We start from the raw sequence: 57,671 nt of genomic DNA, 5'->3' as shown, positions 1-57,671 counted from the left end.
CCATTTTTGCGTAAGCCAGGGAACACCCAATTTGTTAAACAAAAAAGGAACATGATGTACCGGCTCATTAGCATGATTGTAATAACTGTTCCACATAAAATTTTGAGGTGTTTTATTAAAAAAGTTTTCCAGGTCTGCTATAACTTTTTCTTTGCCACCCATAAGCGCCACCATTCCGGGAATATCATGAGGAATGAACCAACCCTGCTGATATGGATTGGTTTCAAAAGTGCCGTACCAATCGGTCATACGGCCTTCGTCTGGCCACGGCTCCCAACTGCCATCTTCTTTGCGAGGCCGAAACCATTGATGTGTTGTATCCCAGATATTTTTATAGCTTTTTGAACGCTGATAAAATTTTTCACTGTCTGTCTCTTTATGTAATTCTTTTGCTAATTGAGAAAGACACCAGTCCGCAAATGCGTACTCCAATGTTTTTGCGATACTTCCAGGATCATAACCTAATCTTCCATTGCCAAATCTTTCATTGGTATTGACAGCATATCGATAGGCTTTTTCAACGTCATAATTTCGAATACCTTTTGCATAAGCATCTGCCAATACTACAACAGCAGGGTTGCCCAGCATGCAGCCACTGTAAGCATTAAGTAATTCCCATCTTTCTAAATAACTACTGTCCGTTTCATCTGCAAGTGTTACCAGCGAATTGATCATATCATTCACCAAAGCAGGATTGATAATTGTCTGCAACGGAAATTGACTGCGAAAAACATCCCACCCACTGAAAATAGTTCGCTTCTTAAATGATGTTGAGTGATGTATTTTATGATCACCACCCATATAATTTCCATCAACATCTGTTACAATACGCGGATCGATCATTGTATGATACAATGCCGTATAAAAAATACTTTTCTGATCGGAAGTAGCGCCATCAATGTCAATCACATTTAATGCTTTGTTCCAAAGCGAAACCGCCTTGCTGTGTGTTGCATCAAAATCCCATGATCCGATTTCGGTTTCAAGATTTTCCTTAGCGCCATTCATACTTACAAAAGAAATCCCGGCCTTCATTAGAACCACTTCATCAGTCTTTGTTTCAAACTCTGTATAAAAGCCAAGATGTTTTCCTTCTTTTTCCTTTGTGCCCTTTGTTACCACTGCATCAGCAATCCATTGTTGATAATAATCACTTTCGATCGCTTCTCGCTTACGGCTTGCTGTATCTGGAATGGATGCACTCCAAACACCGGTGTTCTTAAATGGCTTGCTGAACCTGGCATAAAAATATACAGTGTAATTAGCCTTGCCATCTCCGTTGCCCCAACCTCCACCATTTGGCGTACACTGCATCCAACCTTGTATTGTTTGGCTGTCCACTATTTTTACATATTGCTTTGTGGATGTACCGCCAACTCGTCTTGCTAAGTCGATCTGTATACGTGATTCTTTATTAGCAGGAAAAGTAAATCGCAACATACCGCTATGTGCTGCTGCTGTTGCTTCTACACCAATATTATAATCAGATAATTTAACACTATAGTATCCTGCAGATGCTTTTTCACTTTCCTTTTTATATCTTGATCTGTATCCATCTCCATTCGCACCATCTGGTTTTCCTGCGAAGGTCTTTAGCTTTCCAGTAGTTGGCATAACCAAAAAATTGCCCAGGTCACCAAACCATCCGATCCCGCTCATTTGTGTAAATGCAAAACCTTCAATACTTGAATGCTCGTAACTGTAGCCCGAGCCGTTATCGCCTCCGGTAATTGTATTCGGGCTTACCTGCACCATTCCAAACGGTGTAGTTGCTCCTGGAAAAGTCTTTCCTAAACCATGATAGATACCAGCTTTGCCCGCACTGGTACTGGCTCCAATAAATGGATTCACATATTTTGCCGGTGATACAACCTGGCTATGCACATAAGTGTGATCACAAATAGAGTGAAGAGAAAAAAAACCTTGACTTTGATATCATATATAATACGCTGAATGATGGATCCACTAAAGTTTACGCTATAATGCGTGTATGTAAAAAGAATGTTTTTGGGGTTTGTTGATACGATATATCTCTTCTACAAGAACATCCATCTGCCTTTGCCAACCTTGCCTCACTTCCGGATAACGGGCTTTTAAGTAATTATCTAAATTGCCTCTTACAAAGCCTTCGTTTATATGTGTGTAAATAGTATCTAATGTAGCAAGATCATCTTTAAATAGCAAACCCTTGTCCATTAAAAAATCATACTCCATCCAGGCATAATCTCTCAATCTACGTTCTATCTGCCATCTTTCTTCATTCAGTTTTTTTATGGCCATCGCCTGCTCATACTGCGGAGTTCTACGCTGCTCTGCAAGATTGATCCCTGCTCCCAATTGTTCAGCGCTCCACTCTCCTATCTTCCGGCCATCAATTTCAACAGCATAATTATTATTCTTTAATCCTTTTACAAATAACATTTCCTGATTTAGTTCCTGATTAAATGGAACTAATTCCAACGCATCGGTTTCACGACGTTGCATGGCATTCCACTCTCCGGTAGGCATTGTATCCACCGGGTAAGGCAACGCTTTGGCCAGGTAATCAAATCGAAGTTCGTCCTGCCCGGCTTTTACATCGGTAATTATACAATTGTCCGTTCTTTCCACTTTGGAAGTTGTTGCGTTGATAGTCATCTCTGCAACCTTTTTATTTTTCAACCCCTGAGCTTTCAAAAATAAATATGCCATTACCAGATGCCCGTCAACACCGGGATGTATCCGGTCATTGCCTATTATAGTATAAGTGGAATCCTTTGCTTGTTCACGCAGATTGATCGCTGTCATAGGGCGATTAAAATCTACAAAACTCCAACCGCTCTTTTTGGCAACCGCTTCCTGGAAGTTGGCTGTTTCAAGCAATGCTTTACTCTTTCCGGGGAAAAAATTGTCTTTACCAAATTTGCTTGTTTCGTCATAGGGTGAACCGGCAATAATAATTTTCTTACTTCCGGTATGCTTTTTAAAAGAAGAATCAATGCGCAAATAAGCTTTATATGACCTGTCAAGTTTTTCTTTTGATTTTTCAGAACTGTTAGCCTGCAGAAATTCAAAGTATCCGGTATCATTCATGCCAAAAGTTAACGCAATAACGGATGGTTTTTTTGCATACACGTCTGTCTCTAATCGCTTAAACATTTGCTCTGCCACTTCACCTCCTATACCTGCATTCATAATGGTGATGCGCATTTCGGGAAACCGTGTCATATAATAAAGCCAGATATACTGATGATACCGTCCACCGTGTGTAATGCTATTTCCTACAAAAACAACACGGTCTCCATTGGTAAAACGCGGAGCATTTTGCGCCATCGCAGAAAAGCAAAAACAGGATAGAAAAGAAAGCCACAAATAGTTTAAAAATTTCATTCAGAATTATTTTTGATTCTTTAATTGGTGTTGAGTTAAGGGTAAATGAGAACCATATAATGTTATCCTGGGCTTATTCAAATTTGCTCTTTTGCAAAAACAATCAATTTAAATCTTCAGATGTAAAAGAAGAAGCCGGTAATCCGCGGCCATTAAATAATGAACCTACAGACGAATCATAAAAAGCATACCTTACCGCTACGGGTTTTTGAACATCATCAGTAACAACAATAACTTTATCTCCATCAATAGTTGCTGTAGCAGGCTTCCACAAACCATCTGCACCTTTTAATTCAAATCCTTTTAATGTTTCATCGTATGCACTTAGGCCACCATCGGTATTGGTAAAAGAAACGATCATCTTATTTTCATTTTTATCAACTGCTTTATATAAAGGGCCCGAATACACAACATCTTTATGGTTGTAGGTTTTATTCAATGCCCAAAGAGCAAGGCGTTTTCCTACATCCTGCTTATTCGCTGGATGAATATTCTTAAGGTTTCCGATGTCTAAAGTAACTGCCATCCCCGTGTTGGGAGACAATGTCAAGGTGCGGCGTTGAGCGTCGCGCAAAGCAGCGGCCTGAGTATGATCGCCCATGTAAGTAAACGGTGCAATCTGAACAAAGTAAAAGGAAATGCGCCCACGTTCCATCGCTTGCGCCAATCCCTGATCATTAAGGGAAACAACTTAGTGTACTGTTTAGCTCTTCCAACATTTGATTCGCCCTGATACCAAATGGCGCCTCTTATCGAAAATGGAATTAAAGGCGATATCATACCATTATACAATACAGAAGGTTGATTAGGCCAGGTATTAAGTACCTGCTTAGGCTTAGCTGCAACTATTTTATACTGCCACTCTCCATCCAATCCTATTCCTGTTGAAGCATTTTCAGTAGCCGGATATATTTTCATCTTTTCCTTCATCCCATACAATCCGCCGTTTCCACAATCGTCAATTACACAAACAGATATTGTATTTGCTCCGGCCTTCACCAACTTGCCCGGAATAGTATAATGACGTTCGGCAGCCCAGGAAAAGCCGCCCATTGTACTATCTAAAAATTCACTGTTAAAATAGGTGATATCCCTGTCGTCTATTGGCCCCAGATCAATTTTTAAATCTTTGCCTGCCCAGCTTTCAGGAATTTGCACGGTACGTTTAAACCAGACAATCGCGTCAAGGTCTGGATAGCCTGCATCTTCCCAAACAGTTGGCAGTTGCATCACCTTCCACCCGTCATTATCTAAAGAGCTTACTTTTTGATTATGCACTTGGGACAGTGCTTTTTGCCAGCTTAGATTACTAATGCTATCCTTTAGCATTATTGCTTTAATATTTTTGCCGACTGAATCAATCGTATTCAATTCATTATCAAAATCACCCATCGTTCTTAACGCTGCTTCACTTGTCCATGCTTCAGCAATGGTACCTCCCCAGCTTGTATGTATCAGTCCAATGGGAACTTTTAAGCGTTCATACAATTCCTTTGCAAAGAAATAGGCTGTGGCGCTGAATGAACGTACTGATGCAGGCGCACAAACAGACCAGGAACCATTCACGTCTTCACGGGGATTAAAGGCTACATCTTTCTGAACAGTGAACAACCGGATAGATGGATAATTAGCGTTTGCAATCTCATCAGATGAATTTTTAATAGGATCATTTGCCCATCCTTCCACAGGCATTTCCATATTTGATTGTCCTGAACATATCCAAACTTCACCTATCAAAACACCGTTTATTCTTTTCGTTTCATTTGCTCTAATATCAATATTATAAGGCCCTCCAGCTTTAGGAGTCGGAAGCTTAATCATCCACTTACCGGTTTTATCACTAACAGTCGATACTTTTTTTCCGACCAGCTTCCACTTACTTCTACCTTTTGTCCGGGTGCTGCCCATCCCCATACCGGCGCATTGGCATTTTGCTGCAGTACCATACTGTCGTTAAACATAGCAGGCATTTTCAATTGAGCTATTGCCTGAAGATTGATGGCAGAAAGGAATATTAAAAGAATTTTTCTTTTCATGATACTAAAAATAGAAGCTTGTGTGTATTTAGGCAAAACACTTAAAGAGAATGGTTCCTAAAAAGCCCATCAATATAGATGACACGCCACTTATATATTACCGCCATTCAAAATTATAAAGCTATTAAAATAAAAGTGAAGTAGAGGTAAAGATCATATAGATGTACTTTATAATAATCATAATCGAACTATCGAAAGATTATTCTATTCAAAAGCGCTCTTGATGAAATTGAAACATACGATTGTTACAGCCTTTCTACTATCTTGTCTTATCACTAAAGCCAATATTAAGCTGCCCGTATTATTTCAAAATGACATGATATTGCAGCGTGACAAGCCTTGCAATATTTGGGGTAGCGCCACCAATGGCGAAGGCATCGCAATACATTTTAATAATGCGATATATAAAACTATTGCGAAAAATGGAAAATGGAAAATCACTTTACCACCTCAGCCGGCTGGCGGACCTCATCAAATAATTATACAAGGCAAGAATACAATCAAACTAAACAATGTATTATTTGGGGATATTTGGATTTGCGGGGGACAAAGTAATATGCAGTTTTCCGTTAAAGAATCTTCGCCAAAACCCGACACGGCAACATTTAATAATCAAAATATACGGTTGTTCAGTGTTGATATAAGCACCGATTTAACTCCTCAAGAAGATCTAAAAGGAGGTGGCTGGAAAACAGCTACAGTAAAAAATGTCAATGGTTTTAGCGCTGTAGGGTTTTTCTTTGGCAGCTATCTGCAACAAAATTTGAATGTTCCGGTTGGCCTGATCAGTGATAACCTTGGCGCGACGTCCATTGAAGAATGGATGAGCAATAGTTCGATAAAAGAGTTTCCTCAATTCAGCAGTTATTATGATACTTACATTAAGCCTGGCAAAAACATAAAGCAAATGAATGATGCTTTTGAAAAAATCAAAGAAGATTGGAACAAAAATTATTACCTGAAAGACGATCCTGGTTTAAAGGAACAATGGTATAAGCCCGAAACGGATGTTAGTGATTGGCGTGCTATGAATCAGCCCTCTCATTGGGAAGATAATGAGTTAAAGGATTATGACGGATCAGTTTGGTTTTACAAGAAGTACGATTCATTTCCAAAAGATATGGTAGGGCGTACTACTATTAGTCTTGGGCAAGTAGATGATTATAATATTTGCTGGGTAAATGGCGTAAAGGTTGGTGAAGGATATGGAAATATGAACATGTACACTTATCAAATTCCAGACAGCGTACTTAAACCTAAAAGCAATGTAGTTGTGGTACGGGTTTTCGACGCCGGCGGTAAAGGAGGTATGTACAATATGTTCTGGAGCCCTTTTTTTGCAGGTGAATGGAAATATAAAAAAGGAGTACAGATCGATCCGTCAAAATTCAAAAGGCCATTAGTGCCTAATATTTACATATTTGGCACTCCGTCTATTTTATACAATGCCAACATAGCGCCGCTAACGCAGCTAAGCATTAAAGGCTTTATTTGGTATCAGGGTGAAGCCAACACAGGACGGGCAGCAGAATATAAACAACTACTTCCAAGTATGATCAAAGATTGGCGCACCCAATTTAAACAAGGCGATTTGCCTTTTCTCATTGTGCAATTACCCAATCTGGGTAAACAACCAAAACTTCCTGAAAACAGCGAATGGGCCGAATTACGTGGAGCACAGTCAGCGGCACTAAAACTACCTAACACAGGAATGGCTGTAACGATTGATATTGGTGATGCTGACAATTTACATCCACTCAACAAGTTAGCGGTAGGCAACCGGCTAGCCATGACTGCATTAAGTATGACTTATCATATCGATTCTATAAAAACAAGTCCTTGTTATAAAAGTATGCAAGTGGTTGGAGACAGTATTATTATAAGTTTTGATAACAACATAGTTAGCAACGGGAAATATGACAATCTACAAGGGTTCGCAATAGCCGGGAAAGACAGTACTTTTCATTGGGCAAAAGCCTACCTAAAAGATGCTAACTCAGTAGTTGTTCATAGCGACCAGGTGAATGCTCCAATTGCTGTAAGGTACTTATGGAGCGGACATCCAGGACCTATTAATTTGTATAATGAAAATAATCTGCCTGTAGCACCTTTCAGAACAGATAACTTTAAAGGATTGACTGAAGGAAAAAAATACAATTTCGAACCTTGAGAATGCGTGCCTTGGGGCTTTGGGATTATAAATCAAAAAATTAAGCGCCGTCATGTCAACTAAGCCCGCCCCGGATGACAGGTTGGACGAGGAGACCTCTCGCTGTGCTTTAGGAGATTTCTCCGCTTCGCTACGAAATGACGGATACATGTATGTTCGGTATCGCGTCACCTCGACTGTAAGGAGAGGTCTCCTTCAAAATATAAGAGTGCTATACTATATGTTATCGCCTTGTTGATTTTGCAGCGCAAATCCTAACTCAAAATGACGATTGCTACTTGTCTTACTTCTCAGCATAACAGCGATAAAGTGTCGCTTCTTCTTTAAGAATAACTTTACTACTTCTAAAACATTTAATTTTCTAACGATACTGAAAACGGAATAGCATCTTTGCCTGTGCCTCTCTGCTTATTGGGTTCGCTGCTCATTTCAAGATCTAAAACACCGCCATTAATAATATCCTGATAAGTGATCCAATTCTTTTGGTGGTCTTTATTATTGAGCTTTGCCGATTTTATATAAACATTTTTTTCGTTGTTGTCCTTCGCTTTTATTACAAATCTTTTTCCGTTTTCCATGGTAATGGTTATTTTATCGAACATTGGGCTTCCAATAACATATTGATCTGTTCCCGGACAAACAGCGTACAATCCTAATGCACTTAATACATACCATGAAGATGTTTCTCCCTGATCCTCATCTCCGGGAAAGCCGTTGGGTGTTGCATTGTATATCTTTTTCATTATCTCGCGCAACTGTTTCTGAGCTTTCCATGGCTGACCTGAATAGTTATAAAGATAGGCTGCGTGCTGCACCGGTTCATTACCATGTGCATACTGACCTAAACCCTGTAATATCATTTCTTTCATTTCGTGGATCTCTTGTTTGTAAGAGCCGTATTTCACGGTGTTTGGCGCAGTAAATAAACTATCCAGCTTTGCATTAAACCTATCCTTACCGCCCATCAGTTTAATAAGCCCATTTATATCATGAAATACAGACCAGCTCCATTGCCAAGGATTTCCTTCGGTAAAAGGATCACCCCACTCAACAGGATCAAAATCTTTCGGCACCCAATTCCCGTGTTTATCACGTCCTCTTACAAAACCAACAGTTGTATCAAATACATGTTTGTAATTGTACATCTGCCGCTCAAAAATATTCTGGTAAAATTTGTTCCCTGTAGCTTTCGCTAATTGATAGGCACACCAATCATCGTAGGCATATTCCAGTGATTTAGCGCCACTCTCCGAAACTTCTTTGTACGGAATATAGCCCAGGCTAAACCAATACTCATGGCCTTCTCTTCCATTAGATCCACCCCATGGACCTTTGTTAGTAGCTTCATGCAAATAAGCTTTCAGCACTTTTTCGGGATCGAAGTTTCTGATACCTTTCATCCAGGCATCGGTGAGCAATGAAATAGCATGGTTGCCAATCATTACTCCAGACATACCAGGATTTGACCAGGTAGGAAAGAAACCAAACTGCTCCTGCGCATCAAGCAGCGATTGCATATAACGGCCCTGCATGGTAGGATGCAGAATATTACTAAGCGGAAACTGCGCACGAAATGTATCCCAAAAACCATTATCCGTATACATGTAACCATCATGAATCTTCGCATCATATGGACTAAAATAATGCGGGCTGCCGTCTTCTTTCAGATCATAAAATTTATGGCTGAATAAATTAGCCCGAAATAAACAGGAATAGAATGTTGCTTTATCATCTTCAGTTCCGCCTTCAACCTTTACACGGCCAAGCAATTCGTTCCATGTTTTATTAGCTGCATTGTGCGTATCCTCAAATTTTTTATGTTTACCCAATTCAAGTTTAAGGTTTAACTCGGCCTGCTCCAGGCTAATGTAGGACGATGCAATCTTAGCATTTAACTTTACGCCCTTTTTAAAACGCAGAAAAGCACCGCATTTTTCACCCTCTTCTGATAAGCTCTTAGCTGATATAGTATCTCCTGCAGCGCGCCAGGTACCGTACTCTTCGAATGGTTGATCAAACTGAATTACAAAATGGTTTTTAAATTCTTTGGGGATAAAAGTTCCATTTGTAACGTAACCGATCAGCTTTCTTTCCTTCGGAATGATTGTTACAGCGCAAAATTTGGTATAACCATCAAACACTATAAAAGCGTCATCGTTAGGAAAAGAAAAGCGCATATTAGCAGCACGTTCGGTCGGTGCAATTTCGGTTGTTATATTATTATCAAATTGCACTTTATAATAAGAAGGTTTCGCTATCTCATTTTCATGTTTAAAAGCAGATGCTCTTTCGTCTTCTTTAACCTTCAATTCGCCCGTAAGCGGCATTAATGAAAACACGCCATAGTCGCCCATCCATGGACTACATTGATGCACCTGCTGAAAGCCACGAATGGTGGTAGCTTTATAAGTGTATTTCCATCCGTCACCATTTTTACCCGTTTGAGGCGACCAGGAATGAACAGGAAATGGCAATGCAATTGTTGGGTACACGTTCCCGTAAGAAAGATCCCAGCTGGAATTAGTGCCTTGTAAAGTGCTCACATAATCTACCAGTTGCTTTTGTCCATTTAAGGTTGTAGATAAAATGGCAAAAAGAAAAGAACGATAAAAACCTTCTTATGTAGCATGAACATGTTTAATTAATTGAAAAATCTGAAATGATTAGATTACTCTTTAAAACTTTCAGTGCCTTGCTAATATGTTTCTCAACAGTACTTACCGATATACCCATATAACCGGAAATATCTTTGTAAGAAAGGTCTTCAGTGCGGCTTAATAAAAAAGCTGTTTTGCATTTATCAGGTAATCCATCGATCGTTGTTTGAATGCTGTAATTCAGATCTTTTATTTCAAAGTCATAGCAATTGTTTTCACTACTGGCTAAAGTGTATTGTGCATTCACTTCTCTGCGATAAGTGTTTCTTACGCCAGAAGACCGATATTCATTTAATATCCTGAACTTAATCGCTTTTTTGAGATAGCTGCGCAGCGAAACCTGGATATCTATTTGATAACGCCGATTGTATAGATTCAGGAAAAGTTCCTGCACAATATCTTCGGCTATTTGCTTCGAATCGAGCATCTTTTCCGCCATTTCTTTCAACACTAAACGGTAGCGCGCATACAATTCGTTGAATGCTTTGCAATCATCCTTTTTTACAAGTAAAAAAGTTCCTCATCGGGTAACTGATGGTAATAATTGTCAACTCTGATCATAGCAATCGATTTAGCTGTTCAAACAATCGTTATTAATTTGAGTTACAATATTCAAGAACTTCCGGGAAAAATAAGGTCGTTTTTGTTTCATAAATCTCCTCATTCGTCTCATTTTGGCTTTTAAGCAAAAACTAAAACGAGAATGTTTAATTAATTAATTTATTTTGTTTGTAACATTTACCGTCATATGAGAGAAAGGTTTTTCACTTTTATCATCCTCTTGTTCTGTTGCATATTCAACGTTTCCGGGCAGTCTTATTATTTTACGCATTACCAGGTAGAAGACGGGCTTTCCAACAACGCAGTGTTATGCATATTGCAGGACAAGCTGGGTTTTATGTGGTTTGGTACACGCGATGGGTTAAACAGGTTTGATGGGTTGTCTTATAAAATATTTCGCAACAATCCTACCGACTCCAATTCCATTGGAAGTAACGCCATCATATCGCTGGACGAAGCAGCAGATAAAAAAATATGGGTTGGAACAGAAAAGGGATTATATATTTTCAATGAACTTACCGAGAAATTTACCCAACTAAAAGGCGCAGGAAATGGAGCTATCCAGTCAGTTAAGATTTTAGGAAATGATGTTTTTTATATTAACATGTATGTATTGTACAGCTACAATACACTAACCAAAAAGATAACACAATATAATTTTCCGAATGAGGTCACTTCTTTCATTTTACAAAATGACAATAGCTTATGGATCGCAACAGCAACGGGGCTTGTAGCAAAATATAATAAAGTAAGCAAGAGTTTTGATAAAACCTATAACGTATTTACAAAATCAAAATCGATTGTATCAAAATGGATTCAATCCTTATGTGACGCTGGTGATGGTAAACTGCTGGTTGGCACATCTAATGAAGGACTGAAACTGCTTGACACAAAAAATGCTGATTATGAAAATCTGATCACCCATAATGCCGATAAAACAGATATTACGGTGATGGATATTCTTAAAACCGCCAACGATGAATATTGGGTTGCATCACAAACAGGTATTTATATCATCAATATAAATAGTCGACAGTACAGTTATATAAGAAAAAGTATGAAGATCCATATTCGCTTTCTGACAATATTGTACAATCACTTTTCAAAGATAGTCAGGGTGGAATATGGGCCAGCACTTACTTTGGAGGTATTAACTATTTCTCACAACAGCAAATGGCTTTTAAAAAATACTTCCCTAAAACGAGTGGCACTTCCATAAGTGGTTACGCAGTTGGAGAGATACGGCAAGACAAAAACGGAATGTTATGGATCGCAACGGAAGACGCCGGTATCAATAAATTTAATTCAGCTGATGATACGTTTATCAATTTTAATCCGGCAAATAAAAAACAAACCATCTCCTATTCCAATGTGCAAAGCATTTTAGTTCATGGAGATTCGTTGTGGGCAGGAACTTACTTACACGGCCTTGACTTGCTTGACCTTAATGGCAGGCGCTTGCACAACTATAATACACTCGATAATTCAATTGGCAGCAATTTCGTAGACGCACTTATTTATACCCAAACAGGAAAAATAATTGCGGCAACAGATAAAGGTGCATTTATATACTCCAAAAATAAAAACGTATTTGATCGAATCACTGCCCTTCCAAAGGCCTTTTTTCGCGCGCTTCGCGAAGATATAAATGGAAATATCTGGGCGGGTACATACGGTAATGGATTTTATAGATATGACCCGACAACTAATAAAGCAACACAATATTTTTTTCTATAAACAATAACAAAAGCATTGCCTGCAATATTATCAACTACATATATTGCACAACCGATGGCTTGATCTGGTTTGCAACAGAAGGCGGCTTATGCCGGTTTGATTCACGAAGTGGCGAAGTAAAAATTTATACCACACGAAACAATCTTCCGGCAAATGTTATTTATACCATATTAGAAGATAAAAGTAAAAATCTTTGGCTAAGTACTTCCAAAGGATTGGTGCGTTTTACGCCGGAGAATAACCAGGTAAAAACATTTACAAGATCCCGCGGTTTGCTTACAGATCAATTCAACTACCGGTCAGCTTTTGAAGACAATAAAGGCAATATGTATTTTGGCAGTGTAAAAGGTATGATCAGCTTTCATCCTGATTCAATTCCTGTGCAACATTATTCGCCACCCGTCTACATTACAGGCTTCCAGATATACAACCAGGAGCTTCCAATTGCTCATAAAAATTCGCCGCTTAAAACATCAATTTTATATACCAAAGAATTAAAGCTGAAATATAACCAGTCAACCTTCAGCATTGACTTTGCTGCGCTCGATTACAATGCACCATCCAGTATCAGGTATGCATATAAAATGGTTGGCCTTGACAAGAACTGGAATTACCTACTAAGTAACAGAAAAGCTTATTATACCGAGCTGCCGCCTGGCAAATACAGTTTCATTGTCAAGATCATGATGGAATCTAAGGATGTGGAAGGGAATTTTGCACAGCTTGATATTGAAATTTTACCTCCACTTTGGTTAACATGGCAGGCTTACCTGGCATATATGTTGTTAATGATCTTAATCACATTTATGATCATAAGGTTTTTCGTGAATCGTTCAAAAGAGCGGAATAAGCGAAGGTTTGGAAAAGATGGCATTTGAAAAAGAAAAGGAACATTATGAAGATAAAATAGATTTCTTTACGAATGTAGCTCATGAAATAAAAACACCATTAACGCTTATAAAAGGCCCGATGGAAAATATAATGGATGAAGTGCCGGAATCGTCTCCTATCACAAAAAATCTGCAACTCATGAGCCGAAATGCAGACAGGCTAATGCATCTGGCCAATCAGATACTTGACTTTAGAAAGATCGAGATGAATGGCTTCCACCTTAATTTTGACCGTATCAATATTTCAGAATTGCTTAATGATATTTATTTGCGCTTCAAACCTATTGCAGCACATAATATTTTATCCTACGAGATCAGTTGCGAGAGCGATATATTCGCGCAGGCAGACGAAGAAGCTTTGAATAAAATATTTAATAACCTTATCGACAACGCAGTTAAATATGCTCAAAGCTTTGTGACAATAACATTGACCTTATCCGAAGATCAGGATCATTATAAAATAACTTTTGCAAATGATGGATTTGTTATACCGGAAGAAGACAGAGAGAAAATCTTTGACAGTTTTTACAGGATCAAAGACACTTCAGGCCAATCCGGAACTGGCATCGGCCTGGCGCTAAGCCGCACATTGGCCGAAATGCATAACGGCAAACTGTATATTGATCCGATGCAAAATGATAAAAATGTATTTGTGCTTTTACTTCCTTTGATGCCTAAAAACTAAACGCCCATTATGAAACCCGTAATATTGTTAGTTGAAGACAACAGAGAAATTCTTGATTTTATTGAAACTAATCTTTGCGATACATATACCGTTAAAAAAACGATCAATGGGCAGGCTGCACTTGACGTTTTGCGCAATGAAGTAATTGACCTAATTGTAAGTGATGTAATGATGCCGGTGATGGATGGTTTTGAACTTTGCAGGATCATCAAATCTGATGTAGAACTTAGTCACTTACCGTGCATATTGTTAACAGCGAAAAATACATTGAAAGCACGATTGCAAGGGCTTGAACTTGGTGCTGATGTGTACATTGAAAAACCCTTTTCCCCCAAACATCTGAAAATGCAAATAGCCAGTCTGCTGGCCAATCGTAACAAAATAAAAGACTATTTCGCTAACTCACCTATTGCACAATTAAAGTCAATTGCTCATACTAAAGCAGATGAAAAGTTCCTGGAAAACGTGAACCACATTATAGAAGAACATTTGCAGGAACAGGAACTGGACGTAGACAGGCTGGCGCGTTACCTTAATATGAGCCGGACAACTTTTTATAGAAAGATAAGTGCCATATCTGATCTTACACCAAATGATCTTATCAATTTAACACGTTTGAAAAAAGCCGCTAAATTAATGAGCGAGGGATATAATATTAATGAAGTATCTGATATAGTTGGATATAACTCTCCAAAAATATTCAGCAAAAATTTTGAAAAACAATTCGGGATGGTTCCTTCAGAATATATTGGGAAACATTTAAAGAAATAGGTTCGGCTTTTAAAACATATAACACAAAAAAGGAGAAGATAAGAATACCTCCTCCGTTGTTTTACATGAGAAAAATTTTAAGCTTTACTATTTATCGCCTCTTTTATATTTTTTAACTACTTCGTTATCTCCAGAGCTATTAGCATTTATAAAAGTGTAGTGCTTGTCGTCTTTTAATACGATTCGGTAATTAATGCCATTATGATTTGACACTTCAGTAACACCAAAAATCTCTTTTGACTTGTATGACTTTTTGATATTGTATAACACACTTGCTGGCAAATGTTCTTCACTATAATAACGTATCGTTTGAATAAGGGTTCCGTTTGCATTCAAAGTAGCGCGCGTTTTAATTCCGTCAACTGTAAAGAAAGCGTCACTATTGCTGCCGTTGACAGTCCAGCTTACATCTGCTGCATTTTTAAAAATCTGGTTGAAGGTTTCCTGGACTTTTATGCTTACGGGGTCTTTAGGTGCCGCCAAAGCGTTTACTGTTAAAGTGAATAGTACTGCGGTGGAAAGAATTAAGTTTTTCATCAGAATTGTTTTTAATATTTTTTTATTGTTTTTTGTATTTGTTTCACAAACATACAGTTCGCAAGCACCACTGATCAATAGCAAAATGGCCATCTCACTTCAATTCTCGGTAAACAACATTTTTTAGAAGGTGAATGCCAATCACCTTATGCAACCCCGCCTGTACCGTGAACATTATTATGGTAATTGGTATAACATAACAGCGCTTGCTATCAATCTCATTTAATAGTCGTATAACTTTCTAAAATGTTACAATTGCAGGCAAATAATAATTGAATTGAGACCAGGGGCTGCACTTATTCCATCTTTTGATCCCTGTAAACTCTTCCGATAGGAAATTGTGCTTACCAATAATGATTTGGTTATGGGTTAGTTTCTTATTTGATTCTTTGCAACAATAAAAGATTTATGTACCCTGATAAAAAGCCAGTTCAGGAAATAGCTCCTGCATGAATTTGACGGAACCTTTTTACAACAATTTTATAGATAGCTTCAAGTATGATTCTATTAGGAACATGTTCTAATGGACACATTGAACGTGCTCCAAGTTTTTCATCTTTTACCTAAAACGGACCATCTCCAAAAAATCAGTTCTATTTATAATTAATGGAGTAGACAGTTTAATGTTATAATTGGGAATAAGGCAGTGGTGTCAAAAAGACCCTTCTTATTTTATTTATATTGTTAGCATATTTAACATCGGAGGAAATGCGCTTCCAATCAGGGTTTGCGCCGAATTTTCTCCAGTTCGCCTCACGTTCTTCCATCGAATCGAAAGCAAGCATATAAGTAAGGCATGGAAGATGCTCCCCAATAATGTTTTGTCCAAAAAATACGGAATGAAGACCTGTTTGCTGAAAAACCTTTAACTCTTCATCATTAAACATGCTTATCTTATTGAAAGAAGCAGCTTCATTGTGACTTTCATAAGTTCTGACTTCAAATAGCTTTTGAGATTTCTTAGGCTTTACCAGTTGCGGGAGGCCGCTGAATGCCGACATTAACATTGAAGAGATGCGTGTATAAGGTGTTTTATCAGCAGAAATAAAATCAAATTCTTTACTCAATTCTTTAAACAAGGTATCCGTTTCAAGACGTTCAACTGTTTTGCCAAAAGCTTCCATTGAAGCATAAGGAATTAAAAGATATAGTTTTGCCGGATCTTCTTTCGAAATCTCCTCAAAAGCTCCGATATCTTTTATGCCATACTTATTCAAAGTAGGGAATAAGGCTTTTTCGAAATATTTCTCCAGAACTCCTCTTGCCCCACCAAACCGTAGTTCATACACCCTAAGCTCATAAATTTGTTTAGAATTCTGGGCGAAATTTAAAAGGGAAGCCAATACGAAAATTGCAACAAAAGAGAAGCGTCTTACAAACATCATTGAGTAAAGTTTAAAATTACCAGGGAGTAAATATAAAACTTACTTGTAGTAATTCAACAAATCTTCAACAAGATCTTACTTCTTAATAATGCGAGGATCGTTGATAAAATTGCAGATCAATTTGAGCTTATGATGACGGTATGCTTTTCAATACGGTAATGCAGTCCATGCAATTTGCAAATCAGATCACATATAAATTTCAGGTTGTCATTTTCAAGAAAAATACCTGTAAATAATTTTTCTTCAACACCTGGTGCATTTATATGATCTACAGTTACATTAAATTTTTCTTCTACTTTCCTGAACACATCTTTTAACGGTTGGTTTTTAAAGACCAACCTTGTTTCTTTTTTGTGGTGGTATCATCAGGAATTTTCAACACCGTACGTTTTTCTTTTGCAAAAGCAGAAGCGGCCTCATGCGTCAAAGAATAGCTATGAAATTTTCTGCTGTTTACAATCAGTTGATCGCCGGGGCGCAACAATACATGCATACTTGTATCTCTTCCATGCTCCGGCGATACCTTTACAATACCCTCCTTTAGTGTTACAGATACTTGCTTATCATCTAACACTGATATTATAAATCGTGTGCCTAAAGCCGTTGTGGCAATCCCCGATGCATATACGGTAAAAGGCCTCACCTTATCTTTACGCACATCAAATCTGGCCTTGCCATTTAAATACAAGATCCTTCTGTTTTCCTCGAACGCAGGTAAATATTGAAGTATGCCATTTGGATAAAGTGCAACTACTGAACAGTCTGACAAAGTTATCTGCATAACTTTGCCTGTTTTGTTGTCAATGGTTTGCATTAGATCAGCTGTATTTGCATGAGCTGCCGCTAGAGTTTGTTTTTCTGAAGTTTTCGTGGAAGTAAATATTTTTAGCCCGATGACCATTACAAGGCCAGCAACAGAAGCAGCTGCAACATACCGTAATATTTTTGCTGTTAAAGATGCCTGCTTTTTTTCTTATATTTTTCCCTGACATGTTGTAATATTCTATCACTAACAGTTGCATCCAATTTCGCTTCTGGTTCAGTGAGCCAGGCATTTACAGGGAAATAGTGCTCCAATTCATCAGGATTTTCTTTAAAAAATCGATCAACTATTTCCGCCTCTGCACTTGTACAGTCGTTTTTTAAAAATCTTTCTATTAAGTTTTTACTTGGCTTCATGTAGCACAGGGATTAGAAAAGGTGTTGTTTCTATAAGTTATCGCAAATTAAACTTCTGGCCAATAGACCAGCTATTAATCTTTACAGCGAGTCAGCGATCCACAGTTTATTAAAGTCCAGTTTATTACTTTATTGAGTGATAATTACATCCGCTATAACCGGCAGGTGATCCATATCATTCAACTTTGTATATGGTGCCGACACATTCATGATCCTGATATTTTTGCTGGTAATAACATTATCAATATGGCGATTAGGGCCGTCCTTCATGCGATCCAGTTTAACACCGCCAGAAGCAGTTACAAACCACCCCTGGTGTCCGCCATTGGCAATGTTAAACCCTGCTGCCGGAAATCGTAGTATTTCAGCGTCTGAAGAATTTGTATCACCAAAGCAAATGAAATATTCATATTTTTTCAACACAGCAATAATTGAATCCAACGCTTTAGTATGTCCTTTTGCCTGCCAGGGAATATGCGTAGAAATAACCTTGATTGTTTTGTTACCAATTTTCAGGTCTCCGATCAAAGCATAATAATCTTCATACCAATATTTTTGATGAAGGTTGGACAGGTGGTAGTTTGTAGCAATACCATTATAAATCCAGGTATGTTCATCACCGAAGTAAATATTATTATAATAGGGTTTTAAAAGTTCATCAGCAGCTATGAATGTACTATCCTGGTCAAAATATCTGTTCCATTCCTGAACCGCTAAAATGTCGAGGCTTTGCTCACCTATCCAGCTTTTCCAACTCAGCAGTTCCTGCTTTATATATTTGCCTGTCACTTCTTTATCCGTAGGATATTGGGCCTTTCCCCGCACTTCAAGTCCGCCTTTCATACCCTGATTAAAGTGTCCAACATTGTAGGTTCCTACTCTTAATTTAACCGGGTTAGTGTTTTCTGATTGTGCTGTTGCTCCCAATACAAACAACACAAACGTCAATATAAAAAACATTTTCCTTCTCATAACTTATATAATAACTACTGTAATAAAATTGACTATCATTATTTATTGCTTACTCCCAATGCCTTCACAAAAGACTGATACAGGCTTTCATAACAAGATTTAAAATCACTTACATCCTGATATTTAGATTCATACATAAACGGGCCTTTATACCCAACTGCATTAAGTGCAATAAAAATTGCTACCCAATCGTTGTGCCCTTCTCCGCTACATGGGAAGAAATGATTTTCGGCTTTATCAGTACCATCCGCAACATGCAATGTCTTTAAACGTGGGCCCAAAGCATATATCAACGACGACGGATATTTGGTATGGTTCAGATCGATCGCAGCATAAATATCTGATGGAAGCCTGTTCATAATCTCTACAGATTCTTCTACAGTACGGAACAATGGCCTTTCTCGTTTAGCATCGCGTAAAAGTTCAGGGCCAAACATATTTTCGATTACCGTCGTAGCGCCAATCTCCTTAACCGTCTTATTTAAATCAATAGCAGATTTAATCATCTGGCTCTTACGAATTTCACGCTCATTAAGCCCCAAAAAGAAACTTGGATGAAATAGAATGATCTTCGGCTTGAGTAAAGCACAGTAACCAATTATTTTTTTATGCAGCTCTAATACCTTTTGCCGTTCGGTATCATCTTGCATTGAAATATCTATTCGCGGCCCAAATGGCATGTGTATCGACCATATTTGTATACCAGCATCGTCCGCCGCTTTTTTGCTGCTTTTACATTACTTATAATTTCCTCATCTGTAAGGCGAAGATTACGGGCTGAATCAACGTAAGCATTTAAACTTGTTTCAATATAATCAATGCCGCTAGCCTTGGCTATAATTAATAGCTCTGGAGTAATTTTATTAACTCCGATTGAAAACCCAAGGCGCAACCGCTGTGGCGCTGACTGGCTTTTTGCCGACGGACCAAACAGACAGCTACATACAATAATTGTGATCAAAAAAGAATAACGCTTTATCATAATAGTTTACAAGATTTTAATTTAAAAGAGGACTTATTGCTGGTTTTATTACCTGCAACATTCTATCAAAACCTATGTCATTGGGATGAGTACCATCTGTTGTACCTTCATGATCCTTTCCTAACAGATTGTCACCTGGTATCAAGTAAAGATGCTTTACTCCTTCTTTTAGTAACTTCTGATACTCAGTTAAAGTATTCGCATTTTGCCGTTCTACAAATTTTCTGACTGTCAAATCAAAATTTCCGGTTTCCCGAAAAACGCTTTGTATCATAATAATCGGAGCATTGGGATGCTTGGCTCTTATTGCTTTTACGATATATGCCGTTCGCTTTGCAATCTGCTCGGGACTAGGGTTTGCAAAGCAATCTAATATAAAAGCATCAGCTTGAATGGATGCTACCATATCTGCAACTTCTTTTTCCATTTTACCACTTCCACTCAGCCCAAGATTTACAAAATTAATTCCCATATCTCTCGAAAGCCTTGCCGGGTAAGCCATTCCCGGCCTGCTGGCAGAAGCGCCCTGCGTAACGCTGGAACCATATATTACTACCTTTTTCTTTGTAAAAGGATCATTACCAGAGGCAATCTTACAACCGCTATCAATCCCAATAGAAAGACTTTTCACTTCATCATAAGTTGGCAAATAAAGCAGGCATTCTTTCTCACCCTTTTCCATATCCTTTACCATTACAAATTCATTGCAAACGGCATTAGGCCGGCCTACACCCGCAAACTCCCATTTGCCATTTCTTTTGATATAAAGATCAAGGCCCTTATCGACAATGGGTGTCATATTGTTATGTGGTTTCGAACTGCTTACGCACCACTTGGCAGCTATACGCGGACTGTTCGTTTTAAAGCTGATAACAAGTCCCGCCCCGTTTGTAAGCAACCTTTTTATACCTGCAGAAAAATTTCGGTGTGCATTCGTATCAATACGATGAAAGCTTTTTAAAGGAAATGCCTGCCCGATCAGTTTCATCGAAGCAGCATCAGTATACACCAAAGATATTTTTTCTTGTGACTGGCCATGCAGCAAACATGACAAGCAGATACACGCTGTTAGAACTAATATTTTCTGCATCTCATGCATATATTTAAAGTTGTATTTCCAAAACGATATTGACATCGCAGAGCACAATGTTTGATGTGAACACCTAACAAAATACCAAAAACTTATGGCCTTGGCTGATTTACGGTAAGAGAATCTCTAATGTTAATTCCAAGCACATCGGAATAGCTCAGGTAAACTTTAGCAGTTCTTGCTTCCGCGGTTTCATTTCCCGTCACACTAAAAGACACTTTACCATCTGCTATCTGAAGACCGGAAATCCAGTTATTGCCGGCAGCATATGTGTAACCAACATTCATAGCACTCAACGGAAGCGTAGTGTTGATAGCTGTTTGAACGACACCTCCTGCGGCAGGGGCTGCTACAGAAGCCGCTGTTATGGCAAGTGCGGGCGTAACAATACCTCTTTGCCCCAGCTTAAGAGTATCTATTTTGTTACCTGCTTTGAAAAGAAGCGTGGCCGCACGTGGATAGTCGGAAGTATTGTTTGGTACTGCAACAATTGCATACGCTGTTCCATTACCTGATCCCTTCTGAATCGTGATCCAAGAAGCATTATCCCGGTTTTCCATGGTCCAGTTATGGTCTGAATACACAACTATCTTGGTGGTATCGGCTGGAGCATTCAGAATAATAAACCTCGAATCAAGAGCAAGGTCGGTATTAAATACAATGTCTTCTTTTTTACAACCGATAAAAAATATTGTAATTAAAGTGAAGAATAAAACAAATCGATTCATCTGTTGATTTTTTATTGATTTTAATTTATGAGATGGATTCTCGTAAAAATCACCATCGCTTTGGATATAATTTAGCTCGTTAATTTTTAGGCTCATTTCATAGTCTTTAGTTTTTATTGATTATATGCATCATTGGTTAACACACCACCCGAACGCTCAACCTCTGATTGTGGTATAGGATAATATTCGTGGTAAGGTCTTAAGTTTGTTTGTATATCATCTACTTCGGTTGCAGATGTTGCACTTACACGGGTATAGAAATCACCCCAGCGTACCAGATCCCATTTGCGGCCATATTCTCCATACAATTCCCTTGCTCGCTCTTTTTTAAGTTCCTCACGGAATGCATCTTTACCCGGATAACTTGTGAGTACAAAACTGGCATTAGCTCTTGCTTTCACTTCGTTAATAGCTGACAGAGCTGTTGCCGGGTCGTCTTTTTCATTAGCCGCTTCAGCTAACATCAGTAATGCATCAGCAAACCGAAATACTTTCTGATTATTATTATCCTGCTGAAGACTCATACTCGGGCACCAGAATTTGGGTCCTGGCCAGGGCTTTCCTGTATAATTGTTAGATTTTGGCCTGTTGAACCATACGCCATTATGCGTGTATGCCAGCGTAGTATTCTTTCTTGGGTCTGAATCTTCATACAAAGACATAAGATAGGCCGTAGGTATCGCCGCAGTAAAAGTTGTTGTTGTTGTGCCGAGCTCAGGAATAGTAACACCATCATAAACGGCTCCAGAAGCCCTTGCTGGTGTCATTTGAGTAGCAACATTACTAATTTTTATAACTCCTGAATATTGTACTTCAAAAATAGATTCGGCTTTATTCTTATTGCGAAACCAGGTATCAGTCAATGAATATTGAGATAATGCGCCATAGATATCTTTCAGTTTTTGCATTGCATCAATACAAACATCCCATTCCTTATTCCAAAGGGCCATTTTACCGATCAGCATATAAGCCAATGGCGCTCCTACCCTGTTATCAGGGATAGACGAACTTTTTGTTTGAGGCATAGCTGGAGCCCATTTCTGAAGATCCTTGATTACACTATCCCTTGTAGCCGCAGCGGGCATCCGCCCCATTTTTGCTACTTCCATCAATGCATCAAAACTGGCGCTTGCATCACTTGTATAGTAGGGCACATCACCGAACACACTGGTGAGTATATAGTAATATAGTGCACGCATAATAGCAGCCTCTCCAATTAAAGCAGGTTTCTTTTCTTCTGGAAGTGAAGCAGAATTCTGAATACCGGCAATGGTTGCATTACAAACCATAATGCCGTTATAGGCCGAGGTCCAGATACCATCACTAACTCCGGGGTTGGAAGGAGACATACCAAAAGATTGATCTACACCACCATTAGTCAGGTATGACAAGTCGCTGGTATATTCAGTTGCCATCATTAAATCCCCTCTGTAAATATTATATAGCCTAAGATAGCAGGCGTTTACCGCAGATAATGCCTGCGCTTCCGTTTGGAAAAAGTTATCAGCGTTAAGAAAGCTCTCGGGTTTTTCTTCCAAAAACTTTTCACAACTACCAAGACTTAGGCATAAAATGGTAAGCGCAACAAGTGAAAATATTTTTAACTGTTTCATGTTTCTTAGAATTTTAATTCAGCAGTAAAAGTGATTGTCCTGTTTGGGGGAATGATCCATTGTCTACACGACGCAAGGTTGAAGATGTGCCGCTTGTATTTACTTCGGGATCATAACCAATATAATTTTTAAGTAGCATCAGGTTATTTCCATTCACCGAAAGCGCCAATGATTTGAGTTTTGAGGCAGTTATTTTTGCAAGATCAAAAGTATAACCGATGGAAGCCGCTTTTAAACGAAGGAAGCTGGCATCATATACAAACCGGTCATTAGGAATATCATCTTTCGAATCGGTCCTGGGAACATCGGAATCAGGATTACGGACTTCATGATACCGGTTCACCATAAGTTCATGCTGATTGTTCAGATACACCCCGGTCATATTGAACATTCCGCCAGGGTAGTACATATCTCCTCCAATAGAATAGTTAAAGAAGATGGAAAAGAATATTTTTTATAGCGGAATGTGTTTTGCAAACCACCATACATTTCGGGATCGGCATCCCCCAACATCACCATATCATCGCTATTCATTAAGCCATCATTATTTTGATCAATATAACGTTGGCGTCCCGGAACCAAATAAGCCGCTGAAGCTGATACGTATTTTTTATCGATCTGATTTTGTGCAATATCCTCTGTGTTTTTCCACACACCTCCGTACTGAAATCCGTAAATAGCATTCAACGGATATCCTGACTGGTAGCCATTTATCATGTATTGCGCACCATATGTATAAGTATTCGTAACAACCCTTCCCACTAAGCCTATATCTTCAACCATTTGTTGGTTATGTGCAGCAGTAAAGCTGGCGGCCCAACCGAAATTGCGTTTACGCATTATATCGTAGTTGATGGTAAGTTCCAGACCTTTATTTGATGTTTTACCAAAATTCATCAACCTTGAAGCGAAGCCTGTTTGCGTAGGCATTTGTACACTCAGCAGCAGATCTGAAGTATTGCTTCTGTAAGCTTCAATTGTAACTTCAAGTCTTTTGCGGAAGAAGGAAAGATCAATACCCGCGTTATAAGTAGTTGTCTTTTCCCATTTCAAACCTGAATTAGCAATACCCGACGGGTAAAATGCCACAGGTTGTCCATCTCCAAACAAATAGCCCGATGTTGTAGAGGTCAGGCGACTGAGTGATTGATATCGGGAAATGGCGTCATTACCAGATGTACCTGCACTAAGGCGAATGGCAAAATCACTAAGGCTGGAGTTCTTCATAAAGTTTTCGTTCAACACATTCCAGCGAAAAGCTGCTGATGGGAAATAAGCCCATTTATTGTTAGCGGCAAAATTCGAAGCTCCATCCCTGCGCAAAGTAGCAGTGAGATAATATTTCCTCGCATAATTATAATTAAGGCGGGCCAAATGCGATACACGTGTTTGCAATTCCTTTGCACCACTAACGTTAAGGTTTTGCTTATCAGGTATGGAACCAATATCCCAAAGCGCAGTTTCATCACTATAATAACCACTACCACTTACGGAAACTCTGTAGAAATTCCGCATCTGTACCGTAAATCCATACATGGCATCGAAATTATGTTCGGTGCCAAAAGTGTTTTTATAGGTGATGGTATTTTCGTTCAGCAAGTTATCATTCTGATTTATACTTTTAGAAGTAGCATTACCAGCGGTAGCACGGCTGGGCATTGTAGATGGAACCAGCGCATTGTTATTAATATCATACTTGGAATAAGAAATTGAGGAATGCGCTACAATATTTTTAACTGGCATAATATCGACGTAAGCCATAGAGGTCAGCGTTCCTGTTTGCGTAGTATTCTTTCTTAGTGTTGCATCAAACAAAGGCAGGTCGGATACACCTCCGGAATAATTCTGGGAGTTCCAACTGTTCAACGAGCCGTCTGGATTATAAATTGGAACAACGGGTGCCACCGATACAAAAGATACGCTCCAGTTATTATAAGCACCTAAGTACCGCATTGGTTGATCTTGTGTGCTATTGGAGTAAGCAACACGAACACCCGCCTTAGCATATTTACTCAATGTCTGGTCAAGGTTCAAACGAAATTGGTAGCGCTTAAACTCACTACCCAGAATCACTCCATCAATTTTATCGTAACCTCCTGAAATAAAGAATTTGGTGGCATTAGTGCCTCCTGAAACTGTTAACGAATAATTAGAAAAAGGGGCGCTGCGGGTAAGAGCATCTTGCCAGTTGGAACCTTCGCCAAGTGAAAGCGGGTCAGGATAGGGATAATCTTCAAGCGGCTTTGTGCGGTTGGCTGCGCTGGCATAATAATATCTATCATTGATCAATTGTGCAAATTGGGTAGCATCCATTAAATCGAGATAGCCGGCCATTTGCGCAAAACCCTGGGATGTTCTTGCAGTAAAATCTGTTTTACCATTCCTGTTTATACCGCTTTTAGTGGTGATAATGATTACACCATTTGCACCACGTGAACCGTAAATAGCTGTAGAAGACGCATCCTTCAATACGCTGATGCTGGCAATATCAGAGGGATTCAGATCATTCAAATTATTAATCCCGTCCATTACTCCATCCACAATGTACAAAGGTTCATTGTCGGCAGATATAGACCTTGTACCCCGTATACGCACTGTCGTACCGGATCCTGGCGCTCCATCCGTAGACATGAATTCAGCTCCTGCAATCCGCCCTGCAAGCATTTGGTCTACACGCGGAACCGGAATATTCTCGAGGTCTTCCATCTTAACGGTAGAAACAGCTCCGGTGAGGTCGCTTTTCTTTACGGTGCCATAACCTACAGCTATTTCTACCTGCTCAAGATCTCCCGCTTTGTTTACCAGTCTTATTAATAAAGCGCTCTGATCTTTTTCAGTACAATATTTTTTTCAACATACGTTTCATAACCGACGTAGCTGAAGTAGAAGTCATAAGTTCCTTCCTGATTTAAATTGTTCAGATTGAAAGAACCATCTTTGCCGGTAAGGGTTGTAGCCACATCCATGCTTTCCTGGCGGGCTACAACAGAAACCATTTCAAGGGGATTGCCCTGTTCATCGAGAACAGTACCTTTTACCTGAGCAGTCTGCGCTGCTGCGCTTAAAGCAAAGGCGAGGAAAAAAATGTAAACAGTGTTTTGGAGGACATCATTTGTTTTTTCATCTTCTTTAGAAATTTAATAAACCCGGCGTTGGCTCATAACCTGTTATTATACCAACATGCCTGCCACCTACGCAAGACATTTTATACCGGAATGACAAAGAAGATTCGAACAAGAATGTGTTTACCCCTACCTGTTAACAATTTAATCATAAATGACGGCTACATGTTTATGATAAAGCAGAGGGCTGCTGCTTTTCTTACCACTTTTAGTGCCTTTGAAATGTGGTTTTCTACTGTTTTGGGTGAAACAGATAAGTGGTGTGCTATTTGAAGATAAGTGAGACCTTCTTCACGACTGAGCATGAAGATTTTTTACATTGAGGTGGCAGGCTTTCGATCGCCTCCTGAACTTTTTCAACCAGTTGTTTATCTGCAGCCGGATCTCCAATAATGGCCGCGTCGGCATTTTGTTTAATTGTATCCAATACTCTTCGCTCAATTGCTTTTCGGCGCAATACATCTATCATAATAGACCGGGCGATTCTTGCAATCTGCACTTCGATCGGGAACGAAGCGGAAAGTTGGGATCTTTTTTCCCATACTTTAATAAAACTCATTTGCACTACCTCTTCAGCCAGTTCTTCTGAAGCGGTTCTTCTTAGCACATAGAAATAAAATCTATTGTGATATTTATAATATACTTCTTCAAAAACAAGCTTGTTTCCCTGTTTTATCTCTGAAACATAATCCATATTGAGGGCGGCAAGTTAGTAAACCATAATAAATATAAGATTAAATTATGGTTAAGTGCCGATGCGAAATAATGTATTACTTCGGTTCTACTAATCTATTAAGCAGTTAGAATATTATACAAGAAGAAGTCATAATATTTCGATTTTGGAATCAAATTAATATGACTTGAACAAAAGAGCAATAGATGCTGATCTTTTATCAAAAAAATTTGTAAAGAAACGAAAGTCCGCATCAGACAGATTTGATGCGGACTTACTTTTTTAGCGATTGGCGGATTTGAATAAAAGGATAGATAACTATTCTGGTAAAATAGTTCCCGTAAATTCTATATTATTCTTCTTCCCATTCGATAGCCTGATCTTCATCCGGTATCAGTGTATTGGTTAACCGTGCCATTGTCATGGAGCCATCAGCCCTGTACCTTATTCGCTTACCGGGAACGGTACTAATATCATCATATTTGTACTTCAGATATACCGTGCAGTAACGAGTTACCAGGTATTTCCTGGTAGGGTCTGACACTTCCCGGATCTGGTAAGTAGCCGGAGTTGTCAGTTCAAAATTAATCTCGCTGTTGGGTGCATATACATTTAAAGTGCCGGTTTGTGTACCATCCGGTTGAGTTTCCGGCTCGGAGAAGTCCATCACCACTTTATACTCGCCACGTGCTTCCGATTTTTCTTCGAATACACCGGCATAGAAAAATACTGATCTTTCATCTACTACCCACGCCGTTCTGGTGCTGGACACCAGTGGGAGGGTAGTTTGTCCATCGAGGTAAACGTTCATTGAAGTTGAAGAGTACTTTCCTGAGAAGTCGTTAAATGGTCTTATGTACAATAATGCCTTTCTCCAACCTTTTCGATCATTAGAAATATAAGAAGGATCGTCTTGAATAGTAAGGGGCAATACATACCGTTCTACCAGGTCCAGATTATCAAATTTGAATTTTATGGGATAGTTTTGTGTATTCACTCCTTGAGGGATAAAACAGGTAGGCGAAGACAATTGGTAAAACTGTTCCGGTAGCTGTTTAAAATATAAATCTGTACGGTACTGGAATTTTTCCTTGTTATAAATATTTAAAGTATCAGAATCCACCTCTATTTTAACGTATAGATCCTGGTGATTACTTTGTGATCCACTCACAATAACAGGCAGATTGTAAGTCACTTCCCCGTTTTTATTATACCGCAGGTAAACTTCTGAAACCCCTTCACTGGTTAGCCTGGCTTTAAAAGATACCATTTGAGTATATAGTTCCTCCTTCCATTCGTCGTTACAAGCGCTGAAACTAAAAGCCAGTACTGCAATTGCGACATATATGTGTAATTTCTTCATCAGAATATTTTTTATTGTTTTACAGGTTTGCTGTGTTTTGCTACCCCATAGCTGTAGCTAATACAATTAAAAACTTTTACATTAATCAAAAGATGGCCAGCCCGGCGCCTGGGTCATACGTTTATTTTTTTGCAGTTCATTCCAATCGATAGGCCAGAAATACATTTTCCTGGAAAATGTAGTTTGCAATAGCGGTACCCGTATAGGCGTATAGAAATCAGCCGCCCTGTCTTTGGTCATAAGTACATTGTAACCATATATCTGTTCCGCCTCATCCACAGGTGCATCCTTCCAGCGTCTTAAATCATAATAGCGTTGATTTTCACCCAGCAACTCAACCTGGCGTTCACGTTTTATTTTCCTACGTAGTTCCTCTTTATTACTATACACTCCCATGTCATGATCCGGCACACCTGCACGGATACGCACCTGGGATATTGCCTTTTTCATTTCTATAATATTTCTGGATATAGCATGAGAGCCGCTACCGTCCCATGTAGGGATACTATAACTACCGTCCAGCTCGTTAAGCGCTTCTGCATACATCAGCAGGAGATCAGCGTAACGTATAGTGATCTCTACTTTCGGGAATATCTTACCACCGTTTCCGGTAGCATTATCTTTAGGATTCACATACTTCATCATACCGATACCCGTTGGTAACCATCGGTCTCCATTGATCATACCTTCGTTCTCTCCACGATAGTAAAAAATCTGCTGATTGGTAACCACCGCTGCATTGTTAATAGCGCTTGACATAGTCCAAAGTACACCACTGTATGCTACAGAAGCATAAAAGCGTGGCTCCCGGTTGGCATACTCTTTCCATACATTAGCCAGCAAAGGTTTAAAGTCATTCACCTCGCTTGCCTGCACAAACATATTAGCACCATATTTTTGACGTATTGCATCACGGTTAAATGGCGTACCATCATTCATTGCGTAAGCATCGCATTGTTTGAGAGTAATACCATGGCAATTGTAACCGCCACCGACTTGAGGCATTTGGTGCCTGGCTAGCGAAATCACACCAAACTCTTCGCTAGTCTGATTTTCACCCCTGGTAAAGATCATCTCAGGGTTTTCACCCGCATAAAGATCGCCATTAAACAAGGCGCGATATGACTCGAAGGGATCTATATTGGCCCATCCTTCCGGAAAATTCTTCTCTGAATACTCAGGATGATGTGGCGGGAAAATCGTAGGTGGATAATCAGTAGTCCCTTTAAATTTAGGAGCTGCTACATATAACCGATAATGATTCAGATCGATTACATCTTTGGCTGCTGCTGCTGCTTTCGCCCATTTCTCCTCACTGTATTGCGGACTGATTAGTATTCTGCCGGCATCATCGGCAAAATCGGCCATCTCTGGATTACCATTAGCCAGCGGGCTGGCAGAATAGATAAGGGCTTTGGCGCGGGTGGCCAATGCTGCTCCTCGGGTAGGACGGGCAATGCTTCGATTATCGCGTTTTAAAGGAAGATCTTTTGCCGCCAGTGCCATTTCTTCTGATATGAATGTAGCTACCTCATCGTAAGTATTACGGGGGTAAGATAGCTGATCGTAGGGTACATCATAGTCCACCCCCTATCAGGCATAATGGGAACAGGGCCATATTTGCGAAGTAACAGCCAATATAAATACGCTCGTATAAATCTGGCCTGAGCCTTATAGTCGGCAACTTCAGCAGGCGTGAAAGTATCTCCCTCACCCATGCTGTGTAGCATCACAGAAGCCTGGCGGATACCGTCGTAAGATTGTGTCCAGGACTGCCTGAGCCAGGTATAATCATATTCTCCGAATTTAAACTGCCGGTATTGCAAACCATTAGCACCACCTGACTCATTAAAGAACATGTCGTCAGAATAATTGGTCAGCGTATAGTTTCTATGCCCGATTTCAAGATTGTAGTCTAACAATTTACTATAGCAACTTGCGAGCCACTGTTCCGTATAATCTTTGCTGTTAAAGATACGTTCCTCACTTTGGCGATCATCGAAGTAATGCTCTACATTCAGATATTTTTTGCAGGAACTAAAAGTAGACAATACAACTATCAGCAAAATTCCTGAGGTTATTTGTTTTTTCGTCATGGCTTTATGTATTATAGGTTTAAGGTTAAACCCATGGTGATTGTTTTTGCCAGAGGGTATTGCTGGCCGTTCGTACTGTTCATTTCGGGATCCCATAGTTTAAATTTAGAGAAGGTAAGCAGGTTGGTACCCAGCAGATACAAACGCATTGTTTTTATACCCATTCTATTGGTAAACACTTTAGGGAAAGTATACCCTGCATCTACTGTTTTCAAACGCATGTACGAACTTTCGCGTAGCCAGTAGCTGGAGGGCCGGTAATTATTAGGGTTCCCATTATAGCTTAGCCTGGGGTAAACTGCATTTACATCTTCATTTCCTCCCAGTATCCAGCGGTTGGATTCTACTACATCGGTGAGAATATTACCCCAGTCTCCCGAACTAAACGGATATATGGTATAACCATTGATGAAGAAAGATGACTTTCCCGCCCCTTGGAACAATATACTGGCATCAAATCCCTTCCAGTTGGCCGATAACCCAAAACCATAGGTAAGGTTAGGATAGCGGGTAGCGCCTATGGCCACGATATCATTATCATCAATAGCACCATCACCATTGATATCTTTATACTTAATGTCACCTGGAGCTACTCTAAAGTTTTCAAAGTTTTGAACCGGACTATTACGGATATCCTCGTAGTCTTTAAAAAGGCCTAGTGCTATCAAGCCCTTATTTTGATTGACCCTAAACCCAGCCCGTCTTGTATAGGGATAGTTACTATACTGTTCATCTGCTTCCAGTATTTCGTTACGGCTATATACCATGGTGCCACGTATGGTAAAATTCACTTGGTTGATTTGCTGTGAATACTTCAACTGGCCGTCAAACCCTTTGTTTAAAGTAGAGCCCACATTAGCACGCGGCGCTGAAAGGATGCCCACACTTGCCGGTATATAGTTTCTGGTCATATAGATACCATCGCGCTGCTCATAAAAATAATCGAGGGCGCCACCGAACCTATCACCGAATAGAGAAAAATCAAGACCGAGATTGTGTTTGGTAGCTACTTCCCAGGTAATACCGGTGGAGGCTATCCTACTGTATAAAAGACCAGGAAATGTATTGTTGCTTTCAATATCCCCCAGTTGTAGCCCGTACCTCCTGTAAACTCTGCAAGGTAGGGGAAGCGAATGGGCTGATTGCTACTATCTCTCATAATATCATTTCCCACTTTACCATAAGAATAGCGGAACTTAAACATATCCACCCACTTCAAATTATCCAGTATAAATTTCTCTTCTGCTACGTTCCAGGCACCCGATATTGCGGGAAAGAAACCAAATTGGTGGCCGGTGGCAAAGTTTTCGGAACCATTGTATCCGAAGTTAAAGTCAAACATATAACGCGACTCATACGCATACGTAAACCGACCAGCCAGACGCTGGTTGCGCCGCTCGATACCCTGCATAATGTTATCGCCATAACTGCCTGTATTCACTTTTTTTCCTGCGTGTATTGCAGCACCCCCCTAAGTTGTGTTGTTTAATATTTTTAGTATAATGTAATTCCCCCTGTAAGGTCTCCCACCTTTCACTGGAAGAACTGGACTGTTGAACAAGTAATTGTTCAGCAATCGTACGGTTCAGGCGGAGTTCTCCGGAAGACTGACGTTGCCGTTCAGCTATCCAACCCTCGGGCCATTTCATGCGGCGAATGTTGTTGTTGTTGTTGTTATCGTACCCAAAACGTCCTACAAAACGTAAGCCGGGAGTAATAAATTTAAGGTTTTGCTCAAGGGTAACATTGGTTTGAACCTTGTTCTCCCAGTTCTCAATATATCCCTGTTGGGTGATCAGTACCCATGGATTCTGCCTGTCGGCCCCACCCCTTGAAGCTACCTGGCCGGTTGAATATTTAATGGGAATAGAAATTGGATTTTGTCCCATTAAAGAAGCCCATATCTCACTATAGTTACCGCCCGGCAGGTTTTGTTTACCCAAAGAACCGCTTACACCCATACGCACAAGTGTGGTTTTAGTAAGGTTCATATCTACATTCGCACGGTAGTTCCATCTTTTATAATTAGCATTAGTGTTATAGTTTTTCAGGTTCTCATCGGTTTCATACATACCGCCTTCATTAATATAACTGCCCGATACGAAATAACGAGCTAAAGCACCTCCTCCATCAAAATTGAGTGTGGCCCGCTGGGTAAGGGCACTGGGTTTCAAAAACATATTCATCCAATTAATATCCGGAAACAGATCGGGATCCAGTTGATTACTGATCAGGTTTAAATCTTCAGCACTATAAAAGGGTTCCTCTGTACGGGTTGTACGCGCCTCATTCATCAGGCTGGCATAAGTATGGCCATCTACAAACTGAGGTGTAAACGTTCGGGTATTGTGAGAGGCCTCGTACTTACCATTTATAGACACCTTATCCGCCTTACCCTTTTTAGTTGTAATGAGCACGACACCATTAGCTCCACGAGAACCATAAATAGCGGTGGTCGATGCATCTTTCAGTATGGTAAATGTTTCAATATCTTCTATATTGATTTCTGTAAGCGACCTTTCGAAACCATCTACCATTACGAGCGCACCTGTTCCTGCCCCAAAAGTAGAGATGCCCCTGATCCAGAATTCTGAAGCATTGCTACCGGGTTGACCGCTTCCCTGCATGGCTAATACGCCGGCTGCGTTTCCGGCCAAAGCATTGGTAATGCTGGAAGTGGGAGTTTTAAGAGTAGTCAGATCTACAGTGGTAATGGCCCCTGTTACGGTTACTTTTTTCTGCCTGCCCAGCGCCGTAACCACAATTTCGTCCATTGCTTTTTGATCAGCAGTTTTCAATGTTACATCCAGGATGAGCTGATCCTTGATCAGTACTTCCATTGGATCATAACCTACTGATGTGAAAACCAGCCATTGGTATTTATTCGCCTTGATAGTATATTCTCCTTTGTCGTTGGTAGAAATGCCCAGGCCGGGTTGATCCTTTACGGCAACCGTTACACCCGCAAGCGGTTCCTTCTGCTCGTTAATAACCGTACCAGTTACAGTTACCGCTATCTGTGCAGTGTCTTGCGCATAGCTGAAAGACATCATTCCAACCATCGCTATCAGTATAAAAATTATTTTTTTCATGAATTGGTATTCAGTAACTGCCCGAAAACTTAGTACCAGAAGGTACCAGGCCTGTGTAAAAAAGCAGCTCGTTTAAAAAGGATAATTGTTAGAGGGATTTATTCAATGGTTATTGTACGTATACGTTTGTTATAACGTTCAGCAATGTAGAAAATTCTGTTTTTTGCATCATAATCAATACCAGTAGGTTCACCAAACCGCGCTTCTAACCTAGGATGGCCATCAATATAACCTCTCTTACTTCCATCCGGCGTGGGGCTTCCTTTACCTGCAAATGTCGTAACCATACCATTAGGCTCTAATATGCGGATGCTGTGATTATTTTGATCGCAAAAGTAAAAATCGTATTCATCTGCTTGTCCGGCATAAGCAGGATTTTCTACAAATACACCCTGGTATGCCCTGGATATCCTTGCTGAAGTACCAATGGCATCTACATCACCCACTTCGCCACCGGCAAAAATGATGGCCGGCTCCAATTCCTCTTTATCCCAATTGTACATGCTTTTATAAATGCGGCTCTGTACCATGATGTAGGCATAATTGCCGGAAGGATGAAAGAATATTAATGTACCATTAATATTACCCCTATTCTGAACAGTTCTTTCGGAATTAACTCACCTGTTACTGCATCCGGTACTCCTTTTTTAATAGGCGTTCCATTAGTCACGGTATAAAAAAGCCACGGTGCACAGGATGTTGAGCAACTCCGAAGGCGCCCACATCGTAGATGATAGGATGTACCCGCCTATAGTTTTCCGAGCGGAGCGAATAAGCTATCGCCACTTTATTGGGTGTACTTCTATTTCCATTATCGTCCACCAAATACAAAGTATCTGTGTCGGTACTTAATGTTGTTGTCTGTAATTTATTAAAGCTGGCCTGCCCGTTGGTAATAAGGGTAGACACCATTCTGCCTTCCAGGTCTATTCTCCTTACGGCACGATCAATTTCTGTTACAAATACGCTATTACTACCTGGTTCGTAAGTTATGTAACCCGAATAGGTAAAGCCCGCTTCTTCAAAAGGACCATCTATAATACCAGAGTTGTTATTCTCATCAACCTTGCCCACCAGTGTGCCTACATTGGTGCTTTTAATATAAGTGAACTGATCCGCAAATGTGTGCTCAACAGGATTGCCCGAGCTTCCATCTATCACAACTTTTACCTGCCCTGTATTAGTTTGTCCTGGTACCCAACAATAAATCTGTTTTCCGTTAGATCCTATTACTTTGAGTTCTCTGTCGCCGATATAAACATGTATTTTGGAAACATCCGTGCCGAAATTTTCTCCGTTAACGTACAGGCGTGTTCTTATCGCCCCTTCTTTGGGTGAGAAATCAGAAAAAACAGTCGATCTGCCAGGATCGTGCTCTCCGGAAAGAATATCCTTGTCTTTACAAGAATAAAAGAAACCTGCAATAAGCAAGAAAAAAGTGAAAAAATAAGCATTTGTTTTTGTTGGACTCATCATGGCTTTGTCTGTGTTTGATAAAAAAACCGTTTTACTAAAGGCATAAGTCGGTCACTCCTGTGAAATGAACTCAGGTAACCTGTTTCCTTACAATTTTTTTGCCCGGAATTAGTTTAGTATTATAGATACAATCATTTATATAGAACTCTCATATTGGGCAGTGATCTTAAACAGTCCTACTTATAACCTGTGAAATAAAATTTCTTTAAAAAAATAGCACGTTAAAATTTAGTGTTAGAGCAAACAATTTTAATAACTTCAATCGTTGCACAAAGAAAGTAAACGCAGATGATAGATTTTGTTCATTCTTTTGTCGAATTGTTCCAGGTTATGTGAATTGTAGATAGTAGTAGATACAATAGTTTTGCGGCAAGCGACACGGTTACTGATTGTCTAAAATGAACTTTTTAAAAACCGCAAGTTTTCCAGCCGAGCCTTTAGAAATCGGCCCCACACGAACCGCCCTGTCCCATGGCGGCAGATAAGAAATATCAACAGCTTCATTATTTAACACGCTAAACTTGCTTCCATTTATACTGTACATAAAAGTAACCTCCGTATTGTTTTTTACCCGAGCTCTTATTTGTACATCTGAAAAGTTCTTTACTTTATTTTCGGTGATCATTTCTGCTTTGCCTTTTTTAACTTGTATCAAACGCATAACATCCTTATCAACCACCGTGTATAGAATATTCTCATCATCTCCTATCAAAGCAAGCCCAGCTTGTGATGTAGAGTTTTTTGCCACGGTAATTTCTGCAGTATAGTTGCGAGCTAAGACCGACTGGCCTATATAGGCTCCACAAACAGAAGGAAGTGCCTGTAGTTCCAAATTGTTATTGGCGACATTGTATTGAACATTCTGAAAAATACTCCAATGCCAATTGTCTGCTAACTTTTGATTTGAAAACTCATCGATTATTCTTTTTGTCTTTACTGGCTTACCGTAATTTTTATTGTTTAAAAACCGCAACCATCCATCGGAAGTAAATTCAAATTCGTTTAACAAGCCCTGCCTCCCGCCGTATGCATCTGTATTATTACTGTAAGCATGATAAAGGAAATAGAACTTGTCGTCTTTTTCAACTGGTGTTCCGTGACCGGGACATTTCCAATCTAAATCGCCGGACAGCACTGGGTTTCCCGGAAATTTTTCCCATGGACCGAGCAGTTTTTTCGATCTTGCAACACCTGTTCCATAATTACAGGTTTTACCACAACATGCAGCTGCAGCGTAAAATGAATAAAAATAGTCACCTTGTTTTATCATAGAAACGCCTTCTACAAGGCCTTTCTCCCAGGATGCGTCTGCACGAAACAGTTCCTTGGGTTGTCCTACAAGCGCTGTCCTGTCCTCCTTCATTTCCGCAGCCCAGATGGGAGTAGGCTTCTTAACACTATTGCCATCTTCTTTCCAGATCATATATAATTTTCCAGTTTCATCTCTCATCGGAAAAGCATCGATGGAGCCCACTTCCTGGCATATAAGTGGGCCAAGATCTGTATACGGGCCATCCGGCTTATCTGCAACTGCCGTTGCTATACAAAGACTTCCTCCTTTTTTATGAGCAGTATAATATAAGTACACTTTGCCATTTTCATAAGTGATCTCTGGTGCCCACATGTAATAATCTGCCCATACAGGCATTTTCGTAAACACATGGCCAGCAGGTTTCCAGTTTACAAGATTGGTAGAGCGATATAAAGAAAGGCGGGAAACCAATTAGACGTAGTACCTACTGCCCAGTATTCATTACCAATTTTAACTACAGAAGGATCGGGATGATCGCCAGGCAAAACCAGCTGCTGGGCTTCAGTTCTAAAAATACACAATACAAACAGTAATGATAAAAGCAAGCGCATAGAGTTCGTTATAATTATTATATTTTTCGACTTAGAATACTTCTAAAAGTAAGCTAAGTCGTAATCATGCATGCAAAAGTATGCGCGTCAAAATAAACAAACTCTAACCGAACGCATTGTTCAATATTTTTATTAATTGTATCAATATTTAATGCATACAGTACTAATTCCGATAATTCAATTTTTGAAAACCAAAATGTTTTGATGTCATTATTTATATTTGAATTCAGTAAATATGAAATTCTTCTCTAAGATTGCCTTACTAAACCTGTTATTCCAAATTGTCGTTTCTTATAGCCACGGCCAATATTACTTTAAACATTACCAGGTAGATGACGGATTAGTGCATAACGCTGTAACCGCTGTACTACAAGATAGTAAAGGCTTTATTTGGATAGGTACCCGCGGCGGTGTAAACCGCTTTGATGGATATTCTTTTAAAACATTCAAGAATAATAACGATAAATTCGGCAGCCTGGGAAATGATGTCATTAACAGTATTGTCGAAGATAAAAACAGGATGATTTGGATAGGTACTGGTAAAGGCCTTTTTAAATACGATCCATACAAAGAGACCCTTACTCAATTAGAATCGGCTCCGAAAGAATATACCAACAATATTGTTATAGATAAGGATAATAATCTATGGTTTCTTATTCAGTTTTCGCTGTACAAATACATACAGGCTGAAAATAGAATTGAACATTTAAAAATACAAGCATCATGCATCGCACTAGACTCAAACATGAACTTATGGATGGGCGATAATGATGGCAACATCAGCATTTATAATTCTCAAAAAAAACGTGGCCCCAGGATAAGGATAGTTAATAAAAGCTTGCCGTCTAATGCCCGCTCTATCAGCAAAATTTATCCTGTTTCTAATAATGAATTTCTAATTGGCTGTTTTAAACAAGGATTGAAAATATACTCTCTCCAATCCGGCGCAGTTAGATCTTTACCATTGGGAGATCATGAATACAAGGACACATATGTTCGAGACATTACAATAGCTAACGACGGTAAATATTGGATTGCTACCGAATCAGGAATTTATATTAACGATTTAAAAACCAATACCAGCATTAACCTTCGAAAACGTATAGGCGATAAATACGCCTTGGGAGACAATGCCGTTTATGCTATATGCAGAGACAACCAGGGCGGTATGTGGGCCGGTACTTTTTTTGGAGGATTAAATTATTATTCAAAGGATAATGCGCGATTTGAAAAGTATTACCCAATTCCCGGAGTTAACTCTATTTCAGGTAATGCAGTTAGGGAAATTTGTTCCGATAGCAGCGGGCAGTTATGGATCGGCACCGAAGATGCAGGTCTTAGCAAATTGGATTTAAAAACAGGAATATTTACAAACTATAATACTACTGAAAAAAAGGTAGTATTTCTTATCCCAATATACACGGCCTTTTAGCTTGGGGAAACCATCTATATATCGGCCCCTTTTTACAGGGAATGGAAATAATGGATACGCGCACCGGTATGATTACTGACCGGTTTAAACTTGTTGGTGATAAAAGTGGTCCGGTAAGTGACTTTATCATTTCTATATACCGTACAAAAGATAACCACCTTTTGGTAGGAAGCGCATATAGTGGCGCAGGATTATTTGAGTATGATATACAACGCAAAACATTTAAGCGCATCAATGAAATACCTTATAACACTTATGTTTACGATATTTTTGAAGATTCAAAAGGAAATATCTGGACAGGTAGTGTGAAGGAAGGCGCCTATTATTATAATCCAAAAACCGGAGCGCGAGGTAACCTGAGGTTTGGAGATTCCACAAAGGGGCAAACCATAAATGAATTTCCTGTATACAACATTTTTGAAGATAGCAACCATTCACTATGGTTTGCAACAATTGGTTGCGGACTTATAAAATTAAGTCCCGACCGAAAGACCTTTAAAAGGTACACGACATCAAACGGGCTTCCCAGTAATGTACTGTATAGCATTTTAGAAGATAATTCAAAACATTTGTGGATCAGTTCGCTCAAAGGACTTGTTTGTTTTGACCTCCGTACAGAACGGGTAAAAGTATATACAAGAGCAAATGGTTTAATCACTGATCAGTTCAACTACAACTCAGGCTATAAACATACAGACGGCAAAATGTATTTCGGTTCGGTTAAAGGGATGATTGCTTTTGACCCCGCATTGTTTAACCAAAAAGAGCCAAGCCCCCAACTTATATCACAGGCTTTCAGATTAATAATACGGAAACATTGCCGGGCGAACAATACAGCCCACTTTCCAAATCCATTTTGTATACAGATACTGTTACATTAGAATATGATCAGAATAATTTCAGTATTGAGTTTGCCGCGTTAAATTTTTCTTCTCCTGAAGCAACGAGATACAAATACTTAATGAAAGGTATTGACCAATCATGGACATATCTCAATACTAATCGCAAAGCCTATTTTACAGATCTTACCAACGGCACTTACGAATTTATTGTTCAGGCGGAAAGCAATATAGGCGGATGGGCAGGCAAGGAACGCCGGCTGTTTATCAAAATTCTACCTCCTTTCTGGAAAAGTAACGCAGCATATGCAATATACATACTGATGCTGGGTATAGTTTTATACATTGCAGCCCGCTTGTACCGACAACAGGTGGAAAGAAGAAATTCTCGCAAACTGCAGTTATTTGAGCACGAAAAAGAAAAGGAAATTTACCAGGCAAAGATTGAGTTCTTTACAAATATTACGCATGAAATACAAACACCGCTTACTCTTATTGCCGGACCAATAGAGTGGCTGCTCAAAAAATTTGGTAAAGAACCTGGCATCAACAAAAGCTTAACAATAGCCGAAAAAAATACCAGGCGGCTGGTAGATTTAACCAATCAACTGCTGGACTTTAGAAAGACAGAGGCCAATCAGTTTAGCTTAAACTTTGTAAAAACAGATATTATTGAAGTTGTAAATGATCTTATAACCGTCTTCAAAGAACAAGCTGCGATCAACAATATTGACCTGAAAACAGAATTACCTGATAATCATTTTATGGCTTTTGTAGACAGGGAAGCATTTATAAAAATATGCACCAACATGATATCGAACGCTGTTAAGTATGCTGCAGCCAGTGTTACTGTTCAAATAGCCAATGTCGAAAATTCAGATGCATATTTCGCTATAACCTTTATCAATGACGGGAAAGCTATTCCGGAAGAATTCAGGCATCAGATATTTGAACCCTTTGTGAGAGTACGGGGAATAATAAACCAGGGACTGGAATCGGCTTGTCCATTGCCAAGTCGCTTACAGAGCTACACAATGGATCGCTGCAATTAATTTCAGGCAATCAGGATTTGATTACTTTTGAAATGCGTATGCCCATACATCAAAAAATTGAATTTCAGCTAAGCAGCTGGAAAAAGATAAAATAATATGACTGAAAGTATTCTTATTATTGATGACAACGAAGATATTCTGGAATTTTTGTCTGTGATCTTAGGCGATACCTACAAACTTCATCTCGCACTAAACGGAGAAATTGCCCAAACCATTTTAGATAATGAAATAGTGCATCTCATCATATCGGATATTATGATGCCGGGAATTGACGGATTTGAACTATGCCGATTGATAAAATCTAACGTGGAGTACTGTCATATTCCCATTATACTTTTAACTTCTAAAAATACGTACCAGGCACATATAGAAGGTTTGGAAGTAGGTGCAGATGCTTATATTCAAAAACCGTTTTCTTCTGAATTATTACAAGTGCAAATTGTAAACCTCCTAAAGAATCGCCGTAAAATAAAAGATCATTTTGCCAGTTCACCATTTGATGATGTACGTGTAATGGCTCATTCCAAGACGGACGAGGCTTTTCTAAAAAAACTGGATGAATATATCAGAGCCAATGTTAAAGATCCAAACATTGATATTGATACACTCGCAGAATACATGTTTATGAGTCGCACAACATTTTATCGTAAAATAAAATCACTTTCTTCATTATCACCAAAGGAACTAATTGACATTACTCGCCTTAAGAAAGCAGCAAGTCTGATCGCAGAGAACGAATTTTCATTATATGAAATTTCAAAAATGGTAGGCTACAGCTCGCAAAGCCTTTTCAGCCGAAATTTTCAAAAATACTTTAAGATGTCTCCTAATGAATATTTCAACTCATTGCCCAGGGCATAAAATCTTTCATTGCCGTTTCTATACGGATTTATTTATAAGCCAAATTCTTGAAGCAATAATTTTTATTTCCCATCCTTCTGTGGTTTGAAAATCGCCACACCCACTTTACTATCAGCACATCCGTAATAAAGAAACCATTGATTTTTGAAATAAACAAGCCTTCAATAAAAACAGTGCCTGCCGGGTACTGTCCGCTTTTTTCAAATGGTTCGGTAGGAACAAAGAAAGGCTTATCCAGGCGGCCTATAACTTTTGAGGGATTGTTCAAATCAAATAATACTTGTCCTGCTGCATATGTATTGGCTGTGTAATTAGTATCCCTACCGCTGTTTGCTTTATTTTTTCCGTTGTATAAAACTAAAATTCCTTTATCGGTAACAATTGCAGGAGGTCCGCATTCCGTAAGGTCGCTATCAAAATAGCCCTGCCTCGGCTTAACAACCGAATCAAGTTTTCCTTTTTCGTTTAGAGTGGGTGTCCAGTTGATCAGGTCGTCTGAAGTAGCAATGTTCATGAACCTTTCTCCCCAGTACATCATATATTTCCCGTTAACTTTGGTGATCACCTGTTTGCCATTCTCAATTTTGTTTACGATAGAACCCGATTTACAGAACATGTCTTTAAACTGTCCATTATGTGCTTTCAGAAATGCAGGACCGTGTTTTGTCCATTTTTTCAGATCCTTGGAAGTTGCCACTGCCAGACGAGCTACCTTTCTATTCCATTGGGTATATAGCATTACATACAGACCATCATTCGTAACCGAAATACGCGGATCTTCACAACCGCCAGGCCATTCATTCTCTTTTTGCCCGTCTTCATCAGGATAAAATACTGGTTTCGGGTTTCTTTTCATTTTGATGCCATCAAAACTTTCTGCCATCCCCAACCTCGAAGTTCGCTTACCAATCCCTTCCCCCGACTTGTCTTCTGCACGGTACAGTATGTATATTTTATTATCTTTTATTGTGGCTGCCGGGTTAAACACATCGCCCGCTTCCCAAGCCAGGTTTTGTTTACTCATAGGGTCAAGGAAAACGCTTTGCGTATTAGGAGAAAGAATAGGATTAGCGTTGGCAGGTCTTATAAAAGGCCCCAAAGCCCAGTCAGGGAGCCGATCCTGTGCGCTTGCAAACAATGCAGCAGGAAGAACAAACATCAGAACCAGCAATCGTAAAATATTATTATGCATAAATCCTAAATTTCAATTTACCATGCCTATTTTCACTTTTGTAGAAGGCGTCATTAAAACTTCGTGAACAATTCATTCTCTTTATTTATTTGAATGAAGGCACAAATAAAACAGCATCGGCGGCAACTACACCATTCGCCTTTTGATTAGAAGTTTCAACATATACCCTCCTTCCCTCACTCAAGGTGTACGCACCAAGTTCCACCCATTCACCGGATGTCTGACCAGCTATTTTTACATCTGCATTACGAATGGCTTTCAATGTCAGTTTATTTCCATTGTATACTTTAACTTCTACAACATCAGCTGCATTTTTCAACCTTGGGTAATAAATATACACTTTATAATCACCTGATTTTTCAATATAAGGCTCGAAACGAATACTGGCAGTTGGTTTAGTGTTGTTCGACAGAAATGAAGGTCCATAACCACCCGAATTTTCTCTTTTCCATTTCCCGGAAATTGTTTTAACATCGCTGTCATCAACAAGTATTTCTGCCGTACTTCCATCGCCTAACGGATCATCTTTTAATTGCTGCTGAAGGGATTTTACGTTTACCTCCTGAACTGCACATTTTTCGTTAATGGCCATTGTAGCCGCAGTAGCCGCTGATTGAGCCAGCACCATAAATACAGGCTCCATCCGTATGGAACCATAAGCCATATGGCTTGCAGACAGGCACACAGGAACAAGCAGATTAGTACATTCACTCCGTTTGGGTGTAATAGCGCGATAAGCTATTGGATAAGGTTGTATTCCTTTAATCTGTACATCACCTTCATTTTTAACCATACCATTCCAAACAATGCGTTGCGCATTATGAGAGTCCATGTTATATGCAGCCATGCCTATACCATCCTCAACTATATCTTTAGCCTGGCAATTAGCCTGCGTCATTATATAATCACCCAACATTCTCCTTGCTTCGCGAACATATAGCTGTGGAGTCCAGTGTTGAGTTGTTATATATTCATCTTTGGGGTACCCCCACTGTAACATTTGATTTCTTAAATGCAAAGGCATGCGCGAATCGTGACCTATAAAATATAAAAATCCTTTCGTATAAGCAACATGATCCTGAAAAATGCTTTCCCTCGTTGCATAATCTCCATCAGGATACTTATAATTCATGCCAATCATATCCGTGGAGAAGGGTCCCTGATTATTAATATCTGTTTTATTATTAGGCATCAGGTCCATTTTTAAAATTTCCCCAAGTTGCCTTGCCGGTTTTACAGAAAGATAGCGCAGCAGCAATTCGTATTTTGTGGAATCATAATTATGCGGCCGTTCTATGGGCAGTTGATTTTGCGGATCTTTACTCAGACATATCCTAAAATTATATGCCTGCATTTTTTTATCGCCGGAACCTGCTTCTTTCAATGGGTCATCACTAATACCCCATAACAATCCACTTTGTGGCCTACCTGGAATAATGTACGGATCTACGCCATCAGGAAACTGATGCTTATCTTTTAGTTGTACTCCATTTACTGTTTCATTGTATTGTGAGTTTGATTCTCTACCCGTTGTGTAACTGACTTTAGCTTTCGCCATCAAATCACCTTCATAAGAACAATCGATATATTGTTTACTGCTCACCTCGGCAATACCTTTTGTTTCATCAGCATTTTCCAGTACAATCGATCGTATAATAGTTCCCGACTTATTAACCTTATTTATGCGCCTTCCATATAAAACCTGGCAACCCGATCTTTTGATATAATCAAGAAAAACTTGTTCCGCAACTTTAGGCTCGAAAATCCATTGCTCAAATTTTCCATAATGTAGTCCTATACGGCGGTAAAAATCTCTGGCCAATCCAGTAACTACATACTTATTTCCAATATCTGTAAATCCTAATCCACCCGAAGACAATCCTCCCAAACGATGTCCAGGTTCAATTAATAGGACACGCTTGTTTTGTAGCGCAGCAGTGTACGCCGCTATAACACCAGCCGAAGTGCCGCCATACACGCAGACGTCAACATTAATTGTATTGTCAACAGGCTGCGCACGAATTAAAACCGAAATAAAAATTATAGCGAAACAAATAAAAGGGCGTTTCATCCGTATATTTATTGAAGTAACCACATGGCGTATTTTTAATACTTATCTGTATAAAATTACTTTAACCAGAGTATTAAACCTAGAGATGCAAAATTGTAATCCACTTCGCTATACTTTATCTAGACAATAAAGATATTTTTTATTGCCCCAAAAGGGCTGCTGCACACCACAGGTAAGGTGCTTGTCCATGAAAATCTCCAGCATTGCGCGGACGATCATGATAATATTGTTTATCATTTTTTTACCTGTGCCGATACAAACTTCAGTTACATTGTTCCGTTCATCGATATACGGACTCATGGCCAACCACGCCTTTCGAGCAGCTGTACCATATTCTGCAGCACTTAACCATCCTTGTTGAATACCACGAATAAATGCGTAAGTAAACATAGCAGTGCCTGATGTTTCAGCCCAAAAATCCGGTTCATTAATAAGTTGGTTCCACATACCACTTGGCCTTTGATGCTCCTTCAGGCTTTTCATCATAGTCAAATAACCTTCCATAATACGTGGGCGATCTTTGTGATCTTTGGGCAGCACACTCAGCAGATCCGGCATACCCACAGCCATCCAACCGTCACCTCTTCCCCAATAATAAGGAACATCCGGAGCATGATAAAAAGTCCGTTTGGACGTTGCAACTCATCCAGATACATGACCATTTCCTTTGCTGCACGATCAATATATTTATGATCGCCTGTTACTTTATACGCCTCGCTCTGCACAACCGTGATCATATACATATCGTCAATCCACAATCTGGTTTGCCAGGAATATCCTTTATCCGCCCAAGCTTTTTCCTCACGTTTTGCATTTTCAGGAAGTTCCCATTGTGTATCGGCATAGGCTAATCCCATTTTGCGGTAGCGTTCATCTTTTGTTATCTGATAAAGTTTTAGTGCAAGGCTGCCAAACATATTGTAGTCTACATGATTCATTGGAGGCAGCAATACTTTTTCACGATTGAAGAAAGGCTCAAATTTATCCTTTAAAAGTTTTATTAGTTTCTGATCTTTTGCTTTCAATGCATAATCAAGCGCACCATTCCAGGTACAAACTTCTGCATAATGAATGTATTTCCCTGCATAAAGCTCGTGTCTCCCGTCTATAAAATGGTAGGCTAACCGTTTTCCAATTTCATGCGGCGTAGATCCTTTTGGGAAACCTGTTAGGGAATTTTGTTGCGCAAACACCAATTGAAAAGAAAGAACCGTAAGCAACGATAAGAGTAGCTTTTTACACATACGACTTTTTATTTGTGATTTAATTTATGATTATTACGACAACTTAGTTGGTGTCTTCATCAGCTACTGCGTCCTGCCAGTTGTCCCACATTTCAATATTTGCATCATGGCCGCTATAGCCAGGGTTTTGGCGTAGTTTGCCAAGAATATTAGAATTTATTGATTTTTGGGGAATTGGCCAGTAAATGTTATTCGCTGCTATGGTATAACTTCTATTACGCACCGTTACCCTGTTTTTATTATAATAATCGTTATAATGCTGAATACGCTGATACCAGTAATTGTTGTTTGATAAATTTTCAACCTGATAGGTATTACCCCACTCATCTGGCTTGTTGCTCAAAGCAAGGCTATACGATATTCTGCTCAACTCCATGTGCCGCCATTCTTCAAGGTATAGTTCGCGGGCACGCTCATTAACAATATCGCCAATGTTGACAGTTGTGTAAAGTTGGCTACACTGGGCTCTACTTCTCACCATATTAACGTCGTCTGTAGCTAATTGAATATTTCCTTTGTAGAATTGCGCCTCTGCTCTTAGCAAATAAGTTTCCGCCAAACGATAGCAATACCAGTCGGCTGCGCCACCATCATTTCTATTAGAAGTAGGCGTTGCCTGAAATACAGGATCATCTATATATATTTTATAATGCGGCCAATTATACCAGCTCCGGATTGTATCTGTACACAGCAGTTTAGAACCATCATATAATCTCAGATTTTGTCCATAATAAGGATCAGTAGGATCGTTATATTTAAGCATTTCCATCCGCGCCCAATTCCCTACTGAACTGTTATGTCGAAGATCCATAGCGTCATCTACACCGTTAACCGCCCAAAGACCAAATTGAGCAAAATGGGTAGGTCTAATCATACCAATCCCTCTTCCTATAGAACCATTAATATCATATTCGGCTCTGTACCTTGAATCTGTTTTGCCAACAGACAACAGCACTTTTCCGCTGGGTGATTTCAATGCGGCCTGGTTCCACATTGGTCCCCAGTTTCGCATCGATTTATATCTGATAGTTGCATCTGATCCCTCACGATTAGGCATTACAAGGATAACTTCCTTATTAGCACCTATTGCTTTGTTAACGGGCCTATGTAAATCCCATATTACATTGCGGGTAACAGGCCAGTTAACTGGAGAGGGGTTATCGAACGTCCCAAATGTACTTGTCATCAAAGAGTATCCGGATTGATCGATTAGTATATTTGCCTGCGCTATGGCCTTGTCCCACTGGCCTGTTGCCAGGTAACATTTTATTAATAACTGGCGACAAGCACCTTTGTTTATCATACCTATATATTCCATTTGTGATTGGTCGGGCACCCATTCTACGGCCTTTTCCATATCAGCAGTAATCATTTCAAGAATAGCCTGCTTGCTGGTAGATTTATAGTTCTGTTTAGGCACTTCCAATATTTTAGTAACTAACGGCACGTCTCCGTACTGAAAGCAAAGTGCCATGTACCGAAATGCGCGATGAAAATAAGCCCTGCCTAAATATTCCTGCTTAGATTGCTCATCTAAATCCGGTACATTGTCTATAAAGCTGATAATGGTATTCGCATATTTAATACCCATGTAAGTTTGATTCCAAAAGAAACCAATCATATTCACGTCATTATCATTGATACCATCTGTAGGGGTAAGGCGCGTAGTTATATCGGCGAAAATATTTCCATCATCTGTTTTGCCAGAAACAGCCAAATCAGACAACATATACTCAGTGCTAATGGGTACGGAAATATCCCTTGTTTCTAAATGACTCCAATAGGTACGCAAATGCCGGTCAGCCAGAGCGATTGTTGCATCCAACCCAGAGCGGGTTGAGAATGTCAAATCAGGTTCATAAAATGAAAGTGGGTCAGGCTTTAAAAAATCTTTGCTACAGCCTGATAATGTAATAGAGATTATACCAATTACAAATAAAACCGATATATAAAAATTATTCCGTTTCATATTTTAATTCTTTAAAAACTTAAATTGATTCCCAATGTGAATATTCTCGGCGCCATCTGGCCGGTTTCGATATCCCAATACCTCCAGTTCTTATCTTTACGCCATACCGCTACATTACGTATAGAACCAAAAACTTTTAGATTCTGTATATTATAAGATGAAATTAATTTATTAGGCAAGGTATAGCCAAGGCTTATATTATCGAGCCTTGCAAAAGACCGGTCAAATACCCTTTGAGGCGCATTCAGACCTGCGGGCCCTTTTGATTCTAACCTGCCCCAAAAATCGCTTGGGTTTTCCGGCGTCCAATATGGCTTATCGTAAGTATTAGCAAGGCCCTGGCTAATTGTCGAAGTTCCGTTATCCTGGTTCAGGTAAGCTCCACTAAGACTTTTATGCCCCATGTAGGAATAAATGTTGATAGCAAAATTGAAATTTTTGTAAGTAAAATCATTGCGCAAAGACCACATGATCGGCGCCTGTGTTTGCCCAAGAAATTCTCTGTCCTTATCATTATAAACAAATGTTGTGCTACCATCCGAGTTTTGAATATCATCTGCCGTGTAGTTATTAGCAACTTTAGGATCACCAGGACGTTGTTTGTACTTATCGGCTTCTTCAATCTCATTAACCTGCCAAATGCCGGTTACCCTATAATTCCATATAGAGCTGATAGGCTGGCCAATGAACCATCCATTTCCGATATCGTCAACTTCTTTACTGGCTACAACATTTCCGCTTGCATCCAACACATCAACATAACTGTAGTAAAGGTGCTTGATGATGTTTTTATATTTTGAAAACCCAAGAGTGGTATTCCAGGTAAAGTTGTTCTTAACAATATTCTGAGAGTTTATTGTTATTTCAAATCCGTTATTTTGCACTTCGCCAAGGTTGGTTGTAATGCTGGTGAATCCTGAAAAATCCGGTAAGGATTGATTCATGATCATGTCAGTAGTAGACATTTGGAAATAATCCAATGTTGTTGAGATACGGTTATTAAGAAAGCCAAGATCCAGGCCTATATTAAAAGATGCTGTTTTTTCCCATTGCAAATTCTTATTCTGCATTCGGTCTATTCTCAGATATTGAAATTGTATATAGTCCCCGCTTGCATTTATATAACCTTGAGTACCCACACCATTGGCAAGGTTAGCTAATGCGATGTAAGGATTTTCGAGTGAACGATTTCCATTTTGCCCATACGACAAACGTAACTTACCATTACTCATTGGGGTCCAGTTAAAGAACTTCTCTTTAGTAAAGGTCCAGCCCAATGCGGCTGAAAGAAATGTAGCTCGTGGATTGGAGGTACCAAATGCTGAGTAACCATCACGACGCACAGAACCGGTAAACATATACCTTTCGTCGTAAGAATAGAAAAGGCGGCCCAGCATACCATCTGCAGTTTGACGGCTGTCTTCTGTATCAAATTCGCTCAATAGCTTATCTCCGCCACTTGTTTCATGAAAGCCCAAAGCATCAGAAGGTGTTATATTCCTTGCTCTGATAACATCCTGCCAGAACTGTCGTTCTTCTGACTCCTGAACCAGGGTTACATTCACACGATGTTTTTCAGCAAAGGTTTTCTCCCAGTTAATGGTATTATTGATAGACCAGTCAAAACGTTTATTATGCTCACGATCAACACCGGCATTATTAGTAAGTGGATTCCAACTTGGATGTGATGATGATGCAAAATACCGTCTGTAATACCACTGATACCTAGGAGATGCGTTAAAAGTGTAATTGATATTAAACGGTAATTTTACCTTAGCTGTAAGAATAGAGTTCAAAACTGTGTAGCCACTTTCAAGATCCTGAAACTGCCTGTTAAAATCATAGTTGTAACCCCTTACAACACCGGTAAGCCCCGCCCCTGCGGATATACCTCAAGGTTTCCGTTCTCATCTCTATAAGAAGCAAAAGGGCTGTTAAAAGTTATTGCACTACCCCAATCCGTCGCTATATTTCCATCAGAACGATCCTGAAAGTTTATATTAGCACCAATGTTTAACCAGTCTGTTATTTTGCCATCAACCTTAAGGTTAGAACGTATCGCTTTGTAATTATCGCCAACTATAACGCCTTGGTTGGAAAGATAGCCGGCAGACATGTAATAATTGATCCTGTCACTAGCACCTGAAACACTGAGATTATAATCCTGATTGAAACCATCACGGAAACTATGATCATACCAATCGAAGGTATTCCCGGCAAGGTAATTAGATAAAACGTTATGATCAAGACCTATACGCCTTGCATATACCTCATCATCAGCCCATCCTTGTGGATTATCTTCATAAGCCCTCCAGTCTGCTTCAGTAATGCCGTATTTAGCCAACATATCAGGGGTGGGTTTTTCATAATAACCGGGCTTACCCCCAGACTCACCACTTACATAAGCCTCATAATTACCAGTAGATGGATTGATGCCGTAAGTATCTGATTTATACCAATCTTCCCTATACTGTAAATATCCCTCGGGGCCCCAAACCGGTTAGCCCCCATTGTTGAAAGCCCAAAGTTTGAAGTGAAGTTAATTTTAGGTTTTCCTTTTTTTCCTTTCTTAGTAGTGATGATAAGAACTCCGTTAGCAGACTGCGCACCATATACTGCCGCCGCCGAAGCATCTTTGAGTACATCTATTTGCTCAATATCATCAGGATTAATTTCAGATAATTCACCATAGAAGATCATCCCGTCCAGAATAAGCAGCGGCGAATTATGATTTGCAGCCGTGTATACAGAGCGCTGGCCGCGAATATTGATACTACCGCCATTTTTTGCAGAAGCGTCTAAGCCAATAGTTAAACCTGGTGTACCTCTTAAAATATCCTGAACCGTTCGGGGATTTTCATCAGCAATTTTATCAGGCTTAAGCTGAGTAATAGCACCTGTGAGATCTTTTTTCTAGAAGTTCCATAACCTATTACTACTACATCTTCAAGATCGCTAGTAACCTGTTGGATGGTAATCACCAAAGATGTCTCTTCATCAATAAGTACTTCCTTTGTAATGTAGCCTACATGAGTTACTTCAAGCATATCTCCTTTAACAGCTGAAATTGCAAACGCTCCTTGAGCGTCTGTGTTTACACTCCGGTTTGTCCCTTTAATATTAATTGTAACGCCTTCCACCTCAGTACCAATTGAATCAACCACCTTACCGTTTATATTCTTTTCCTGCGCATTAGCACAAAAAGAAAAAAGATAAGTAAGAAGGGCATAAATAATTGAGCAACCAGCCACTTCCCATCAATTATAAAAGCATGGCATTGCCAGTATTTTTTGTATTCTTTATTCATAATAGTCATTAATCATTTTAATAAAAATTCATGCAGGGTATCATTGATTCCAGTAGATCTATTTTATAATTGATATATATTGAAAAAATCCATACAAATAATATTGATCTAATTTGTATCAGTTATTTGCAATTATCTGATGCTCTAGTAAAAAGTCATTATGTTGAAGTAATAGATCAACATTGTCCATTAAGGAAAGATTATGACGACAATTTTACCGGCTTATATTATCAATCGTTATATTCTCCATACTTAGTACAATCGCATAAAAACGCTTATCATTTCGCCAAGTGTAAAATAAAAGAACATCTCTTGTAGGTTTTGTTCAACCTTTTGTCGAAACGTTCCAACATTTCAAACATAATTAATAGAGGCCCATAAGAAATCTCTTCAACGGATTTACAGCCCCAATCGTAAGGATCAAGACATTTGTCAAAATTTTTGAAATATTGTAGAATGAAAGTATGTTACGAATAGTAAGTAGAAATACCGAGTGCGTTAGCCAGAAAAGAATTAACGATGCCTCTAATGAAAAAGCAGCTACAATTAATTTGTAACTGCCTTAATTTTTAACGCTCGTTGCTAAAAGAGTTTATGCCGATAAGAGTTGTCAACAACCCTTTGTAAGAAATCGTAAATTTTTAGGACGATATCGGAGCATACTAATTATTGATCACAGAAATCGTTTTTGAATATTGTTGCCCTCCATCCTTATCCACTTGCACTATACGAACAAATATTTTTTTGCATGTTCGTCAATTGAAGCATTTCTCTTTGTACAAGCTATTGCGCCAAAAACAAACATGCTTAATACAAACAGATTCGTTTTTCTTTTGAAACGAAATCCGAAGCAAACCAATGCAAGTGCCAGAGATCCGCTAATCAAAGATATTGCCTTAGACTTCTCGATCTTAAAGTTATACTCAACTTTCTGATCGCTGTTTCCGTTATGAGCTTTACTTTCCACAGATGTAAGTTTTATAAAATTTTTACCGTCTGGAGATAGCTCAATATCAAAATGATCATTATTTACTTCAGACTCAGTAGACCACTCAATATTTAATATTCCATCATTTGCAGTTGCAGAAATATTACCAAAAACCACAGGTAATGCTGCTGCAGGTTGAATTACAATATCGTCAATACGCAGCCCGACTAATTCAGTAGTACTTATTTCTATCGCATCTATGGTGGCGAAATCTACGTTAGAAGAAAGATCTATGTTTCTTGAGGCAATAGGCGTTCCAGCGAAAACTTCGGTAATTGCATTGCCAACCTGGACTCCATTCCTCATTGCTATAACAGTTAGGGTTTGAGAGTTTGCATTATTAGGGGCCAATTCAATGCTGCTTAGTTTAAACTCGCCTCCCGCACTGCTCTTTAATATAGCCTTCGAAATAGCAGTCGTAGTACCGGTTCGGTTAAACGTCAAAAAGATATCACTGCTAAGCGCGCTATTAATAATTCTTATACTTCCTCCTGTCCCATCTCCTTCTACAACAGCAGTTAATCCTGAAGGTGCATTATTGGTGCTGCTTACAGGTATATCCCAGGAAGCTGAAGTTGCAGTACTTTGTGCATGCAATGTTCCTGCAGCAAAACTGGTAAAATCATAGGTGCCATATATAATCTGTGCCTTAAGCGTCGGCAAATAGCAGGTGATTAAACCCAATAAAATAGCCAAAACCTTGACCGACTGAAGAGATGATGCCTTTAGATAGGAAGCTGTAGATTTTGTCTTTCTGTTAGTTAGCGCAGTTGCATAAAATAGCATAGCAGGGAATTAAAGTTTAAAATAAAAGTGGTTTAGAGAATTAAATAGATGAATGGGTGTAGCAATAATTTAAAGGGCTTATTAATGGTTTCTTGGCTTTGGTAAACTTTTAGACAGCAAATTCTATAACAAATATTTCTAATTATATACTAGCAAAAGTAGTAATTAGAAGAGGAAATTTCAGTCGTTAAAAGAAAAAGCAGCTACACTTTTAATATGTAACTGCTTGATTATTCTTGCTCCCCCTGCTGGACTTGAACCAGCGACCCTCTGATTAACAGTCAAAAAATTATATTTTTCAATCATTTTCGTTTCTTTTGGAACGAAAAAAATTCGTTATATTTTATTGAAAATCAATCAGATATAAACCAAATCTAAAATGGATGGAGCAATAGAAAACAACAGAGATGCTGCGCTGGAATTTCTTCAAAATAAAGCGAAGGAAATTGGTGTGATTTAGCAAACTCTATACTACTTGTACTTTAGATAAAAACTGTTTTGAAATATTTCTTGCGGATCGTACTTTAATTTTAATGAAAAAAAAATGCAGCGGCTTGTGGATAAGCTATATTAAACTGCTCTTTGCTAGCATGAAGCCTGTATGGTAAGTAGTAGGTACCTTTTAACGAAACCGCTTCATTAATAAGTGTTTTTGTAAGTCTTTCCATTTCCTTTTCGGGCCGCGGCAGTTCGTTGCTGGCTAAAGAGCATAACAAAACCAAACACATCAGTATTCGCATATTTTAAAAAGTACTTTCATCCTTCATCACATTTCGCACTGTTATATTGAGAAGATCAACATCATATTTAGGAATTACTGTTTTTAGCAACTCTATAAACTGATTTACAGAATCCTTTGGAATAAAATATTCATGCAAAATATCCGTATAACGAGGATCTGTATTTTGAAATACTTCAACACTTTCGTTCAAAAGCTGGTTTCTAGAAAAAACTTTTTTCGAAATCAATCGAGCCGTTATTTTTTCTGCTCTCCACCTCAAATTTTTGCCATAATTGCTGTTAACCGAACTTCTAAAAACAGTACGCCTAAGTTTTGTAAATGAAGTCTTGCTAATATCTTCCTTTTTAATATTTGTATCAATAACGAAAGTTGATATGATACTTTCATTCATAAAGTTTTGAGGATTAATATTAATACGTCCATAAGCCATCCTCACATTTTTATCAGTCGTTACTCTTAAAAATTCATTCACATAATCACTGCTATTAATGATATATTGTTTGCATTTATACAACTCGTTCGGTACGGTTTTAAGTTTCAGGTCTAAAATAATACCGAACAATCCATATCCACCTAACACAAGAGAAAATAGTTGTTGATTTTCATATCTGCTGCATGTCAGTAGTTCTCCGTTAGCATTTATCAATCTAAAAGACTCGACGGTTGAAGCGATGGGTTGTGTGTTAGGTTGCCATCCATGGCAGTTTGCACTAACCGATCCTCCAACTGTAAAAGAGTTATTGGTTTGCATTACATAAACGGAGCGATTGTATTTATCTAAATATGGAATTATATCTGCCCATAATGCGCCTGCTCCCACAGTTAGGAAGTTTGTCGATGTATCCAATTGCTTATAATTGAAATCAAGCATACTTAAAAACAAGCCGCCTTTGTAAATAGTATGTCCCCCATAGAATGTTGTGCGCCTGCAATAGAAATTTTCCGCCCATTATCTTTAGCCTCTTTTATTAAAGCAATAAGTTGTAGGATTGCGTCAGTTGAATCGCGCTTTACGCTAATAATAGAATCGACAGACATTTCATTTAAATGACTTGCATCATTCACAAAACCGTGTTTGTCGCTGTGGCTGACAGGCATGTCTTTATAATACTTGTAGCCTAAAAACGCAACTGGGATTATGATAGATACAAAAAACAGGAAGCAGCATATTAGAATAAGAATTTTTCGCATATTCTTTTAGAACGTAGCATCTTATTTTCCCAACTTTTTATGCCCCGAAAGTTCTGCCATATAATCGTTTTTCAAATAGTCGTAAAAGAATGTTTGTTAATGATCCTTGCCACAACATTTGCCACAATAGCTGCCAGCATTAAATGTAGGATCAGGCTATGTCTGTCCGTCATTTCCAATACCAGAATGGCTGAAGTAAACGGCGCTCTTGTAATACCGGTTAAAAAAGCAACCATGCCTGCTAAAATCATTACATTGGTTTCTGTAGCCGTAAAACCAAACCATCCCGAAAACAAACTTCCGATTGTGGCACCTCCGCTTAATGCTGGTGCAAAAATACCACCGGCACCGCCGCTTGCAAATGATAATGCAGGGCCAACGAGCCTAAGAACAGGATCATACCACTTTGCATGTTTTTGAGAAGTAAATAAATACTGTTCCATTAACTCTTTACCAGAACCCAATACATGCTCACTTACAAAATAAGCTAACGATGCGATGATCCACGCGCTTAATACCAAAAAAAGAAGATGCTTCCATGTAGCATTGAAGCTATTGCGCCAGCGCTGAAGCAACAGTATTGTTTTGCTTAGATAAGAGGCCGCAGCACCTGCAAGTAAGCCCAGTAACACTATAGCCATTAACCCACTGAATGACACGGCTGTTGTCTTTGGAAACCCAAGGTATAAATAAGTCCCGGCTAATTGTTGCGCGGTTAAACCTGCAATAATTACCGCCGTAAAAACAGCCGTCTTAAAATGATTAAAATGTATTTTGGTAAGTTCTTCTACTGCAAAAACAACCCCACCAAGTGGTGTGTTGAATGCTGCTGACAGTCCAGCAGCGGCACCAGTTACAATCATACTTTTACGCGATATGCGCGGCCACCAACCTGGGAGTATCTCGTAAATTTTATTAAAAATAGCGCCGGATATTTGAATGGTTGGTCCTTCACGGCCAATGGCTCCGCCGCCCAATACCAAAATAAAACTGGATACAACTTTATAAAAGATGATTTTTACGCTTAGCAAACGTTTTACTTTATCGTAATCTTTAGGGTTGGCAAATTCAATAGCAGCCATTACCTGGGGAATACCGCTACCACGAGCGTAAGGAGAGAATCTCTTAACCAGCCACCATGATACAATAAAGGCAACTGGCATAATAATAAACAATAGCCAAATGCGATTATGAATCATTTTGACTAAAAGGTTTTCCCCTAAAAGAAAAAGTTGCGCATAAAATACTGCTGCACAACCTACAATAATAGATCCCAACCAAAATGGGATGGCTGTTAGCAAATTATTCTTTACACGCTCACTTTTGATATTATCAAAAATGCGTTTACCGAGTTCTTTAAAGTAATTGAAAAAACCAGATTGAAAAAACTTCATTATCGAAATAGTTAGCAGTTTTTACATACCCTCCCAAAGTAACAGCTTTTAAGTAGCAAATGCAAAACTTATAATGAAGTTTCTGAACCCAAAGCCTACAAATCAAGCCAGTCTACATCTCCGGTGTTTATACCAGCAACGTAAGACTGCAAAGCCAACTGTCCCTGGAGCAGCATATTTTTCATTTCAGCAGGATCGAATACAAGACCACCGGGTCCTCCTCCCAAATTATTTTCCGGCTGTATCAAATGTATTTTGATCGGCTTTTTATTCTGATAAAGGTCACCAGCATCTTCAATATCAAAATATTGGCCTATCACACTCTCACTCACACCTAATGACCGCATCCGCTCTTTACTTTGCTAATGTATAAGAGTCCTGCATTATATTGATTGGGTAGATATAGATCATTATCACCTACATCGGTAATAAAAATAGAAATCGTTTTCTCAAGCACTGCAAAACAAATTCGTCAATTGCTCGTTTGTATGCGTAATTTTTTTTGCTGAATGAATGATAGTGAAAATTTCTTCCGCTCCTGCATCTACCGCCATTCGCTTAAAGGGCCTCATGTAAAAATAGAATTAGAATTAAGCCTTTTCCAAATTATATTTCACTAATATCTGATCATCAGTTACGGACGTATATAAATCTTCTAACTTTTCCAGTTCTCCCAATGCCACCAATGGTACTATTAAAGCGCCCGTGTTGGTTCCAATAAGTGTGTTGAAATCCAATTGATAAATATTCACTAAGTTCCTTGAGTAACACCACCGCGAAAGCTCCTTTAGAACCACCGCCACTTATAACGAGAGCCTGTTTCATCCGTATATTTTTATAGAATATATAATTTGATATTACCTTACATACCGGTCTTTCTCTTGTTTGATCTTATTAAGCCTGACTGCAATAAAAGATTGTAACTACCCAATTATTAAGTTTATAACGCGTTGAGCAGTAAGGCCACATAAAATAAGGAGCCAACATTAAAGCCAAGTCCTCCATTTTAATATCATTTGTTGATGATTCGTTCCCCAATTCGCTTCTGCCATTAAATGCATGTTGGCAAACTTCCAAAATTTTCTGTGCCGAAGGTTTTGTTTTGACGGTTAATAACAACAACCCGCTAAATTTTTGTCATTATAAACAGCCGAAGCATTAATACTGATCTAAAAGGCCGGGTACCATATAGTAACCTGGGGGGTTTATTCCTAAACTCCGGCATATATATCCGGACTACCTGATTTAAACAGGCAGCAACTCCATTGGCAAGTTTTGTGGTTAAAACAGCCATCCTTTTGTAAACTCCGTTTCAGTTTATGCTACTGATCCTCGTAAATAATAAAAATTAAAACCAGGCCATCAGGGTTTTTTAAGAAGTTCATGAGCATTCTTTTCGATACTAAGTTGGCAGCATCGGGTGCATTATTATTATAACCAATTCAGTATGATTAAGATGATGCCTGTTTTCCAAACTGATAAGTAAAATGATTCAACAATATTCTATTTCGCTTATAGTAGCCAAAAGAATTCGGTAAGGCATTTTTTCCATTCGG

The 57,671-nt window shown here is 39.1% G+C and carries 55 protein-coding genes and 2 pseudogenes (1 of these 57 running past the window's edge); 10 read left to right on the top strand and 47 right to left on the bottom strand.

Going from position 1 to position 57,671, the window contains the following annotated elements; genetic code table 11:
* The 5 genes from MKP09_RS00275 to MKP09_RS00255 all read right to left on the bottom strand — a co-directional run.
* Positions 1 to 1,902 carry the 5' portion of a GH92 family glycosyl hydrolase gene (locus MKP09_RS00275; RefSeq protein ID WP_317235218.1) on the bottom strand. The gene continues 372 nt to the left of window position 1, outside the view, so 1,902 of the gene's 2,274 nt are visible here — the first part of the coding sequence; it begins with the start codon at positions 1,900 to 1,902; its stop codon lies off the left edge, out of view.
* A 75-nt stretch (positions 1,903 to 1,977) separates the two neighbouring features.
* The gene (locus MKP09_RS00270; protein WP_240825308.1) at positions 1,978 to 3,369 is read right to left on the bottom strand and encodes an SGNH/GDSL hydrolase family protein; all 1,392 of its coding nucleotides are present in this window, start codon (positions 3,367 to 3,369) and stop codon (positions 1,978 to 1,980) included.
* 103 nt (positions 3,370 to 3,472) lie between these two features.
* The gene (locus MKP09_RS00265) at positions 3,473 to 3,970 is read right to left on the bottom strand and encodes a hypothetical protein (RefSeq protein ID WP_240825306.1); all 498 of its coding nucleotides are present in this window, start codon (positions 3,968 to 3,970) and stop codon (positions 3,473 to 3,475) included.
* Positions 3,916 to 5,190 (bottom strand): sialate O-acetylesterase, encoded by a 1,275-nt coding sequence (locus MKP09_RS00260; protein ID WP_240825304.1) that lies wholly within the window; start codon positions 5,188 to 5,190, stop codon positions 3,916 to 3,918. Before MKP09_RS00260 ends, MKP09_RS00265 begins: the two co-directional genes overlap by 55 nt.
* On the bottom strand, positions 5,187 to 5,405 hold the full coding sequence (locus tag MKP09_RS00255; protein ID WP_240825302.1) for a hypothetical protein: 219 nt from the start codon (positions 5,403 to 5,405) through the stop codon (positions 5,187 to 5,189). Before MKP09_RS00255 ends, MKP09_RS00260 begins: the two co-directional genes overlap by 4 nt.
* A 223-nt stretch (positions 5,406 to 5,628) precedes the next feature.
* Between MKP09_RS00255 and MKP09_RS00250 the strand changes: the two genes are divergently transcribed.
* On the top strand, positions 5,629 to 7,575 hold the full coding sequence (locus tag MKP09_RS00250; protein WP_240825300.1) for a sialate O-acetylesterase: 1,947 nt from the start codon (positions 5,629 to 5,631) through the stop codon (positions 7,573 to 7,575).
* A 353-nt stretch (positions 7,576 to 7,928) separates the two neighbouring features.
* Here MKP09_RS00250 and MKP09_RS00245 read toward each other — a convergent pair whose 3' ends face one another.
* Entirely contained in the window at positions 7,929 to 10,163 is a 2,235-nt protein-coding gene (locus tag MKP09_RS00245) for a GH92 family glycosyl hydrolase (RefSeq protein WP_317235217.1), read from the bottom strand.
* A gap of 49 nt (positions 10,164 to 10,212) precedes the next feature.
* A pseudogene (locus tag MKP09_RS00240) lies at positions 10,213 to 10,707 on the bottom strand (RNA polymerase sigma-70 factor); the annotation flags it as partial.
* A gap of 273 nt (positions 10,708 to 10,980) precedes the next feature.
* On the opposite strand from MKP09_RS00240, the pseudogene MKP09_RS27720 reads away from it, so the two are divergent.
* The 5 genes and pseudogenes from MKP09_RS27720 to MKP09_RS00215 form a co-directional block, all read left to right on the top strand.
* Positions 10,981 to 11,142 (top strand): annotated as a pseudogene (locus MKP09_RS27720) (two-component regulator propeller domain-containing protein); the annotation flags it as partial.
* An 824-nt stretch (positions 11,143 to 11,966) separates the two neighbouring features.
* The gene (locus MKP09_RS00230) at positions 11,967 to 12,530 is read left to right on the top strand and encodes a ligand-binding sensor domain-containing protein (protein WP_240825276.1); all 564 of its coding nucleotides are present in this window, start codon (positions 11,967 to 11,969) and stop codon (positions 12,528 to 12,530) included.
* A gap of 59 nt (positions 12,531 to 12,589) precedes the next feature.
* On the top strand, positions 12,590 to 13,408 hold the full coding sequence (locus tag MKP09_RS00225) for a triple tyrosine motif-containing protein (RefSeq protein WP_240825274.1): 819 nt from the start codon (positions 12,590 to 12,592) through the stop codon (positions 13,406 to 13,408).
* The gene (locus tag MKP09_RS00220) at positions 13,398 to 14,105 is read left to right on the top strand and encodes a sensor histidine kinase (RefSeq protein ID WP_240825272.1); all 708 of its coding nucleotides are present in this window, start codon (positions 13,398 to 13,400) and stop codon (positions 14,103 to 14,105) included. Before MKP09_RS00225 ends, MKP09_RS00220 begins: the two co-directional genes overlap by 11 nt.
* A gap of 9 nt (positions 14,106 to 14,114) precedes the next feature.
* Positions 14,115 to 14,876, top strand: coding sequence for a response regulator transcription factor (locus MKP09_RS00215; RefSeq protein WP_240825270.1), 762 nt, complete (start codon positions 14,115 to 14,117; stop codon positions 14,874 to 14,876).
* An 87-nt stretch (positions 14,877 to 14,963) separates the two neighbouring features.
* Here MKP09_RS00215 and MKP09_RS00210 read toward each other — a convergent pair whose 3' ends face one another.
* The 25 genes from MKP09_RS00210 to MKP09_RS00095 form a co-directional block, all read right to left on the bottom strand.
* Positions 14,964 to 15,413: a hypothetical protein gene (locus MKP09_RS00210; protein ID WP_240825268.1), complete on the bottom strand. Its 450-nt coding sequence runs from the start codon at positions 15,411 to 15,413 to the stop codon at positions 14,964 to 14,966.
* 626 nt (positions 15,414 to 16,039) lie between these two features.
* Positions 16,040 to 16,798, bottom strand: a complete 759-nt coding sequence (locus tag MKP09_RS00205) for an NIPSNAP family protein (RefSeq protein ID WP_240825266.1) — start codon at positions 16,796 to 16,798, stop codon at positions 16,040 to 16,042.
* 116 nt (positions 16,799 to 16,914) lie between these two features.
* Complete coding sequence (locus MKP09_RS00200; protein ID WP_240825264.1) at positions 16,915 to 17,106, bottom strand: DUF4974 domain-containing protein; 192 nt, start codon at positions 17,104 to 17,106, stop codon at positions 16,915 to 16,917.
* Positions 17,107 to 17,111: 5 nt separating this feature from the next.
* Entirely contained in the window at positions 17,112 to 17,612 is a 501-nt protein-coding gene (locus MKP09_RS00195; protein ID WP_240825262.1) for a FecR family protein, read from the bottom strand.
* Positions 17,613 to 17,749: 137 nt separating this feature from the next.
* Positions 17,750 to 17,977 carry a hypothetical protein gene (locus MKP09_RS00190; protein ID WP_240825257.1) on the bottom strand — a complete coding sequence of 76 codons (228 nt, stop codon included), beginning with the start codon at positions 17,975 to 17,977 and terminating at the stop codon, positions 17,750 to 17,752.
* Between the two features lie 129 nt (positions 17,978 to 18,106).
* Positions 18,107 to 18,937 (bottom strand): exonuclease/endonuclease/phosphatase family protein, encoded by an 831-nt coding sequence (locus MKP09_RS00185; RefSeq protein ID WP_240825255.1) that lies wholly within the window; start codon positions 18,935 to 18,937, stop codon positions 18,107 to 18,109.
* 50 nt (positions 18,938 to 18,987) lie between these two features.
* Positions 18,988 to 19,629 carry a sugar phosphate isomerase/epimerase family protein gene (locus MKP09_RS00180; protein WP_240825254.1) on the bottom strand — a complete coding sequence of 214 codons (642 nt, stop codon included), beginning with the start codon at positions 19,627 to 19,629 and terminating at the stop codon, positions 18,988 to 18,990.
* Positions 19,608 to 19,931, bottom strand: coding sequence for a hypothetical protein (locus MKP09_RS00175; RefSeq protein ID WP_240825244.1), 324 nt, complete (start codon positions 19,929 to 19,931; stop codon positions 19,608 to 19,610). Before MKP09_RS00175 ends, MKP09_RS00180 begins: the two co-directional genes overlap by 22 nt.
* A 16-nt stretch (positions 19,932 to 19,947) precedes the next feature.
* Positions 19,948 to 20,940 carry an SGNH/GDSL hydrolase family protein gene (locus tag MKP09_RS00170; RefSeq protein ID WP_240825242.1) on the bottom strand — a complete coding sequence of 331 codons (993 nt, stop codon included), beginning with the start codon at positions 20,938 to 20,940 and terminating at the stop codon, positions 19,948 to 19,950.
* Between the two features lie 173 nt (positions 20,941 to 21,113).
* The gene (locus MKP09_RS00165; RefSeq protein WP_240825240.1) at positions 21,114 to 21,845 is read right to left on the bottom strand and encodes a BACON domain-containing protein; all 732 of its coding nucleotides are present in this window, start codon (positions 21,843 to 21,845) and stop codon (positions 21,114 to 21,116) included.
* Positions 21,846 to 21,862: 17 nt separating this feature from the next.
* Positions 21,863 to 23,362, bottom strand: a complete 1,500-nt coding sequence (locus MKP09_RS00160) for a RagB/SusD family nutrient uptake outer membrane protein (RefSeq protein ID WP_240825238.1) — start codon at positions 23,360 to 23,362, stop codon at positions 21,863 to 21,865.
* Between the two features lie 13 nt (positions 23,363 to 23,375).
* Positions 23,376 to 23,771, bottom strand: a complete 396-nt coding sequence (locus tag MKP09_RS00155; RefSeq protein ID WP_240825236.1) for a hypothetical protein — start codon at positions 23,769 to 23,771, stop codon at positions 23,376 to 23,378.
* Positions 23,741 to 26,167: a SusC/RagA family TonB-linked outer membrane protein gene (locus MKP09_RS00150; protein ID WP_240828985.1), complete on the bottom strand. Its 2,427-nt coding sequence runs from the start codon at positions 26,165 to 26,167 to the stop codon at positions 23,741 to 23,743. Before MKP09_RS00150 ends, MKP09_RS00155 begins: the two co-directional genes overlap by 31 nt.
* Positions 26,168 to 26,172: 5 nt before the next feature.
* A complete protein-coding gene (locus MKP09_RS00145; RefSeq protein WP_240825226.1) occupies positions 26,173 to 26,358 on the bottom strand; it encodes a carboxypeptidase-like regulatory domain-containing protein in 186 nt (61 codons plus the stop codon).
* A gap of 287 nt (positions 26,359 to 26,645) precedes the next feature.
* Entirely contained in the window at positions 26,646 to 26,789 is a 144-nt protein-coding gene (locus MKP09_RS27715; RefSeq protein WP_394800993.1) for a sigma factor-like helix-turn-helix DNA-binding protein, read from the bottom strand.
* Entirely contained in the window at positions 26,750 to 27,178 is a 429-nt protein-coding gene (locus MKP09_RS00140; protein ID WP_240825224.1) for an RNA polymerase sigma factor, read from the bottom strand. The genes MKP09_RS27715 and MKP09_RS00140 overlap by 40 nt, the downstream gene beginning before the upstream one ends.
* Positions 27,179 to 27,509: 331 nt before the next feature.
* Positions 27,510 to 28,520: a DUF4973 domain-containing protein gene (locus MKP09_RS00135; protein ID WP_240825222.1), complete on the bottom strand. Its 1,011-nt coding sequence runs from the start codon at positions 28,518 to 28,520 to the stop codon at positions 27,510 to 27,512.
* Positions 28,521 to 28,601: 81 nt separating this feature from the next.
* Positions 28,602 to 30,107 (bottom strand): RagB/SusD family nutrient uptake outer membrane protein, encoded by a 1,506-nt coding sequence (locus MKP09_RS00130; RefSeq protein WP_240825220.1) that lies wholly within the window; start codon positions 30,105 to 30,107, stop codon positions 28,602 to 28,604.
* Positions 30,047 to 30,616 carry a RagB/SusD family nutrient uptake outer membrane protein gene (locus MKP09_RS00125; RefSeq protein ID WP_240825218.1) on the bottom strand — a complete coding sequence of 190 codons (570 nt, stop codon included), beginning with the start codon at positions 30,614 to 30,616 and terminating at the stop codon, positions 30,047 to 30,049. The genes MKP09_RS00130 and MKP09_RS00125 overlap by 61 nt, the downstream gene beginning before the upstream one ends.
* A gap of 11 nt (positions 30,617 to 30,627) precedes the next feature.
* Positions 30,628 to 31,527 carry a SusC/RagA family TonB-linked outer membrane protein gene (locus MKP09_RS00120; RefSeq protein ID WP_394800992.1) on the bottom strand — a complete coding sequence of 300 codons (900 nt, stop codon included), beginning with the start codon at positions 31,525 to 31,527 and terminating at the stop codon, positions 30,628 to 30,630.
* A gap of 122 nt (positions 31,528 to 31,649) precedes the next feature.
* Positions 31,650 to 32,057 carry a hypothetical protein gene (locus tag MKP09_RS00115; RefSeq protein ID WP_240825208.1) on the bottom strand — a complete coding sequence of 136 codons (408 nt, stop codon included), beginning with the start codon at positions 32,055 to 32,057 and terminating at the stop codon, positions 31,650 to 31,652.
* Complete coding sequence (locus MKP09_RS00110; protein ID WP_240825206.1) at positions 32,032 to 33,708, bottom strand: SusC/RagA family TonB-linked outer membrane protein; 1,677 nt, start codon at positions 33,706 to 33,708, stop codon at positions 32,032 to 32,034. The genes MKP09_RS00115 and MKP09_RS00110 overlap by 26 nt, the downstream gene beginning before the upstream one ends.
* A 98-nt stretch (positions 33,709 to 33,806) precedes the next feature.
* Positions 33,807 to 34,238, bottom strand: coding sequence for an NHL repeat-containing protein (locus MKP09_RS00105; RefSeq protein ID WP_240825201.1), 432 nt, complete (start codon positions 34,236 to 34,238; stop codon positions 33,807 to 33,809).
* Between the two features lie 136 nt (positions 34,239 to 34,374).
* Positions 34,375 to 35,184 carry an IPT/TIG domain-containing protein gene (locus MKP09_RS00100; RefSeq protein WP_240825194.1) on the bottom strand — a complete coding sequence of 270 codons (810 nt, stop codon included), beginning with the start codon at positions 35,182 to 35,184 and terminating at the stop codon, positions 34,375 to 34,377.
* 382 nt (positions 35,185 to 35,566) lie between these two features.
* On the bottom strand, positions 35,567 to 36,907 hold the full coding sequence (locus tag MKP09_RS00095; RefSeq protein ID WP_240825182.1) for a family 43 glycosylhydrolase: 1,341 nt from the start codon (positions 36,905 to 36,907) through the stop codon (positions 35,567 to 35,569).
* Between the two features lie 375 nt (positions 36,908 to 37,282).
* Here MKP09_RS00095 and MKP09_RS00090 point away from each other — a divergent pair, with 375 nt between their 5' ends.
* From MKP09_RS00090 to MKP09_RS00075, 4 genes are all read left to right on the top strand, one after another.
* Positions 37,283 to 38,479, top strand: coding sequence for a ligand-binding sensor domain-containing protein (locus MKP09_RS00090; protein ID WP_240825171.1), 1,197 nt, complete (start codon positions 37,283 to 37,285; stop codon positions 38,477 to 38,479).
* Positions 38,480 to 38,529: 50 nt separating this feature from the next.
* Positions 38,530 to 39,360, top strand: coding sequence for a ligand-binding sensor domain-containing protein (locus tag MKP09_RS00085; RefSeq protein ID WP_240825169.1), 831 nt, complete (start codon positions 38,530 to 38,532; stop codon positions 39,358 to 39,360).
* Positions 39,336 to 40,370: an ATP-binding protein gene (locus tag MKP09_RS00080; protein WP_240825167.1), complete on the top strand. Its 1,035-nt coding sequence runs from the start codon at positions 39,336 to 39,338 to the stop codon at positions 40,368 to 40,370. The genes MKP09_RS00085 and MKP09_RS00080 overlap by 25 nt, the downstream gene beginning before the upstream one ends.
* 96 nt (positions 40,371 to 40,466) lie before the next feature.
* A complete protein-coding gene (locus tag MKP09_RS00075) occupies positions 40,467 to 41,231 on the top strand; it encodes a response regulator transcription factor (protein ID WP_240825165.1) in 765 nt (254 codons plus the stop codon).
* A gap of 28 nt (positions 41,232 to 41,259) precedes the next feature.
* On the opposite strand, the gene MKP09_RS00070 is transcribed toward MKP09_RS00075, so the two are convergent.
* The 15 genes from MKP09_RS00070 to MKP09_RS00005 form a co-directional block, all read right to left on the bottom strand.
* Positions 41,260 to 42,423 (bottom strand): beta-1,2-mannosidase, encoded by a 1,164-nt coding sequence (locus MKP09_RS00070; protein ID WP_240825163.1) that lies wholly within the window; start codon positions 42,421 to 42,423, stop codon positions 41,260 to 41,262.
* A gap of 85 nt (positions 42,424 to 42,508) precedes the next feature.
* The gene (locus MKP09_RS00065; protein ID WP_240825161.1) at positions 42,509 to 44,494 is read right to left on the bottom strand and encodes an FAD-dependent oxidoreductase; all 1,986 of its coding nucleotides are present in this window, start codon (positions 44,492 to 44,494) and stop codon (positions 42,509 to 42,511) included.
* 108 nt (positions 44,495 to 44,602) lie between these two features.
* Positions 44,603 to 45,052 (bottom strand): glycoside hydrolase family 88 protein, encoded by a 450-nt coding sequence (locus MKP09_RS25070; protein ID WP_262915040.1) that lies wholly within the window; start codon positions 45,050 to 45,052, stop codon positions 44,603 to 44,605.
* Positions 45,037 to 45,738, bottom strand: a complete 702-nt coding sequence (locus tag MKP09_RS25065; protein ID WP_262915039.1) for a glycoside hydrolase family 88 protein — start codon at positions 45,736 to 45,738, stop codon at positions 45,037 to 45,039. The genes MKP09_RS25070 and MKP09_RS25065 overlap by 16 nt, the downstream gene beginning before the upstream one ends.
* 43 nt (positions 45,739 to 45,781) lie before the next feature.
* Entirely contained in the window at positions 45,782 to 47,707 is a 1,926-nt protein-coding gene (locus MKP09_RS00055) for a RagB/SusD family nutrient uptake outer membrane protein (RefSeq protein ID WP_240825151.1), read from the bottom strand.
* 11 nt (positions 47,708 to 47,718) lie between these two features.
* On the bottom strand, positions 47,719 to 49,596 hold the full coding sequence (locus MKP09_RS00050; RefSeq protein ID WP_317235216.1) for a TonB-dependent receptor domain-containing protein: 1,878 nt from the start codon (positions 49,594 to 49,596) through the stop codon (positions 47,719 to 47,721).
* A complete protein-coding gene (locus MKP09_RS00045; RefSeq protein WP_240825120.1) occupies positions 49,563 to 50,054 on the bottom strand; it encodes a hypothetical protein in 492 nt (163 codons plus the stop codon). Before MKP09_RS00045 ends, MKP09_RS00050 begins: the two co-directional genes overlap by 34 nt.
* Before the next feature lie 50 nt (positions 50,055 to 50,104).
* A complete protein-coding gene (locus MKP09_RS00040) occupies positions 50,105 to 50,575 on the bottom strand; it encodes a TonB-dependent receptor plug domain-containing protein (protein WP_240828980.1) in 471 nt (156 codons plus the stop codon).
* Complete coding sequence (locus MKP09_RS00035; protein ID WP_240825118.1) at positions 50,536 to 50,958, bottom strand: carboxypeptidase-like regulatory domain-containing protein; 423 nt, start codon at positions 50,956 to 50,958, stop codon at positions 50,536 to 50,538. The genes MKP09_RS00040 and MKP09_RS00035 overlap by 40 nt, the downstream gene beginning before the upstream one ends.
* A 780-nt stretch (positions 50,959 to 51,738) precedes the next feature.
* Positions 51,739 to 52,788, bottom strand: coding sequence for a hypothetical protein (locus tag MKP09_RS00030; RefSeq protein ID WP_240825110.1), 1,050 nt, complete (start codon positions 52,786 to 52,788; stop codon positions 51,739 to 51,741).
* 743 nt (positions 52,789 to 53,531) lie between these two features.
* On the bottom strand, positions 53,532 to 54,401 hold the full coding sequence (locus MKP09_RS00025) for an FAD-binding protein (RefSeq protein WP_240825108.1): 870 nt from the start codon (positions 54,399 to 54,401) through the stop codon (positions 53,532 to 53,534).
* A 2-nt stretch (positions 54,402 to 54,403) separates the two neighbouring features.
* On the bottom strand, positions 54,404 to 54,721 hold the full coding sequence (locus MKP09_RS00020; RefSeq protein ID WP_240825097.1) for a hypothetical protein: 318 nt from the start codon (positions 54,719 to 54,721) through the stop codon (positions 54,404 to 54,406).
* A 71-nt stretch (positions 54,722 to 54,792) separates the two neighbouring features.
* On the bottom strand, positions 54,793 to 56,115 hold the full coding sequence (locus tag MKP09_RS00015) for a chloride channel protein (protein WP_240825095.1): 1,323 nt from the start codon (positions 56,113 to 56,115) through the stop codon (positions 54,793 to 54,795).
* A gap of 95 nt (positions 56,116 to 56,210) precedes the next feature.
* Positions 56,211 to 56,462, bottom strand: coding sequence for a hypothetical protein (locus MKP09_RS00010; protein ID WP_240825094.1), 252 nt, complete (start codon positions 56,460 to 56,462; stop codon positions 56,211 to 56,213).
* A gap of 283 nt (positions 56,463 to 56,745) precedes the next feature.
* Positions 56,746 to 56,940, bottom strand: a complete 195-nt coding sequence (locus MKP09_RS00005) for a hypothetical protein (RefSeq protein ID WP_240825092.1) — start codon at positions 56,938 to 56,940, stop codon at positions 56,746 to 56,748.
* Positions 56,941 to 57,671: the final 731 nt, after the last annotated feature.

The sequence above is a fragment of the Paraniabella ginsengisoli genome (assembly GCF_022513635.1).
GTDB classification, from domain to species: domain Bacteria; phylum Bacteroidota; class Bacteroidia; order Chitinophagales; family Chitinophagaceae; genus Niabella; species Niabella ginsengisoli.
This window is presented reverse-complemented; position numbering and strand designations above follow the sequence as displayed.

Bases quoted from the DNA above. Each gene is read 5' to 3' on its own strand.
- MKP09_RS00270 (WP_240825308.1), bottom strand. From the start codon at position 3,369: ATGAAATTTTTAAACTATTTGTGGCTTTCTTTTCTATCCTGTTTTTGC.
- MKP09_RS00265 (WP_240825306.1), bottom strand. From the start codon at position 3,970: ATGGGCGATCATACTCAGGCCGCTGCTTTGCGCGACGCTCAACGCCGC.
- MKP09_RS00260 (WP_240825304.1), bottom strand. From the start codon at position 5,190: ATGATTAAGCTTCCGACTCCTAAAGCTGGAGGGCCTTATAATATTGAT.
- MKP09_RS00255 (WP_240825302.1), bottom strand. From the start codon at position 5,405: ATGAAAAGAAAAATTCTTTTAATATTCCTTTCTGCCATCAATCTTCAG.
- MKP09_RS00250 (WP_240825300.1), top strand. From the start codon at position 5,629: ATGAAATTGAAACATACGATTGTTACAGCCTTTCTACTATCTTGTCTT.
- MKP09_RS00230 (WP_240825276.1), top strand. From the start codon at position 11,967: ATGGCTTTTAAAAAATACTTCCCTAAAACGAGTGGCACTTCCATAAGT.
- MKP09_RS00220 (WP_240825272.1), top strand. From the start codon at position 13,398: ATGGCATTTGAAAAAGAAAAGGAACATTATGAAGATAAAATAGATTTC.
- MKP09_RS00215 (WP_240825270.1), top strand. From the start codon at position 14,115: ATGAAACCCGTAATATTGTTAGTTGAAGACAACAGAGAAATTCTTGAT.
- MKP09_RS00210 (WP_240825268.1), bottom strand. From the start codon at position 15,413: ATGAAAAACTTAATTCTTTCCACCGCAGTACTATTCACTTTAACAGTA.
- MKP09_RS00205 (WP_240825266.1), bottom strand. From the start codon at position 16,798: ATGATGTTTGTAAGACGCTTCTCTTTTGTTGCAATTTTCGTATTGGCT.
- MKP09_RS00195 (WP_240825262.1), bottom strand. From the start codon at position 17,612: ATGCAAACCATTGACAACAAAACAGGCAAAGTTATGCAGATAACTTTG.
- MKP09_RS00190 (WP_240825257.1), bottom strand. From the start codon at position 17,977: ATGAAGCCAAGTAAAAACTTAATAGAAAGATTTTTAAAAAACGACTGT.
- MKP09_RS00185 (WP_240825255.1), bottom strand. From the start codon at position 18,937: ATGTTTTTTATATTGACGTTTGTGTTGTTTGTATTGGGAGCAACAGCA.
- MKP09_RS00180 (WP_240825254.1), bottom strand. From the start codon at position 19,629: ATGCCATTTGGGCCGCGAATAGATATTTCAATGCAAGATGATACCGAA.
- MKP09_RS00175 (WP_240825244.1), bottom strand. From the start codon at position 19,931: ATGATAAAGCGTTATTCTTTTTTGATCACAATTATTGTATGTAGCTGT.
- MKP09_RS00165 (WP_240825240.1), bottom strand. From the start codon at position 21,845: ATGAGCCTAAAAATTAACGAGCTAAATTATATCCAAAGCGATGGTGAT.
- MKP09_RS00160 (WP_240825238.1), bottom strand. From the start codon at position 23,362: ATGAAACAGTTAAAAATATTTTCACTTGTTGCGCTTACCATTTTATGC.
- MKP09_RS00155 (WP_240825236.1), bottom strand. From the start codon at position 23,771: ATGTACTACCCTGGCGGAATGTTCAATATGACCGGGGTGTATCTGAAC.
- MKP09_RS00145 (WP_240825226.1), bottom strand. From the start codon at position 26,358: ATGGTTTCTGTTGTAGCCCGCCAGGAAAGCATGGATGTGGCTACAACC.
- MKP09_RS27715 (WP_394800993.1), bottom strand. From the start codon at position 26,789: ATGCTCAGTCGTGAAGAAGGTCTCACTTATCTTCAAATAGCACACCAC.
- MKP09_RS00140 (WP_240825224.1), bottom strand. From the start codon at position 27,178: ATGGATTATGTTTCAGAGATAAAACAGGGAAACAAGCTTGTTTTTGAA.
- MKP09_RS00135 (WP_240825222.1), bottom strand. From the start codon at position 28,520: ATGAAGAAATTACACATATATGTCGCAATTGCAGTACTGGCTTTTAGT.
- MKP09_RS00125 (WP_240825218.1), bottom strand. From the start codon at position 30,616: ATGACGAAAAAACAAATAACCTCAGGAATTTTGCTGATAGTTGTATTG.
- MKP09_RS00120 (WP_394800992.1), bottom strand. From the start codon at position 31,527: ATGACCAGAAACTATATACCGGCAAGTGTGGGCATCCTTTCAGCGCCG.
- MKP09_RS00110 (WP_240825206.1), bottom strand. From the start codon at position 33,708: ATGAAAAAAATAATTTTTATACTGATAGCGATGGTTGGAATGATGTCT.
- MKP09_RS00105 (WP_240825201.1), bottom strand. From the start codon at position 34,238: ATGGTACAGAGCCGCATTTATAAAAGCATGTACAATTGGGATAAAGAG.
- MKP09_RS00100 (WP_240825194.1), bottom strand. From the start codon at position 35,184: ATGATGAGTCCAACAAAAACAAATGCTTATTTTTTCACTTTTTTCTTG.
- MKP09_RS00090 (WP_240825171.1), top strand. From the start codon at position 37,283: ATGAAATTCTTCTCTAAGATTGCCTTACTAAACCTGTTATTCCAAATT.
- MKP09_RS00085 (WP_240825169.1), top strand. From the start codon at position 38,530: ATGGATACGCGCACCGGTATGATTACTGACCGGTTTAAACTTGTTGGT.
- MKP09_RS00075 (WP_240825165.1), top strand. From the start codon at position 40,467: ATGACTGAAAGTATTCTTATTATTGATGACAACGAAGATATTCTGGAA.
- MKP09_RS00070 (WP_240825163.1), bottom strand. From the start codon at position 42,423: ATGCATAATAATATTTTACGATTGCTGGTTCTGATGTTTGTTCTTCCT.
- MKP09_RS00065 (WP_240825161.1), bottom strand. From the start codon at position 44,494: ATGAAACGCCCTTTTATTTGTTTCGCTATAATTTTTATTTCGGTTTTA.
- MKP09_RS25070 (WP_262915040.1), bottom strand. From the start codon at position 45,052: ATGCCGGATCTGCTGAGTGTGCTGCCCAAAGATCACAAAGATCGCCCA.
- MKP09_RS25065 (WP_262915039.1), bottom strand. From the start codon at position 45,738: ATGTGTAAAAAGCTACTCTTATCGTTGCTTACGGTTCTTTCTTTTCAA.
- MKP09_RS00055 (WP_240825151.1), bottom strand. From the start codon at position 47,707: ATGAAACGGAATAATTTTTATATATCGGTTTTATTTGTAATTGGTATA.
- MKP09_RS00045 (WP_240825120.1), bottom strand. From the start codon at position 50,054: ATGTTGGCTAAATACGGCATTACTGAAGCAGACTGGAGGGCTTATGAA.
- MKP09_RS00030 (WP_240825110.1), bottom strand. From the start codon at position 52,788: ATGCTATTTTATGCAACTGCGCTAACTAACAGAAAGACAAAATCTACA.
- MKP09_RS00025 (WP_240825108.1), bottom strand. From the start codon at position 54,401: ATGCTTGATTTCAATTATAAGCAATTGGATACATCGACAAACTTCCTA.
- MKP09_RS00020 (WP_240825097.1), bottom strand. From the start codon at position 54,721: ATGCGAAAAATTCTTATTCTAATATGCTGCTTCCTGTTTTTTGTATCT.
- MKP09_RS00015 (WP_240825095.1), bottom strand. From the start codon at position 56,115: ATGAAGTTTTTTCAATCTGGTTTTTTCAATTACTTTAAAGAACTCGGT.
- MKP09_RS00010 (WP_240825094.1), bottom strand. From the start codon at position 56,462: ATGCGGTCATTAGGTGTGAGTGAGAGTGTGATAGGCCAATATTTTGAT.
- MKP09_RS00005 (WP_240825092.1), bottom strand. From the start codon at position 56,940: ATGAAACAGGCTCTCGTTATAAGTGGCGGTGGTTCTAAAGGAGCTTTC.